Raw genomic sequence first — 57,079 nt, 5'->3', positions numbered from 1 at the left:
AATTTCACCATTATGCGTATTACTCAAGCTCCGAAGAGACATCGTTTTCCAGCAAGCATCATTAGCCATGCAGTATGGTTATATCATCGTTTTAATAGTAGCTACCGAGATGTTCAAGAACAGATGGCATATCGAGGTATTATTTTGAGTCATGAGACAGTAAGATTTTGGTGCAACAAATTTGCAGTTTATTTTCAAGATGTTATCAGAAGGAGAGAGCGGAAGCCAACTGATAAATGGCATTTAGATAAAATGAACATTAAGATTAAAGGTGAAGTATTCATACTATGGAGGGCTGTTGACTCTGAGGGACATGAATTAGAAGTATTGCTACAGAAGCGACGCAACAAGAAATCAGCTATTCGCTTTTTATTAAGATTATTGGGCAATTACCCAGCTCCAAGAGTAATTGTTACTGATAAGCTCAAGAGTTACATTAAACTGATTAAGCTTATGTGTCCTAGGACTAAACATCGAACTAATAAGAGATTAAATAATCGCGTTGAGAATGCACATCAACCAACTAGGCGAAAAGAGAAGATATTGATTAAATTTAAGCATCCTAATGTAGCACAATGTACATTATCACTGATGGGAAAAGTTAGAAATATATTTGCCGTAAATGTTGGAAGATATACTAAAACAGCACCTGACCAAAGAATTGCATTTGCATCCGCTAAATCCATTTGGGATGAAGCTACTCAAAGACTTCTTGCTGCCTGAAATCTAAAAATATTACTCTTTTTGACACTATGTTACTTAACTTGACGATGCCTCTCATATAACTAATATTATATAAGCTTAAAACTTAAGTCAAGCATAATTCATACTTATGAAGTAATAATTATTTTTTATGAAGTATAATTATTATTAACTTGTTATATTTTGATATAGCAAAATTAGTTTTTAACATTTAATGAAAAATTTTTATGATTGTGATTATAGGAAGTAATAAGGGTGGTACAGGTAAAACAACTACTGCTACTAATATTGCATTAGCACTTGCATATAGCAATTATGATGTGTGTTTAGTAGATGCTGATTTCCAAAGATCCGCATCACGTTGGCATCAAGATCGGCAAGAAGCAAAACTTTTGCCATCAATTACTTTGATAGAGAAATACGATAATATTTCCACTACTTTAGAAGAATTAGACAAAAAGTTTAATTATATTATTGTGGATGTTGCTGGACGTAATAGTAGGGAAATGATTACAGGTTTAAGTGTTGCTGACATACTAATATCCCCTCACCAAGCTAGTCAATTAGATCTAGATACGATAGTTGAATTACAAGAACAAATCATAAGAGTTAAAGATATTAATCCTAAGTTGTCATCTTACATATTACACACCATGGCTAGCACGAATCCAACTGTGAGAGCAAATGAAAGAAAAGAATTTTTTGAGTATCTTAGTGATTTTCCGCAGCTAAAACTATTAAATACATGTTGTTATTACCGAAAAATATATAGAGATGTGATGCCTTTAGGAAAGGCAGTCATAGAATATAACAATTTGCAAGCTAAAAATGAAATACTAGAATTAATTAAAGAAGTGTTCTGATTATGGCATTAAAAAAACGTCCATTGCAGATTTCTCAACAAAAGATTGAGAATTTAGCAAATGAATTAGCAGATAAACCTTATGGTAATGCAAAAGAAGATGATACTCTTGTGCGTACTACAATTTCACTCCCTTCTTCTGTTTTATTCAAATTAGAGGATCTCTCAAGACATAATAAACGGACAAAGAGCTCATTAAAATCCGTGAGTGCAATAATACGTGATTGTATTGCAAAATCTTTAAATATTTAATTATAGGACATGATGTATATAACAGCGCTACAGTTAAAAGTTGCTCGGAATATTTTAGATTTAGGGGTGCGCGACATCGCAGTATTATTACATGTTAGTAAAACTACAATTAGCAAAGTAGAACTCAACAAAACTCGCGATTTCCTACTAAAACATAATGCTGCACTTGTTCATTTTTTTTCTTGTAATAATATCTCCTTTCCTAATCAATTTAGCATTCAATATAAATCACAAAATATAATTAATACCAACACAGAGAGTACAATAACTAGATTCCAGTTAAAAGGTGCTCGATGCATTCTCAATATCAGTCAAGCCGATCTTGCTAAAGCATTAAATATAAATAGATCAGTAATAATTGAGGCTGAAAAGCACCAAAATGAGCAATGCTTAACACTTTTTGGGAAACAGAAAGAACTTGAGATAATACAATTTTTTAATGACAATAATATTGTACTATATGATCATTTGTCCTTATTTTTTAGAAAAAGAGTAGACAAATGATTTTTGTTATGCTAGGCTCATACTTCATGAGGTTATTTTGCATAACAAAACAAAGGGTTAAGTCCTAGAATTAAAATGTCCCAAGACTTAACGACTTATAAAAGCTTTCGCAGGGCTTTATAGGTTTATAGTACATGTTTTTACATAAAAAGTCAAGAATTTTAGGCACTTAGCTCCATAAAAGGAGCATAAAATGCAATTATTTTATCCACTTGGTAACCCAAGTGATAATATTGGTATACATGGGTTCCATGATACCACAAAGAATCAATCACAATCATACATCCCAATAACTGGATGTGTCTTATCTCACATATTATCATGCCCTAGATTATCTTCCAACATTTACGGCAAATATATTTCTAACTTTTCCCATCAGTGATAATGTACATTGTGCTGCATTAGGATGCTTAAATTTAATCAATATCTTCTCTTTTCGCCTAGTTGGTTGATGTGCATTCTCAACGCGATTATTTAATCTCTTATTAGTTCGATGTTTAGTCCTAGGACACATAAGCTTAATCAGTTTAATGTAACTCTTGAGCTTATCAGTAACAATTACTCTTGGAGCTGGGTAATTGCCCAATAATCTTAATAAAAAGCGAATAGCTGATTTCTTGTTGCGTCGCTTCTGTAGCAATACTTCTAATTCATGTCCCTCAGAGTCAACAGCCCTCCATAGTATGAATACTTCACCTTTAATCTTAATGTTCATTTTATCTAAATGCCATTTATCAGTTGGCTTCCGCTCTCTCCTTCTGATAACATCTTGAAAATAAACTGCAAATTTGTTGCACCAAAATCTTACTGTCTCATGACTCAAAATAATACCTCGATATGCCATCTGTTCTTGAACATCTCGGTAGCTACTATTAAAACGATGATATAACCATACTGCATGGCTAATGATGCTTGCTGGAAAACGATGTCTCTTCGGAGCTTGAGTAATACGCATAATGGTGAAATTTAGAGATAAATGGTTACTGCTATTCTATAAATTATTCCATGCATTTGCTCAATACTTAATTTACATCTCTCTTAACTTGACGGTGCCATCTCAAATGCTAAGACTATAGAGCAAGACACGCTAATTACAAATATGCATAATATGGTAGTATATGCTAGGAAACATGGTATATTCAATGACCAAGATATACTAAATCAATTTAACTCTAATGAGAGTCAAAACGCACTTAATAATTTAAGTAAGACATGCCAGAAGCATTATATGGATCATCACAATGAAAATATTAAGCAGCTGTTAGATGATGAGCATGTAATGGTAGGAACTAAGAAATATACATGCCCGCTTAAATATATGAAGCATGAGATGCAAAATAATATACCAAGCTTTGTAGATGAAAAACAAGTAGCTACAACCTTTGCAAAGGTAAAAGCAGAAGTTAAAGAGCTACGTCTAGAAAGAGAGTTAGAACATACAATGACTATGAGATTTTAAGGATTTGCAAACATGACTAACAAAGAGCTTAATCAGAGGCAACAACAAGCAGAATTAAGTACAGATGGCGATGTTAGTGCTACTGGCGATAATTCTACTTCTGAACGTCCAAAACATGATGAACTATTCAAAAAGGTCATGAGCGAGCCTGTAGCTGCTCGTGAGTTTCTAGAGCATTATTTGCCAGTATCATTTAAGAACAAGATTAATCTTGATAGTATTAAAATAGAAAAAGAAAGTTTTGTTACAGAGTATTTACGCAAAAGACTTAGTGATGTTATTTATTCCGTTTCTTTAAAAAAGAATAATATTAAAGATAGCACTACTGAAAGTGTCAATAATGACAAAGCTTATGTATATGTTCTGATCGAACACCAGTCTAGTAGCGATTACTGGATTGCTTTTAGACTATGGCAATATATGCTGCTATTATGTGAAAGGCATAAGGACGCTAATCAAAATATAAGGAATGCCACAAAAGACCACGATAATAAGCTTCCTCTAATATGTCCTATAGTAGTATATGCAAATGATAAGCCCTATAATGCTCCAAGGAGCTTTTGGGAGTTGTTTGAAGATAGCAAGACTGCTAAAGAAATGATGGGTGATGAGTATTTACTTGTAGACTTACAAAAACAAAGTGATAATGAGATAGAGCAAAAGAAGCATCTTGGTATGATGGAGTATATGCTTAAACATATCAAAGCTCGTGATATCTTAAATCTATGGCACAGTCTACTTGAGAAGTTTGCAAGTAGTATTGAAATAGATAAAGAAAATGGCTACATTTACATTAAGTGGTTATTGTGGTATAGTGATGCTAAGGTATCTGAAGATAAACAAGTAGAGCTTGCTAAGATCATAGCTAGCTACTTAAAACAAGAAGATCAAGAGGGACTTATGAGAACAATAGCTGATAAATATATTGATGAAGGCATGCAAAAAGGTATGGTCCAAGGCATGCAGATTGGTAGAAACGAAGGCGTGCAGATTGGTAGAAATGAGGGAAAATACGAAAGAACGATAGAAGTAGCTAAAAATATGTATAATGCCGGTGCTGATATTTCTTTTATATCTAAAGTCACCGGACTATCTATTTCTGAGCTCAATAAGCTTCTCAAGTCCTAACCCCTAGGTGCAAAAGGATATCCATTTGTGCCTAAAGTCTTCGGGGCTCTGTCCAAATAAGTGTGTAAATTTCCCAAAGGTTATATAAAAGAAAATATAACAAAAAGAGAAATTACAATGACAGAGAAACAAAATGCTTGATGGCTCATTTTCAAATCCAAAACTGTCTACCCTTACAAAACTCGCAGATTTTTGTAATGCTTCTATTGATGAAATATTAGGTTGCGACCCCAAATATTATTCATCCAGAAAACAGACTTCCAATCCAGTTGATGCTAATTCAATTACCAAACATTAAGAAAACTACCTCTACCAAGCACCTGAATAAGCAAAAAGATGATGGTAAAGTGTAATAGTTGAGTTTTAAAAATCGCTATGGTTGATCTGTTCGCCTAATATTTCTGTATTAGAATCAGATGTATTAGATCCATCTGTTATTAATTTAAAAATTTCTCTACCATCTGGTAATATCATTACTTTACTAAAATCATCCATTTGTTTATTAACATGCTGCATATCGATTCCTGATTTTGGTATTTTCACCTGTTTCATCAATGCCGCAGTTTCATGCACCTTATCTTTAAAAGATATAGGCAACGAAAACATACATTCTTTATTAGCAACTCTTACATCTTTTAATTCTTGAGCTAACGCAAACATGAAACTTGCTATATCATTATCTTGTTTTACGCCAATGCCCTGTCCAAAACATGCATATAATGAGAATGGGGCTTTTTCATAACCTAAGCACAAAGCAACCCAAAAATCTTTAGCTGCTAGCACTCCTGCACTATCAATTTTAGTTTGGGATTCATTATTATCTATTAATTTTTGTCTATCATGATAATAATTTTCTGCAAGTTTATACCAGTACTCTCCTGTAGTATGTGCATAAGTATTATTTTTTCTCTTAAAGATATTCTTAAACATATTATTATCCTTTTATAATTTATAAAATACACAGCACTAAATCTGCTTATCTCTGAGGCAAGCCTACGGGGTATTGACGGCAAATTTTCCTTTGTACCGTTCTGCTTTGATTATAATAATCGTAGCTGACCGCAGGGGATATAACCAGAAAAGATTTAAATATCCCATTGCTGCTTAGTCTTTTTATTTGTTTTACCATTTTCCTTAGCTTGGCTCTGTAGCTTTGATGCAGCTTTATTTGTAATCTTTGTTTTGTCTTTTGTATCGCTTGAGTCCATACCTTGATTATTTATATCAGACAACGATCTGATTTTATCAACTTTCTCTGAAACCTCAATTGAGAGTTTAGCCTTTTCAGGATGCATTGCATGTATATTCTCAAAAACTTTTGCTTGGTTAACCCAAAAACTTTTTATATCTTGAGTCTTTGCAAATTCCAAACCCTGCCCAATTTTTATCGCTTCCTTTTTTCTCTCATCATAATGTTTTGCTGTTTCTTTAATTTTAGTTTTCGCTGCTTCTCGTTGTGCTATGTGAAAATCTTTTTTATTCTTTAAAAATATAATTTTTTCATAGTTTGTTGAATGATTAACTTTTGATATCTCTTGATCTATTTTGTCTATTTCAGTTGAATGGTGCATATGCTCATTGTGTGCGACAACTCTAGCATTATGAACTTTTGCCCATTTTTCTTTTTCTTCCTCTATATCTTTGGGTGTACGCTTTAACTGTTGTCTTAATTCTTTACTAAGCTCTCTGCCGGATTTGGTAGCATCTAATGCTTTATCCAGCTTTGCATTACGATCCTGTTGTTGATTTAAATATTCTTCACTTATCGCATCAAAACTACTATACACAGCTTGCGTTTCCATAAACCTTAACATTTCTTCTTTCCAAGCTTGGACTTGGGCAGCTTCATCAGTGATGCGTTGATTTTCAGACAAGATATTAGTTATTAGGCTATTTTTTTCCTCTTTTTCTTTTTCGATAATAGATGCGATTAAATCTTTTAGCTCTTTTGCAATCTCGGGGTCTACCCCTTCAGTTGATATAGATGCGGCATTAGATTTTAATTGCTGTATTTCTGTTGGATTAAAAGCGTTAATACGACCTATTATTTTATTTATTACATTTTTTACTTGTGCACCACTATATAATTGTGTACTTATCTCGTCGTTATCTTCATTTTTATCATCTTGTCCATCATTACTCATAGAACCTCCTTTATATTTTAATTTTTTATAACCTAAATACTTTACGACTGGCTGATTCCTTCAGTTTCTTACACAAAAATGTTAGTATGTTATATGCTCTCGGTCAAGCATTTCTATCTGAATTAAGTTGCTGTCCAATTTTTGCAATCTATTATACTTTAAATATTAAATACTATCGTGAGTATCTCACTTACATGTGATACAAGATGTATTACTAGCGCTTTCTTGATTTCCTCAGGTATCTCAGATAAATCACGCTCGTTATCCTTAGGTATGATTACTTCCTTAATACCCTCTCTTACTGCAGCAGTGAGCTTTTCTTTAAGCCCTCCTATCTCAAGCACCCTACCTTTTAATGTAATCTCACCAGTCATTGCTATATCTTGTCTAATCTTCTTGTTGCTTAACAGTGAATAAAGAGCTGTGTAAATGGTAATACCTGCAGATGGTCCGTCTTTAGGTGTTGCTCCTGCCGGTAGATATATGTATGTCATGCGTCTTTAAGATATCATCGCTGATCTCGTGGGTTTTAAAATCTATACTTGATTTTAAACAGGTCATAGCAGCATCTATTGATTCTTTTAATACCTCTCCAAGTTTACCTGTTGCTTTAATCTTGCCGTCGCCTTTGTATTTTGAAGCTTCTATTGTAATTAAATCGCCTCCCCTTGCTGTATGAGCAAGACCGTTGATCATTCCAATAGTTACTTCATCATCTTGCAATTTTTGTTTGTGATATTTAGAGTGCTTGAAATACTGATCTATAGTTTCTTTAGTTAAGGTGCTTTGTTCCTTTCTTGCTTCTGCTAAGAGATATTTTTGTAGTAGCTCTCTTATTTTTCTCTCAATGTCTCTTACGCCTGATTCTCTGGTATAATTCTCGATTATGTGCTTGATTAGTTCATCTGAGAGTGTGAATTTGTTGCTCGGAACATTTACCTCTTTCATTAGCTTTGGTATGATGTAATCTTGCGTGATCTTTACTTTTTCATTATCTGTATATCCACTAATATCTATGACCTCCATACGGTGTAATAGTGGATATGATATATGATCTATTGAGTTTGCTGTGGCGATGAAAAATACTTTTGACATGTCATAGCCGGAATCAAAGTAATCATCAGTAAAACTATCATTTTGTGATGGATCTATTAACTGCAGCAACGCTCCTTCAAGAGCTGCTCCTCGCTCTTTGCTAATTTTATCTATTTCGTCTAAGATCATTACGGGGTTGCTGCTACCTACTTCAGAAAGTAGTGACAATGCCTTGCCAGGTCTTGCACCCATATAGAAATCCATGCATCCCCTGATTAGCCCCTCATCTCTTGCCCCAGCAAGTGATAATGTTACACTCTTGCGGTTTAGTGCTTTTGATATTATTTTAGCAATTGATGTTTTTCCGACTCCAGGAGCACCGACTAAGCATAATATTGGAGGTTTTGTATCTTTAGAAGTTGCCATGAATGCTAGAGCTTCTATTCATCTTCTGTTTAACGCTCTCAAGACCATAGTGATTTTCGTTTAGTACCTGCTCTGCTTCTATAATATCAATAGATGCTTCGTCATATTTACCCCATGGAAGCCTGAATAGATAATTTAGATATTTTTCTGTATAACTTCTATCTCCATCATTACTACCATGACTTCCTTTAAGGCGTGCTATTTTCTGCTCTGCTACTTTTCGTGCCACTACTGATAAAGGTGTGTTTTTTAGTAATATTTCAAAATCTTTGTTACTTGCTTGGCTTACCATAGCTTCTAGTGCTGCCTTTTTATTATCTAATGCTTCTTGAAAATGAGGATCTAGTATTATTGCTTTGTTATACTCCTTTACAGCTTCATCATACTTACCTTCTCCTTGGAATGAATCACCTTTACAAGAATATGCAAAGGCATATTTGTAATCTAACGCTATTGCTTTGTTACAACACTTAAGTGCATCATCATACTGTTTCAAAGCAATATAAGTGTTACCCTTATAAGCATAAGCAGCTGCATTATCAGGCTTTAACTCTATAACCTTGTCGTATGCTGCTATAGCCTCCTCGTATTTTCCAAGTTGGTGTAATGTAGTGCTTTTATCTATATAAGCTTCAGCATAATCAGGCTCTATGGTAAATTAAGTTGAAGTTTGCGTATTAAAGAATTGAATTAAAGCATTATATAATTGATCAAATTGAGTAATTTTAGCTTTAATCCATCGCTTCATATTGGCCCAAAATTTCTCTATTGGATTTAGATCAGGGGAGTAAGGTGGTAAGAATATTATCCTACAACCTACTGATTCTATTAGTTCTTTGGTCCTTTGAGACTTATGGAAAGCAGCGTTATCCATCACTACAACTTGTCCAGGTTTTAGCTCTTTTATTAAAAATTCTCCAACCCAACTTTCAAATAATTGTCTATTACATGTTCCATTAAATATCATCGGTGCTATACACTCTTTATTAACATAACCAGCTATGATATTTGTTCTGTTGTAATATTTACCGCTTTTTTTACCAATAAGTTTTTCGCTTTTTTTGCCCCATCCTCTATCTTTGCAGATATTTATCTCAATACCACTTTCATCAATATATACAAGATGTTCTATTGGTGTATCTTTTATGACCTCTTGGTACTTATCTCGCTTTTCTTGACTTGCTTCCAAGTAGGAAAAGTCTTTTTTTTATAGCTAAAACCTAGTTGCTTTAACCAATAATACGCACCCACAGAACTCATATTAAAATACGTACCCATTTCTAATAATGTGAAATTAGGATTAGAACTCACGTACAACTCAACATCTTGACTTGTTACCCGTCCTTTTTTGCCTCCTATTCTTCTTGCTAAATAATGTCCTTCGGACTTATATCTCTTATACCAATTCCTTACTGTGTTTGCTGCTATTTCAAATCTTATCGCAGTGCTATTGCAGCTATTACTGACTAACGAATATTAGAATTCCCTATGACGAATATTAAAATTACCTATTTTTGAGTAAAAAATATTGTCTAGTGTATTATATTATTATCCTCCAATTTTATAGTTAATTTTTTTTCTTTTGCTGTAGCGATTCTATAACTTTCAGTATTCAGTTCAAGAATTGAAGAATGGTGAACCAATCTGTCAATGGCTGCTGATGTAGTCATTTCGTCTTTAAAAATGGAATTCCATTTTGCAAAAACTAAATTGCTAGTAATTAATACACTACGCATCTCATAACGTTCAGCTAATAAGGTAAATAAAACATCAGTTTCCTCACGATTATATGGTACATATGATATATCATCAATTATCAATATTTCAAAATAATCGAATTTTTTAATAATTTGCTTAAGTTTTAAACTAAGCTTTGCTTCTAGTAATTGTTGAACCAAATTAGCTGCTGTTGTATATAATACACGCCTACCGGCAAGACACCACTCACGTGCTAAACCTATACTAAGATGACTTTTGCCAGTACCAGGATTACCAAAAATAAGTATATTTTCATAGCGATCCATAAATTCTCCTTGTGCAAGATATTGGATCTTAGTTGACGATAATCCTGGGATACGCTTAATATCAAAGTTGCTTAATAACTTATCTCGAGAGAGTTTTGCTTGCTTTAGCAATCTGGCGATACGTTGCTGATGTCTATGTTCTAACTCACGTATGGCTAACTCTTGTAGATAATCTATATATGTTTTCTTTTCTTGCTCAAAGCTTTCTGCAACTGATTTATAGCATGATGCAAAAGTAGGTAAACAAAGGTTCTTGAGTAAATTATTTAGCGGTTGCGGAGTTATTATCTTTTTACTCATGCGACCTCCATTGTTTTAAAGCAATGTAATTGATCATATTCGGACAGTACTGGTTGATTAATTTTTACTGAACAAACAGTTTTAGTCTGACTATTTAGTAAATCTGTAATATGATCAATTATTGGTTCAATCTTCTCTTCTACTAGCATTTCTAATGCAGCAACTACATTCAATTCTCCATACATTTTTGCTAATTGTAATATTTTAAGATATATTTTATGCCCCTTATATGGATATATAGATATCAGCTGGTCATATACCTGACGAAATATAGCACGTGGAAATAAAGCTTCATAATATTGATATTGGGCAAATGCTCCAGGTTTACGTACTAAACTATCAATGATATGTCTATAATCAATAACATAGCCATTGCTGATTCTAAACATTTTTTGTAAACATTTGTTACCATAGTAAAGCTCTATTTCTTCAGAATAAATATAAGCTTTTAAAGTATAACCTATTAAGCGACTAGGCACAGAATAAGCTACAGATAAAATACTAACTGTACTGCTTGGGTTAACACGTACTGATAATATTGTAGGTGCATTCCATTTCCTGATTGGTAACTCTTTTAAATAAACTAATTCTTCAGCTAATTTTTCTTTTCTACAGCTATTGCGCTTTTCTTTAATTTGTGTAAGGAATAATTCATAAGCTTTTAAATCAACAAAATTACGTGATCCACGTAATAGCAAATGTTGATTCACTGCTTGCTTAAATGTATCATGACTTTTTTCAACAGAACCATTTTCATGACTGACACCGGGATTATTTCGCGATGGTGCAACATCGTAATAACCAAGCAATTCTTGCCATTTTTCTGTAAATTGTCTACTATTACCACATTGCTTGGTAGCTGCACTTAAATTATCTGTACGATGCTCTGGTAAAACTCCACCTAACTCCCATACAGCTTTTTCAAACCCTGATGCTAATGTATCAAAACTTTCACTATGGCATATGCTGAAAGTTTCCCAACATGAATAAGGCAATATAAAATGAAATAGTAAATGAGAATATGGTTTCCCATCAATACAAATACCTAATTGATTCATATTGGTCCAATCAGACTGGCTTTGTTTGCCAGGAAGAATATTTTGTAAAAAGATGACTGGCTTATCCTTACCATGTTCAGCTCTCCATTGTTTCAACCTTTTCTGCAAACAGCGTAATTGCTTTCCATTATAATTTCCATGATACTTTTCTGTCAAATATGCTAATATGGTAGTTGCTTGCAACTCCGGTGCTGATCCTAGCATTGATTCTATTTCATCCCAGTGCTTAACAAATGGATCCTTACGTGTCCTATATTTACGTACTGTTCGTAATTCGCTTGGATACTTATTAACACCTAAATATTTACGTGCTGTTTTTACACTCATACCTGCTTTTGCAGCAGAAATTATCTGATTATATTTTTTGATCTTTTGCATTAAAATACCTACTTGTTTATTTGTACATGTCATCAGTAATTCTCGAATAATAAATAAATCTTAAAAAGAAATTTTTATTCGATATTACTGTCCATAGTTACTTCTTTTTTATAGGTAATTTTAATGTTCGTTGAGGGTATTTCTAATATTCGTTAGTCAATTACCTCTTTCTACATATCCTATAACTCTTTTTCTAAAATCTTGACTATATGATCTTGGCATTTTCCTTTATATATATCATCCCTATACTCAAACCTCAACTTAATTTACTATATCTCTATAGCTTGATCATATGCTACAATCGCCTCCTCATATTCTTGCTTATATGATAGTGCAATACCTTTTTTATAATAATATACCGAATCTTCAGGTTTGAGTGCTATAGCTTGATCATACTCTATGATTGCTTCGTGGTACTTCTTCTGTCTATATAACGCATCTCCTCTATAACAATAAGCAGCTCCATAATCAGGCTTTAGCTTTAAGGCTTCATCAAACGCTTTTACTGCCTCTTGTGCAAAAACACGATCGTGTATATTAAGATTTCTACCGATCTCATAGTAAAGCTTTGGATCATTTGGCTCTAACTCTATAGCTCTTTCATAACAACTATGTGCTTCAGAAAGCCAACCTGTCTTAGATAGCAATAATCCTTTATTATAATAGACACCGGAGCATAGTTTGTTTATAGCTCTATCATATGCTTCTTCCGCTAACTCTTGATGACCTGTAGGTAATAAACTAGCTCCTTTGCATAAATAGGCCTCTCCAAACATATTCTCCTCATTCATAGCTATTGCCATATCAAATGCATTTAAAGCTTCCTGATATCTTTCACGCTTATATAATTTGTAGCCCTTATTTAAAAAATTTAATTTACTTAGACTTTCTAGATTTGATATCTGTGCTATCATTTACTGACCTATTAATTTTGTTTGACGAACTCTTTTAAAAAATCCTTAGTTTGTTCCTGTAAAGTTCTGTTTTTTAAATATTGTATAGTATTCTCTTTATAGATCATGGCTAATTTACAGTTAGGATTAATGGTACTTGCTTTACTAAAACATATAACCGCTTCTGCGTATCTAAATAATTCACACAAACTACGTCCTTTGTAATAATAAGCTTCAGTATAATCAGGCTTTAACTCTATTGCCCTATTATAGTATCTAATAGCTTCATGATGTTTTTCTAAACAAGCTAAAGCATAGCCTTTATCTTTATAACATTCTGAATCTCTAGGCTTTAGCTTTATTACCTTATCTAAAGCTTTTATTGCTTCTTCTGCCCTCTTTAACTTCAAATAAGTTTTCCCTTTGTAATGATGATAACAAGCTCGATTAATAATATTACTTGCCTCCTCAAAAGAGATTAAAGCCGCTTCATAGTCTCCATTCCTATACAACCTTTGACCTTGCTGATAATAATGTTCTGCATCGCTTTTGGGTCTAATGAATTGTTCAAGTAAGTTTATTATCGCCTCGTAACCTTTTATTAACTCCCCATCCTGTATTTTGGTCTTGGTATCTAATTCCCTTGTTAATAACTCGCTCAGGGCTACTATGCCATTTTTATATATAGCTTAATGCGATAAGGTAGTGACTTTTTCAAGAGCATAGTAAACCGCATCAAAAAAGTGCTCAAAATTATAAACAGTTTTTCTTATTTCGTTCTTGATTTTAAACCAGTAATGCTCAATAGGATTTAAATCAGGAGAGTAAGTTGGTAAAAATAAAATACTGCAACCAACAGATTCAATTAACGTTTTCACTTTTGTACTTTTATGAAAATTAATATTATCCATTACTACTATCTGACCAGGCTTTAACTCTTTGATCAATATCTCTTGTACATAAGTTTCAAAAATGTCCTTATTACATGTCCCATCAAATATTATTGGGGCAATAATATCTTTGGCAGACACCCCAGCAATCATACTAATCCGTGATTTATGTTGATAGACCCTTTCACCATAACATCTTTGACCGATAATGCTCCACCCGTGTTCTCTACAGCTATTATCTTCTATCCCAGATTCATCGATAAATACTAAATCTTGTTTGTCTATAGTTTTTAGTTTCAATATAAACTCATTCCTTAGACCAACATCTCTTTTGGGATGAAGAAAAGTTTTTTTTATAACTATAACCTAATTTATTAAGCAATCTTGATATCGTACTTGCAGATACTTTTTGACTCCAGTTGTTAGCTAGTTCCATGGTGGTTTTATCAAAATTTAATTCTATAAATTTTTTAAATCCTTCTATGTCTCTTATTATTCTACGATGTCCTGTATGATAACCACTTTTTGCTTTGATATCGCCGGTTTGTTTCTTTAATTTTTTCCATTCTATTATAGTCTTCCTACTAATAGAGTATATCTCAGAAGTCTCTTTTATTGTTTTACCATCTGTTAAACTTTTTATTACTCGTATTCTTAAATCGTATGAATATGCCTTTGCCATAAGTTTTTCATTTAGTATAATCTAACTCATACTCTAAGTCACTATCTTATCGCATTAAGCTATACCTTAAGGTTGAAGAGATTTATGTGGTTTTCATCAAGACTATTATTAATAGTGCTGTTCATGACTAGATTACATAGCTCAAGAGCTATAACATCACTCCTAATGTTTTTGTGATGTATATTTACCCCTCCTTCTTCTATTATATTTCCTTGATATTCTACATTTTTCATACAACACCTATTTTCTAAGTATTAATTTAAGATTAATTATTTGTGTCTATATTGACAATATTAGGGTAGGTAATACCTATCTCTTTGCCTTACAACTGTTTTATTTTTGTTACTTTCTTAAGGGTTTTTTTTATTGGTTTTGTCTAGAGACTCACCTTTAGCTTCAACATTCCCTGATGAGCTTTAAATCGCTTCTGCCTTGTATGGTCGTATAGAAGTTCTAACTTGATATTTTTGTGGCTTGCGATTAATCCAATCCCAGCATTAAAACTTGTCTTTTGGTGCTGCGGATTAATAGACAAAGTACTAGCACCTATCTCCCCACTACCTCCGCTACTACCTTGATATGTTAAATGATATGGACTACTTGCTCCCCTGCTGCCTATTCTTCTCTCTACCGAAAAATGTGTGGTTGGTGTTATTGATATTGCCCGTGGAGTGCTGTCCTTTAGGTTAATAGGGGCAAATATTGCTCTGCTACCTATCTCGCCGCTTAAGGCTTGGTAACTCTTCTTAGAACGCTCTACAGACAGGTTACTTGCTATTTGCTCTTGGTAGCATTTTGCTTTCTCATATTCGTATCTCAATCCAATATGAGGTATTAATGTAATATTTTGTGGTAATGCTATTTTGTAGTTTAAGTGTGACTCAAGGCTCAATAGTTTTGAATGTGATTTAGCACATTTGCTAAGTCCAGCCGCACCTATTGCCGACATGCTCATATTGCGGCTTACTGGACTTAAGCCGTATAGGCTAAGTATTTGAGTATCATATTTAGCTCTTGTACTCTTGCCGCTGGTTTGTACATCACTTGACTCATCTTGATCGTGATGCTTAACACGGCTACTAAATTTGCTAAAACTGCTACCTACCAGCGCATTATGCTCAAGGTTAAGCTCTAGCCCAATAGTTCCTCCAGTTATTTTGCTACTATAGCCATGCGAGTCTGCTTTAGATTTTTGTTTATTGCTGCCAAGCGTGCCACTACTCCATATACTATAATCGCTGGCTTTTTCGGCGTCATCATCACCTGCAGCTACTGCAGCAGTTAGTACTTCTCTTGCAAATATGCGGTGTTTGATATGGTTACGAGATATTTTGCTCATATTCCGTGCTTGGTTATGTGATGCTGCTGCAATAGTCGCTTTTTTAAGTAGCTCTTCTTTACTCGTAATAGTACTATCTGCAGGAGTTTGTTGGTCTTGCAATTCAGTGACTGCTATAGTTCCTGAGTTAGTAAGTATCTCTTTAGATAAACTATCTTCTTCGTTCACATGATCTAGCGTCTCTAAATCACTAGCTGTGATACCGTCTTCCTGAAACTCAGATGATTTGACGTCCGTAGGTGTTACTAGCGTTTGCTCAGGATTTGATACCTCAGAAATCTTGTCTAACTCTACTAATTCCTCTGCAGTTGGTGGCAGTGGGAGCGGTACGTCATCCTCGTCACCGCTATCATTAAAATATTCACTGCTACTTGTATATACAGTGTCATACCCATCAGTGTCTGATGTAGCATCATTTTTTGTCTTGTTCCACTCATCGTCATCTTCATCAGAAAACTCTGAGTCATCAAGACCTGCTAGTTCCTGTTCTATATCACGGTAGCTATATCTTGATGCCTCTCTTCTTTGTCTTCTTGTCTTTAATTTCTTCTTTTTAGAATGCATAGGTACATTCTCGTAAGTCCTAATCTCCGCATCAGTATCATATTCATAGCTACTTGTTGATGTACTACTATAGTTCTCATCTTGTGATAACTGATCATTTAGTGCGGCTATATCTAAATGACTTGCTGTATCTTCTGTTATTGCCTTATCTTCAAAAGTTTGAGCTTTAATTGGACTTTCTGCCCTGCTATCTATTATACTTGGACTACTCGCCCTACTCTTACTTCTACTCTCCTGTCCGTGGCTACTAGGACTGCTATAGCCGCTATCATCTATTATTGGCTCTACCACGCCTGTTTCCTTAACTGCAGAATCTAGTGATGTACCTTTTCTATCTAACGACTGCTGATTAGTCTGTGATACACGATCTCCTGCAGTGGCGGCGTACTTCTCTTCCATTATTGCTCTCATCTCTGATACCTTGCTAGGTATTCTTGACATCGTCTGCCTCGCCTCCTCTGTAGCTGTTACTCTCTCATACCTAGCATCAGGAGATTTTTCCCCATGCTCTCCTATTACTTCAGGTTCTTTATACTGACCCCTCCTCTTTAATTCTTCTATTTGCTCCTGTAATTCAGCATCCATCTCTGATTCAGATATGTCCCGTTCTGCTTCATCCCTATCAATACTGCCAATGCTCTTTGTATCATCTCTTTCCTTACTATCCTGATAAGCTCTATCTAATAATTCCCCGTTGATCTTTATCCCTCCTATCTCTATTACTCCTACTGAATGATCCAAGATATTACTGCTTGTATTTTCTAAACCTTTATTTGTTGAAACTGTAGAAAATGCTGATAATGGTGGTGCTGTTGGCTTAATCTGATTATTACTTCTAAATTCTGTGCCTAATACTCTTGCTATTTCTTCATCAGGGTCTTGCCATGGCTCAGAATACTGTGTAGTGCTACTTGATATACTGATAGTATCTATTGGCTTGCTATATATAGACTCTTCTTCACTACTACTATCCATTGCACTTTCTGCTGCAAAACTGTTATCTGCTCTTCTTGCTTCTAGAGCCCTCTCTCTTAATGCTAATGTTCTCTTTAGCGTTTCAGCCAAACCATTATCATCCCTACTTTTCGTTGTCTCCATCGTCTCACCATACTCAGACGCATATAGCTCCTTTAGTTCCTCTAGGGTTATCTCTGGTTGCTTGTAGTTTCGTAGAACTGTTGTTTGTGAGTTTGTACTTGCATCCGCTTCTGAATTTGGTGTGCTACCGCTGAAACCTAAACGCTTTGCTACCTTATGTGCCGCTCTTTTAAGTATTGGTTTCTTCTTAGGTTGTTGCTGTGGTGATTGTGGCACGTATGATGATGTAGATGCTGTAGAACCAAAATTGAGGCTTGGCGATGCATCTACCTTCACGGCAGTTGCAAGAAAACTAAGTGATAGCAACATGATATATGCTACTTTCGCTATCTTGCTAGACTTTGATTTCAAATTGAGGTTAAGGTTGCCGCTATACTTTCTGCTATAGTAGTGAGCATTACTACTGCTAGGTAAAAAGTAATCGGGTTGTAGATGTTTTGATTGGTTCGTGCCTTGAATAGCCAACAGTGTAGATCTATTGCTATCAACAGGATAGTGTGATATATTCATATATGACCTCATATTTATTTATGGGTTGTTATTATCACCGGTAGATGTTCAAACTTTGGTCAGGGAGAATGTCTACCGGTTTTTTCTTTTCTGTAAAATAATATTCTTTTTAACTTACATTCATAATGATAGATCACAATTACTCACATGTCAATAAATTATAACTTACAAATTATAATTTATAAGTTATAATTTGTAATGTTTTTGATTTGGTTCTTATATATCTTGCTTAATTGAATGTTATATTATATTGTATAAGTTATAATTTATATTTTGTAACTTATATTATGTAATGAATATGAAAGCTAATATTATTACTTTGGCTACCAGTAAGGGTGGCGTTGGTAAATCTACACTTGCACGAAACCTTGCTGCTCACTGGTCTAATATCGGCATGAGCGTTGCCATAATTGATGCTGACCCTCAAGGCAGCATTATAAACCGACATGATCCAAATGGTCCGATGGGCAATATTTCTGTAATTGCAGAGCCTGAGGAAAAAGTTTTTAGTACGATAGAGGAAATCCAAAATCAGTTTAATTATATAATAGTGGATACCGGGGGTTTTAGAAACCGTACTACGGTGAGAGCACTTATTGCTACTAATCTTGCCATAATACCTCTTAAACCTTCAGCAGATGACGTTGCTGGTGCATTAGAAACACATAGCTTGATACAAGAGTTGAATAAAACACCTGAGAGAGGATCAACACCTATAAAATATCGTATGATTATTACTATGAGTCAACAAAATACAGTGATTACACGTCATGTGAGAGGAGAATTAGAACAACTTGGTTACCTAGTACTAAAATCAGAAATGTATCATCGTGTAGCATATCCTGAAGCATCCATTAATGGATTATCCCCCTGTATTTTAGATCCCGATGGTCCTGCTGCTAGAGATATCAGTAATATTATAACCGAAATAAATAATGCTCTTTAAAAGAAAAAACAGGAAAGTATATGAATAGTAAAAAACTTGATTCAATTTTAAAAAATATTCCTCCTGCTACTATTGCTGATGAACAGAAATTAGAAACTACACATCATGTTTTTAGCACTACTCCCAAATCAAACAAAATTATACATGAAAAAACTGGACGTATTGTTGCCGAAATTCCACAAGTCTTAAAGGATGAAATAAAAAATTATATTGATAAACATAAAGGTGTTACACAAAGAATTATTATCTTAAAAGCGTTAAAATTGTTTGGTTTTCATATAAATGATGAGTGGCTTGTAGATAAAAGAAGCACAAGATAGGTGTGATATGATCTATAAAAACTTATTGTAACTCAAAAAAACTTATTGCATTTATAAAATAACACTTTTATACTCACAGTAATGCTTCTTATAGCGTTACTCATTTAGTGATTTTGTATTATGGTTAGAAAAAAAGAAGAAACAAAGGCTTTTACTGTGAAATTTCCTAAAAGCTTAGTAGAGGAAATAGATCAAATTTGTGCTTCTTTATATATACCTAGAACTGCATGGCTAATAAAAGCAGCTCGTCTTTTATTAGAAAAAGAAAGAATAAAAAATACAGAGGAAATTTTAGCTAAAATATCAGAAAAAGAAAAAGTATAAAGAACAGGTGCTAAGCATTGTAAACCTAACACCTTAAATACGATATGAAAAAATAAATGCGACCAGCAATATTTTATACTCATATGTATACTAGTATGTTTATATCATTTTTTTAAAAAAAAGTCAAGGGTTTCAGGTACTTAGCTCCATAAAAGGAGCATAAAATGCAATTATTTTATCCACTTGGATTAACAAGTGATAATATTGGTATACATGGATTCCATGATACCACAAAGAATCAATCACAATCATACATCCCAATAACTGGGTGTGTCTTATCTCACATATTATCTAGTCTAGAGTTATCTTCTCTTGAGAAGATGTATTATATCTTAGCTGATTCTATTTCTTATATTAACTCATCTAAAGGACGCAATAGATCTGTATCTCTTCCTGCTAAAAGCTGGGCAGAAAGACTTGCTTGTTCTAAATCTGAAGTGTTTATATTACAGAAATCCCTAGAAGATAAAGGATATTTCCTTATATATAGAGATAAGAACGATAAAGGACAGAATAATCGTAATACTATTACCAATACTATTCCTCATGATGTTTTTAATGATCTTAAATATGAACCTGATAGATTTAATTTAGGTGTTGATGGTAGGATAGATAATAAGGTTATTGATCATTCTCAGTCAAATGATCTAGATTCTATAGATAAAACATTCATACCCACCTTAAAAGGAAAAAGACAACATCTTGCAAAAACTAAGATGTTTATTAGAGTACCTTATCAGTTCTTAAAAGAATTAAATTCTAATTGTAACATTTCTGCAACATCTAAAGTTGTATTATTACATCTTTATACGAAGATTTATAAATCTTCTGTTAGTAGACATGATTATGGCTGTTCTGGTAGTAGATACGATTATAGCAAATCTGTTGATTATTCCACACATAATCCATTCTCTATTGTTATTTCTTACCAAGAATTACAACAAAAACTTAAACTACATAGGAATAGTCTTACTTAGAGCCTGTCTTGAAAAGATATAAGAAATAATTTATATTGTCAAAAAATAATAAAGTAGGAATATGTATCCCAGTGATATAGTGGAAGAAGAAAGGATACATTTAGCTCCATTTGTTGGTCCTTGCAAGATAGGACGGTCACGTAAACATAATATAAGAGATATAATTAATGGCATTCGTTACGTAATGAGGAGTAGTTGTCAGTGGCGATTATTACCTAAAGATTTTCCCCCATGGCAAACAGTATATGACTATTATTTACGTTGGCGTAAGAATGGTAGATGGTAAGAAATACATGATAGATTAGTCCAAAAAGTAAGGGAGAAAGAAAGTAAGAAATCCACTCCTACTGTAGGGATTATAGATAGTCAGTCTGTTAAGACTACCCAAAAAGGGGAGCTAGAGGATATGATGCAGGCAAGAAGATTAAGGGTAGGAAACGCCATATAGTTACAGATACACTTGGTTTAGTATTATCATGTGCAATAGTTGAGATTTTATCTTACATTTAGTAAAATAAATTAATTATTAAATGGAGATAAGAAATGAACTTAAATCAAAAAATAATAAAGCCAAAATTAGGATTACTAGAACTCGCTAAGAGTCTTGGTAGCATATCATCAGCATGTAAAGCGATGGGCTATAGCAGAGATAGTTATTACAGATTTAAAGAACTGTATGAAACTGGTGGTGAAGAAGCGTTGTATGAAATTAGTCGAAGAAAGCCAATAATAGCCAATAGAGTTGATCCAGCGATAGAGAAGGCAGTAATGGATATGGCAATAGAATATCCAGCATATGGTCAGCTAAGAGTATCAAATGAGCTTAAGAAGAGCGGTATACTTGTATCACCTGGAGGAGTGAGATCAATTTGGTTACGTAATGATTTAAACAATATCAATAAAAGGCTTAAAGCATTAGAAGCAAGGATGGCTCAGGATGGTATTGTACTTACTGAATCTCAGTTACAAGTACTAGAGAAACGACGTAGCGAAAAAGAAGCCCATGGCGAGATTGAGACACAGCATCCAGGTTATCTAGGATGCCAAGATACATATTATGTAGGAAATTTTAAGGGTATAGGTAAGGTTTATTCTCAGGTATTTATTGATAGCTATAGCAGAGTAGCTGATGCTAAACTATATACTGATAAAACAGCTTTAACTGCTGCTGATATGCTTAATGACCGCGTGTTACCATGGTATGAAACTCAAGGCATACAATACTTCGTATTCTGACAGATCGCGGGTCAGAATATAAGGGAAATATAGAGCATCATGCTTTTGAATTATTTCTAAGTATCGAAGGTATAGAACATACTATTACTAAAGCATATTCTCCTCAAACAAATGGTATGTGTGAACGTTTTAATAAAACTATGACACAAGAATTCTTTGATACAGCTATGCGGAAAAGGATCTACACTGATCTTGATGATTTACAATTAGATCTTGATATTTGGTTAGAGCATTTCAATAATGAGCGACCACATTCAGGAAAATATTGTTATGGTAAAACGCCTATGCAAACTTTTAAGGATAGTAAGAAATTAGCTATTGAAAAGAACAATGAAATCTTATATCTTGAATACTCATCTGACAGTCATAATTTATCAGATATTCAGATATAATTTTTATAGTGTCTGTAAGATCAAATCTTGACTTCTACAACTATTAACGGATTCCACAGCATTAGTTGTATAAATTATTTTCCTTATTTCTTCTGGATATCCTAAGAAAATCATTAAATTATCCCAGTGAATGTACCAAGATTTAGCAATTTGATGATATTGTTTATTCCATTTAGATTCAAAAGCCTCTAAAGCGGAAAGTGCTTCTTTTTCTGTGCTAGCTGTAATAAATAGGTTTTAAATCACCAGCAAGCTCTTTCCGGTCCTTGTATGATACATATCTTAAACTATTTGTAATTTGATGTACAATACATAATTAATGCTCCGTCTTTGGAAAAACAGCACCTATAGCTTCAGACATACCATTAAGGTTATCGCTACATGCTATCAGTATGTCTTGCATACCTCTATTTTTCATCTCAGTAAAATTACCAAGCCAAAATTTAGCTCCTTCATTCTCGCTGATCCACAATCCTAAAATATCTTTCCGTCCTTCTAAATCAACGCCTAAGGCAACATATACTGATTTATTGATAATACGTTTATCTTGACGCACTTTTACTATTAAACAATCAAAAAATACTATATAGTAAATTAAGTTGAGGTTTGAGTATAGGGATGATATATATAAAGGAAAATGCCAAGATCATATAGTCAAGATTTTAGAAAAAGAGTTATAGGATATGTAGAAAGAGGTAATAGCTGCAATAGCACTGCGATAAGATTTGAAATAGCAGCAAACACAGTAAGGAATTGGTATAAGAGATATAAGTCCGAAGGACATTATTTAGCAAGAAGAATAGGAGGCAAAAAAGGACGGGTAACAAGTCAAGATGTTGAGTTGTACGTGAGTTCTAATCCTAATTTCACATTATTAGAAATGGGTACGTATTTTAATATGAGTTCTGTGGGTGCGTATTATTGGTTAAAGCAACTAGGTTTTAGCTATAAAAAAAAGACTTTTCCTACTTGGAAGCAAGTCAAGAAAAGCGAGATAAGTACCAAGAGGTCATAATAAGATACACCAATAGAACATCTTGTATATATTGATGAAAGTGGTATTGAGATAAATATCTGCAAAGATAGAGGATGGGGCAAAAAAAGCGAAAAACTTATTGGTAAAAAAAGCGGTAAATATTACAACAGAACAAATATCATAGCTGGTTATGTTAATAAAGAGTGTATAGCACCGATGATATTTAATGGAACATGTAATAGACAATTATTTGAAAGTTGGGTTGGAGAATTTTTAATAAAAGAGCTAAAACCTGGACAAGTTGTAGTGATGGATAACGCTGCTTTCCATAAGTCTCAAAGGACCAAAGAACTAATAGAATCAGTAGGTTGTAGGATAATATTCTTACCACCTTACTCCCCTGATCTAAATCCAATAGAGAAATTTTGGACCAATATGAAGCGATGGATTAAAGCTACAATTACTCAATTTGATCAATTATATAATGCTTTAATTCAATTCTTTAATACGCAAACTTCAACTTAATTTACCATAGCATATACTGGATCTAATGGACGGCTCTGCCATAGCTTAACATCCTCTATTATATCATCTGTGATCCCGCTAATTAAACTCTCGCTTACATCAGCTCCATATAACTCCTGAAGCTGTAATTTTATATCTGATAAACTCATACCTTTAGCATACAAAGATAGTACTTTATCATCAAAACCATCAAGTCTTCTTTGACGCTTTGCTACCAATGATGGTTCAAAGCTACTATTTCTATCTCTTGGTACCTCAATCTCAACAGCACCATTCTTTGTAATTAGATTCTTTGTATTATAACCATTACGTGAATTCTGGGCAGCACTTTGATTATACTTGCTATATCCTAAATGATTATTCATCTCAGACTGTAAAGCTCTCTCTACAAGACGCTTGGTCAGTTCTTTTAATAAATCATCCTACGCAAATAAAGTTGATACATCTGTATCATTATTGATCAATAAATCTATCGCTTGATCCATTGCAGCATTTTGTTTCTCTGTCATTGTAATTTCTCTTTTTGTTATATTTTCTTTTATATAACCTTTGGGAAATTTACACACTTATTTGGACAGAGCCAAGACTTTAGGTACAAAAGGATATCTTTTGTACCTAGCGGTTAGGACTTAAGAAGGTTGTTGAGCTCAGAGATAGAGAGCCCTGTAACTTTAGAGATGAAAGGAATATCAGAGCCAGCATTATACATATTTTTAGCTACTTCTATAGTTCTTTCGTGCTTTCCTTCATTTCTACCAATCTGCACGCCTCTAGCTTCTCCAATCTGCATGCCCTGTTGTATGCCTTCTTCTTTCCAATGATGAGCAAGACTAGTCATAAGTTTTTCTCCTTGCTGGTTATTAAGACGAGATTTTAATATTTTTTCTAATTCTATTTTATCAGATTTTTCAATTTTAATCAATGTATAGGTTAATATCAGCTCTAGGTAATCAATACCAATATTCATTTTAGCAAATTCAGTTAATAGATCAGCGATTTCATACTATCTTTTAAGTAAGTCTCTTTCATGAATATGCTTCATGAAGAATTGTAAAACTCCTGCCCAAGTTTTTTTCTTGAGCTCTTCGTCAGGAATGTCATGAACATTAATAAGTTGGTGGTCCTTATTCCAAATATCTTGTACTAATTGTTTATTTTTAAATAAGTCCCAAAAGTTTCTAGGGGCATTATAGTGTTTTACTCCATTGTAGAACACTAGTGGGTATACAAAAGCTAAATGTTTACAATTCGGGTTTAAAGTTAAATGTCTTCCTATAATATCCATCATATATTTAAAGAGTCTAAAAGTCATGAAGTGATCAGGAGTACTTTGATGTTCTAAAAGAATCCATAGATAACCAGTTTCGTCATTAAACTTAGTTGAAAATAGAATATCAGATATGGAGTTTTGAAGATTGGGCTCAACAAAGCTTTCTTTTCCCATTTTAAGAGTATGAGAGGAGAACATAGCCTTAATCTCTTTTGGTAGATGCATTTCAAAGAACTCTTTAGCTACTATTGGATTTTCAAAAGCCTCGCGAATAAATGTATCATGTCTTGGACGCTCGGAAGTACCGTTATCACTAGCGGAACTAGCGTTACTGGCATGATTGCTAGCAACATCAGCATCGCTATTTGTACTTAAGTCTTTTTCCTTGCTACTACTAATATCTTTTTCCTTCATTGCTTTGAATCTATTTCGTTGCTAACAGTTTTTGCGGCATTAGCAACATTTTTAGGTTTATGAATTATGACTGGCACTTCTTTTTGAGTTACAAGAGTTGCTGGCAAGCCATCAAGATTAAATCGCTGTGCTCCTTCTATCAGCTTTTCTTTATACTTAAAACTACCACAATATTTATGGAAAAATCTATTTAATTGATTATTCGGAAATTGTCTATTTAATATTTTCTTTAGTTCAAGATCTATACCGATAGCAAGAGGCTTTGGATCTTCCGAGAAAGCTGCTGGAAAATCAGCCTTTAATTTAGTCAGGATGCTAAAATATTCTTTCTTACGGCTCTTGATCTTTTCTTTTAGTATTTCTTCAGGCGTTGCTACTACCGCTACTACCTTTTGATTTGCTGCTTTTTTGTTACTTGCTTCTTCTGCTTGTTTTTTACTCTTTTTTAGCGTCTCAACTTTGGCTTTAGTAGCAGCTGCAGACACATCTTTAATATCCCTGTTAGGGTTTTCAAAGACCACAACTTTCTTAAGAGGCGAGCCTGCAACTAATGAACTTGCATTAGTATTTAGTGTGATTGGTTTTGTCGCTAAATTAAGCTTTAGCTTAGGTCTTTCGGTGTTTGCTACTGTGTTCATATATTGCTCTTTTTAATCAGTATTTTTTGCGTAATTTAGACATATTAGCAATAGTTAGAAACTCCTTAATAATAGGATGGTATTTATTATCTTTATTAGTAACAAATTTTAGAAACCCAATTAGTAATTTATCATCAATATCAACAGCAGAAAATCTATTAAAGATATTAAATATCTCTTCTTTTCTTTTAGTTAGAAGGGAAGTTAATTGTACATTTAATTCTGCTTCAATCTTCTGAATACGTTGTTGTTTTATTTTTGCTAAATTAGCAATCTTAGTACTAGTTGTGATTGGTTTTGTAGCCATATTAAATATTTCTGTATTATTATATATAGAGTATATCAAAACTAACAAAACAACACTAGAAAAAAGAGTAAAACACCAATAATTATAATTAAAAACGTGTCAAAAAAAAGCTTTACTTTTTACAGATATAGCGAGGGAGTATGAGGAGGTTAGCATAACCCCACTCATATACTAAACTTTAGAGTGTTAAGAATATGAATAATAGACAAAGTTATTGAGAACTATTCCATATTCTATCACAATAAATGCTTCATGATAATAGTATGATATTTATGATATAGTCGTAACTATAAAATATTATAGGAATATAGATATAATTATTTAAAACTTCCTAAGAAATATTTAGAGAGTATAAAAATAATATTTTAAGTATATACTGAATAATAATAAAAGCAACGTTTCGTACGCAACATTATTAATGAGAGCCTGCGGCAGCAATTTAACAATAACGCCAAGGAAGTACATAATATCTTACTTGAGTCATGGCAGTACTTGTTGCTACCACTCACTCTTCCATTTTCTTCCATACTAAAGAATTTGTTGCCTCCAAACCCGCACCAATCTGTACTAAGTGTACAGTAAAGAAGAAGAGAGTAGCAGGATACGACAAATATCCTAAAAGTGCCGGCACTTTTAGGATATATAGTCCAAATCTTTTTCATAGGAAGATGAAAAAGAAACCGCCTGCCGCTGGCTCTCATCAAGGGTTTCAAGAGTAAAAACTAAATAAAGAACAAAAGAAAATAGCTATGACCGAGAAGAGAAGAAAGAGAAAACGAATAGAAATGCAGGTAAATTCTGAAATACATGAGTTAGTTAAAGGTGCTGCACAGCAAGGAAATAAATCAGTAAATAGGTATATTATAGATTTGGTTACTGACAAACTATCTACAGAATTACAAGACAAACATGAAATTAAAGAAGAAAAACATAGCCGAATTCAAGAGAACAAAATAACAGAATACAGAATAAGATTTACAGAATCAGAGGCAAAAAGATTAAAACAGTATGCACAATCGAACGGCTGGAGCGTGCCCAAAGAAATACGATATAGAGTTATAGGAACAATGGAAGATGCAGGCAAAATCAGTCCAGAAGAATTGGAATTACTGAAGAGTATAAGAATATCAATTAATGCGGTTGGAAATAATATTAATCGCATTATTAGAGATGATAGAGTAATGGATCAAGAGGGCGCTAAAGCATGCATGATATTATCAAATAATATAGGCAAAGTACGCAATATAATAATACAAATTAATGAGAAAAGTAAAGCAAGATTTTCTTTAAAAAAAGTGCAATAAGATACTTAATAGGATAATAGTATGGGAGTATATGTAGAAGAAGAATGGCGATATAAAAAGGGAGATTACAGCTCCCAAAAAACAACATTCAAATCTAGAAGATCTGCGTTTGCACATAAGATAAATCAAAAAAGAAAAGGCAATACTAGTAGTGGCAAAAAAGACAGTAGAGAAGTAATAATAAAATTTACAGAAGGGGCTAAATCAAGAGCAGGTATTAGGGAGGCTATAAAGTATATTAGCCGTAAGTATGAATTAGTGCTATATGACTCTGATAGTATTTATCAGAGAAGTAAGGAAGATATAGAAGACACCATATTACGTATGCAAATGAATGTAGATTTACCCGATGAATATGGCATTGAACTTACAAAGAGCTTAGTATTTTTGCCTCTGAAGGTAGCGGGTATCTCGCAAGAGGATGCCATGGAGTCGGTACGTAAAACATTAACATCAATGTACCCCAACAACTATTTTGTATTAGCATATCATCAGAATACAAAGAATGACCATGTACATGTTGTAATGAATATGGATGGTAATGATGGGAAACGTTTACAAATTAAAGGTAAAGATTTTAAAGAAATGCGTATTAAATTTGCAAATAATTTAATAGCTTACGGATATGACGTTAAGGCAACCATTAAGCAGCGTGAAGTAAGTGAGGAATGGAAAGAACTAATATCTAAAACCAATAGAAACGAATACGAGGTGGTAGAATTTGGCAGTAGCAGTTACCAGCTTGATAAAGCAAAGGATAGGAATAACTATCTTGTCTATAAGACGCATAATGGCAAGGAAGTTACCGTATGGGACAAGGAGATAACCTCCGAGATCAAGAAAAATGATGTACGTGTGGGTGATAAGATTAAACTAAAGAAAATAGGCACAAGAGATATTAAAGCACCTGTATATTCTAAAGATGGAACTGAGATTGTTTCATGGAAAAATGCCAAGAGGAATATTTGGGAAATTAAGAACTTAAGCCGTGATATAGAGATCAAACCAAAAACTGATGAAAATAATCTTGCTGAAATTAAGCTAGATGGTCTAGATCGGCAACAAATGCATATGAAATCACGCGAGGAGTTTGATCATGAGAAAAATATGTTGCTAAATCCAGAATATAAACAAAAATATGAGGAAGAACAAAAGTTAAAAATTAAACAAAACCATACATTAGACCTCTTTCGAAACTAAGATTTAAGATCACAATATGAGCTAAAAATCTGAGTAACATAGACAAAAAGATTTGTTTTTGGGCTATAGTTGCTAGTATAATTTTAGTTTTAAATAATTAGTTTCGAAAGAACTCTAATGCCTATTTAGAATTTACACACTTATTTGGACAGAGCCTTACAGGGCTTTGTCCAAATAAGTGTGTAAATTCTAAAACAGGCATTAAATTCGACCCTCAAATTTTATCAAAAAGTGAGCCATGACCTCTCCCCAATTTCGGATAGGCATAGTCCATTTTCGCGTAATATAGTCAATTGTCAAGTATAAAGTTTAAAAACAGAGTCATCGTTAGGAAGAACCCTTTTGTTATTAGTTACTTTGCCTAATTACCTCTGGGTATTGTAAAAAATTATCAAATTCTGCCAATTATTTTGCTATGATTTTGCAATATGTGGGTACTGTTTTCCCCATTTCTTATCAAAATCAGATAGGGCAGTAAGTGCTTCATCCTCAGTGATAGAGCTGTATACTAGCTTCAAATCTGCTGAAAGTTCTTTACGATCTTTATAGCTTACATATGACAAACTATTTCTGATTTGATGTACAATGCACAGCTGATGCTCAGTTTGTGGATATACTGCAGATATCGCCTCACTCATGCCCGTTAGATTATCGCTACAACCAATTAAGATATCTTTTAATCCCCTGTTTTTCATTTTAGTAAAATTATTTAACCAAAATTTAGCACCATCATTCTCGCTAATCCACAAGCCTAAAATATCTTTCCTTCCTGTTCAATCTACACCTAAAGCTACATATACCGCCTTATTGATAATTCTCTTATCTTGACGTACTTTAACTATAAGTGCATCAAAATATACTATAGCATATATGGCTTCCAGAGGCCTATTCTGCCAACTCCTAACCTCATCCATAACATTATCGGTAACCCTACTAATAAGGCTTTCACTGATCTCTGCACCATATAGCTCATGAATCTGAATCTTAATGTCAGAGAGGCTCATCCCTTTAGCATATAAAGAAGCTCTTAAAGCTAAACTAGCAAGATGGAAAGATGAATCTAGACAAATCTTAAAATTACTGCAATCAAAATATCCTCTATGCTTCTCTATTCCTGCTAAGCCTGTTTGCTATAGGTATCAGTAAGGAAGTGATCGTGCTAGAGCAAGATCATTTTTCAAAACAACAAATTAAGAGATTTTTTAGAAGATATTGCTCTGATTACAGATATAAAAAACTTCTGGTTGAAGGTGCTCAGCGTTTTAACTTAGATGGCACACTGGCAACTTTAGTTACTAAAGCAGAAGTCCCACCAAAAACTAACAAATTCTCTAAACCTCACAAAGGTACCATCAAGTTAAGAGAGGTATAAATCATTCCATACATTTACTCAATACTTAATTTATAACTCCCTTAACTTGATGGTACCCTATAAAATACTAAATAATTATTTTCATTAGAGCCTTACTAGGCTGCTAGGGATTCTGTAGAATCTTGACCCAATACTGAAGACTCATAATTTTGATTTGCCTGAATAAATTCTGTAGTTGCGTCATGACCATGAGTAATCATATCTATTTTTTGTGTATCTGTTAAGTCAAATTGTAAGGCACTTATACCTAGATCATCTATAAGTACAGACCTATAACTATTTTTAAGAGCTTCCATTGAGTCAGAGCTTGTAATAGCTTCAGCTACTGCAACACCAAAATTGTAAGCATTATTTACTTTAACAAAAGGCTGTGGTTCCCTTCCCTGCTGATAAGCATCTATTAATTCTTTGTTAATAGGCTTAAATCCTATAGTTTTATCATCGACTATTTTAGCACCTTGATCAAAAATATCAATAGGGTAATTTTTCATGATACCCCCATCAACATATGAATTACCATTAATTTCCACAGGTTTAAAATAGAAAGGGAAAGCTCCTGAAGCATGTACGCAATCTACAATTTTCGTATTAGGAGCAGATTTATAAGATATAATCTCAGGGTATTGAGTATTAAGATTAGTCATTACTACATATAATTCTTTACTTGTCGTACTATCATTCAATTCTTTAAAAGTAACATCTTTACTAAAACCTTTTTTAGTCACTAAGTCTTCTAAAAATGATTTTACTTCATTGCCGGGATGAATACCGTATGTCGATAAAAATTGTATAGCTTGATCAGCATAAGAGGTATATGGTTTTAGAAAATTAAAAATAGACGTAACAAAATTTTTAATCCATTCTGAAATAACATATTGAGGTTCAACGGAATCTGCAAATTTGTTAAAATCAATATCTTTAAGTATAATATCAATTTCTTCCGGATTATAACCTAATGCAACGCACAAAGCCGTAATCGCACCGCCTGAAGTCCCTGCTACTTTTTTAATCTGTGATAAATGCCCAGTTTCCTCCAATGCTTTTAAAGCACCTGCATATGCTATAACCTTTACTCCTCCACCAGAAAAAACTAAGTTTTCAACATTATTTATATTTATTGTCATATTTTTTACCTTAATTTATTAATAAAAAGATTTGTACGTAATTAAATTATTAAGTTATACTAATTATTAGTACAAATCTTATTTTACTTTTTTTAAAAATTTATTAGCTACTGTTGCAAATGCGCTATAACAAATAAAGGCACCGTCAAGTTAACCATAAAACTCGAGATTTTTATAAATTTTATGCCCTGCAAGCCTCATAGCTTCGTTCATAAAATACTTATTTTTTCTAAATTTGAGTTAACTTGACGGTGCCGTAATCAGAAGTAAAAAGAAAATAGTAGCAGGCAAAATATGACAACATTAGTACACACACAACAAACATTTGAACATATCAAACAAGAAATTGAGGATAATATTAAAAATACCGTTGCAGAAAATGATAATACATCGGAATCTATCAAGAGTAACCGTATATTATCATTATCCGGAGGTGGAGTTAAGGGGATAGCTGAACTAGTGGTTTTAGCTGAGATAGAGGAGCGTACAGGAAAGTCTATATCAGAATTATTCCCTATTATTACTGGCACTAGTGTTGGAGGACTTATTGGAGCATTATTAACCATTCCAAAAGAGCCAGGATCGAACATATCTAAGTATAGTGCAAAAGATGCTTTAAAGATATTTACAGATGCAGCTCCAAAGATCTTTGAACATCATTGGTATGATGGAATAAAGCAAATATTTACGCATAAGCATAGTCAAGGACCGTTAAAGGAAATATTAGAGCAGCATTTAGCGGGATTAAGATTAGATGATACAACATCTAGATTAATAATTCCTGTAACTGATTTAGCAAGCAAAGATAAAGAGGTTAAGATATTTGATAGTCAGGATTCTTATAGCTCGCATATTAGAGTGCATGACGTGTTACTAGCAACCACTGCCGCACCTACATATTTTAAGCCTGTAACTAATAAGGAGCATATTAAAGGATATGAGAATCAAGAGGACGTACTTTATGCGTACGCAGATGGAGGACTTGGGGCTAATAGACCTGCATATGAGGCACTCAAGATATTAAAGAATGGTCATAGCAGAGAAGAGAATGCAAAAATACTAGATGATACAATGGTATTATCACTTAACTTTGATAATGACCATGAAGCTAGTAGCTCAATACCTAAGATAGGACTTGATGGGCTTATAGGATGGCTTGTTAAAGGCAAGTTAGTTAGTCGTTTAATGCAAAGCAGCGAAGATAGCTCCACAGCAGAGGTAAAATTAGATTTACCAGGAGAGGATGAGTTTGTGGAAGTAAAGCTACCTATTACTAAAGAGACAAGTAGTTTAGATAATAGTAACCTTCAAAACATTGAAGCTCTAGTAGTGGTAGGTCGTAAATATGTAGAAGAACACACGGAGCAATTACAGAAGCTATGTGATAATTTAGTAAAATATGTAGGAGTTGAGACTCAAGCTATGTCACATGAGAAAGCAGCAGAAGATACAGGGGTAGCAATAGCAGTTAGCTTAGATTTAGATAATAGTAGTGATGATGATACTACCATTGTCAATAAGGGAGCTTTAACAGTTACATCTGATGATATAGCAAATAGTAATGAAAATGCTAAAGAGGGAGAGATTGAGGGTAGCACATTAATACAGGCTCAGGGTGCTAATAAGGACGTTGGTGATGATATTGAAAGTAACTCTATTATTACCAATGACAATAGAGAGCAGATACTTGACGGCATCAAGCAGCATCTCACATCATTTGCAAATGATAATCCTGATTTAAAGGCAAATATTGATCAGTATTTTGTAGCTATGAATGATTATAGTAATAAGGAATTAGAGCAGCTAATACTAGATTTTGCAGAAGGGCAAAAGGTAGTTAAAGAAATGGAGCTACATGAGGCAGAAAGCGTGCTTGCACCTTATATGAGTTGCGGCATAGAAGCTAATCAAGAGTCCATGGAACTTGAGGGCATAGATGATGAAGTACAAAGTCATGAGATCATATCGTAAAGAAAAATCATGCAAGCTATGAAGAATCTAGTTATGAGTTGCATCTGAATTTTTATCTGAGCTATTACCCGTCAGGTCCATATCATCATCAGATGATAAATAATCTGAGCTGTCCCAAGAGTCGCTAGATAGGTGATCCGAAGTAGATGAAATGCCATCTGAATCACCCGAAGCATTACTTGAGGTGTCGGGAGGATTGATTTCTAGTTCAATGGTTTCAAATGCCTCTTTATTAAATACATGAATCTCATCCATTTTGCTATATACACCACTTTTAGGAGCGAGCTTTAATCTTCCATAGCGACTCAGATCTGCTAGTCACATGCTTATTTATCGGTATAATATATTGTTATTATTATGACATGTATCAATGACCTCATCGTTATTCATTATGGAGTTATCCGTAATTTTATTGCAAAAAATGGTATTATAAGCAAGACTATAGAAATAGCAAGACCACTGTAGATATTTTATATAATCTATAGTCTTATAGTAAATATCCAATCAAGAAAAAACATATGACAGCATCAGTATTACTAGTATCAAAGGATCGTGAAAGAATTAGCTCGCTAGAGGCAAGATTGTATAAAGAGTATTATACGGTGCATATAGCAGAGAACTCTAGTCAGACCATAGAGCATATTGCTAAATACAAAATTGATGTAATAATACTTGGAATTGATTTAGAGGAGGTAGACGGCATTAAGATTTGTACTAGATTAAAGCAGAATCCTGCTACTACTTATATACCTGTTGTCATGATAGCAGAAAAAGAAGATGCTGATATAAGAATTCAAGCTTTTAATGCAGGTGCAGATGAATTAATAACATATCCAATTGATATTATAGTGTTATTAGTTAGATTAACAGCATTATCAAGAACCAAGAAGTTAATAGATGAGCTGATGATAAGAAATAGTAGTAATATCATTCTTGGTATAGCTGCTATGAGTATGGAAGAGGAAGCTGAGAGGAGTATAGCAATAATTGATGATCAAGGTAAAACAGAAAGAATAAGTGATATTCTTTATAATATTACTAAGTATGTTCACAAATTTACTGGAGATGAGGATGAGATTAAGGCAACAGACAAAGATATTGACATAGTACTTATCAGCTCTCTTTTAGAACATCAAGATCCATTAAGGGTTGTATCCTATATTAGGAGTCATAAATTATATAAAGATAGCATAATCGTTATGCTTGTTGATAAAGTTGATGAGTTGCAAGTAAAGCAGTGTATGGATATAGGGATAAATGATTTCTTCCTATATAATATTGAGGAGGTGGAATTAGTAATAAGAGTTAAAACATTATTACAAAGAAAACTATATAAAGATAATTTGAAGAGACAGCTACAGGAGCAAGTAGAATTATCTATAAAGGACGGACTTACTGGTATATTTAATAGACATTATTTTGATGTACATGCAATACAAGTAGTAAGAGAAACGCATGGCTGTAAGTATTCATCGAATTTACTAATGTGCGATTTGGATGATTTTAAAAACGTAAACGATCAGTATGGGCATCAAGCTGGGGATGTGGTTTTAAAAACATTTGCAGAAATATTAAAAGATAATTTTTACGTAACGGACTTAGTAGCAAGGTATGGTGGTGAGGAGTTTGTTATATTGCTTGGTTGTGTTACATTAGATCAAGCAGAGCAGTTAGCAGAAAGGTTACGAAAAAAGGTAGAAGAAACAGAGTTCATAATACCATTAACAGATAAGATTCTTAAGAAAACAGTCAGTATTGGTGTTACAGAATATAAGCAAGGAGAGCCCATTGAGCAGTTCATAGCAAGAGCAGATAAGGCTATGTATATGGCTAAACGGAATGGCAAAAATCAAGTGATAAGGATTCAGGATTAGCAAACAGCAACTCAATGCTTAAAAAATTACTAAGCATTTTGCTCAAAATTTTGTCTTGATTTCTCAGTACATTATAGATGGTGTAAAGGTATAATGAATAATAATGCAATAGAAACAAATGTGCACAATACAAATGGTAAAATATTATGCCATTTAAATAACCTTAATACAACAGCAGAAAAACAGGAAATAATCCTGTCAATTAGAAATTTGATCTTAAAGGAATCTAATAATGGAAACATCCAACAAACAAATATACTTCCATTAGTAGAGGATAATTCGTATCAAAATGAGGATAATTATAGTATAAGTTGCGGGGTATGTCAGTGGGCATCGTCAAGTTAAGTAACTGCAATAGTTGAGATTTTATCTTACATTTAGTAAAATAAATTAATTATTAAATGGAGATAAGAAATGAACTTAAATCAAAAAATAATAAAGCCAAAATTAGGATTACTAGAACTCGCTAAGAGTCTTGGTAGCATATCATCAGCATGTAAAGCGATGGGCTATAGCAGAGATAGTTATTACAGATTTAAAGAACTGTATGAAACTGGTGGTGAAGAAGCGTTGTATGAGATTAGCTGGAAGAAGCCAATAATAGCCAATAGAGTTGATCCAGCGATAGAGAAGGCAGTAATGGATATGGCAATAGAATATCCAGCATATGGTCAGCTAAGAGTATCAAATGAGCTTAAGAAGAGCGGTATACTTGTATCACCTGGAGGAGTGAGATCAATTTGGTTACGTAATGATTTAAACAATATCAATAAAAGGCTTAAAGCATTAGAAGCAAGGATGGCTCAGGATGGTATTGTACTTACTGAATCTCAGTTACAAGTACTAGAGAAACGACGTAGCGAAAAAGAAGCCCATGGCGAGATTGAGACACAGCATCCAGGTTATCTAGGATGCCAAGATACATATTATGTAGGAAATTTTAAGGGTATAGGTAAGGTTTATTCTCAGGTATTTATTGATAGCTATAGCAGAGTAGCTGATGCTAAACTATATACTGATAAAACAGCTTTAATTGCTGCTGATATGCTTAATGACCGCGTGTTACCATGGTATGAAACTCAAGGCATACCAATACTTCGTATTCTGACAGATCGCGGGTCAGAATATAAGGGAAATATAGAGCATCATGCTTTTGAATTATTTCTAAGTATCGAAGGTATAGAACATACTATTACTAAAGCATATTCTCCTCAAACAAATGGTATGTGTGAACGTTTTAATAAAACTATGACACAAGAATTCTTTGATACAGCTATGCGGAAAAAGATCTACACTGATCTTGATGATTTACAATTAGATCTTGATATTTGGTTAGAGCATTTCAATAATGAGCGACCACATTCAGGAAAATATTGTTATGGTAAAACGCCTATGCAAACTTTTAAGGATAGTAAGAAATTAGCTATTGAAAAGAACAATGAAATCTTATATCTTGAATACTCATCTGACAGTCATAATTTATCAGATATTCAGATATAATTTTTATAGTGTCTGTAAGATCAAATCTTGACTTCTACATTTTTAAAAGCTTATATTTAGCAATTGATTACATGACCAAAAAATGGTCAATGCCTATGCCAAATTGGAATGCGGCTATGGCTCATTTTTTAATAAAATTTGAAGATAGAATCTAGTCCTTTGAAAAAGTTTACACACTTAATTGGGAAGACTCCTTTTTGCTACGTCGTTTCTCTAGTACTTGTAACTGAGATTCAGTAAGTACAATACCATCCTGAGCCATCCTTGCTTCTAATGCTTTAAGCCTTTTATTGATATTGTTTAAATCATTACGTAACCAAATTGATCTCACTCCTCCAGGTGATACAAGTATACCGCTCTTCTTAAGCTCATTTGATACTCTTAGCTGACCATATGCTGGATATTCTATTGCCATATCCATTACTGCCTTCTCTATCGCTGGATCAACTCTATTGGCTATTATTGGCTTTCTTCGACTAATTTCATACAACGCTTCTTCACCACCAGTTTCATACAGTTCTTTAAATCTGTAATAACTATCTCTGCTATAGCCCATCGCTTTACATGCTGATGATATGCTACCAAGACTCTTAGCGAGTTCTAGTAATCCTAATTTTGGCTTTATTATTTTTTGATTTAAGTTCATTTCTTATCTCCATTTAATAATTAATTTATTTTACTAAATGTAAGATCAAATCTCAACTATTACACATCAACCAACTAGGCGAAAAGAGAAGATATTGATTAAATTTAAGCATCCTAATGCAGCACAATGTACATTATCACTGATGGGAAAAGTTAGAAATATATTTGCCATAAATGTTGGAAGATATACTAAAACAGCACCTGACCAAAGAATTGCATTTGCATCCGCTAAATCCATTTGGGATGAAGCTACTCAAAGACTTCTTGCTGTCTGAAATCTAAAAATATTACTCTTTTTGACACTATGTTACTTAACTTGACGATGCCATCCAAAACTATAATTATCCCCTACTTTTAGCCCTGAATATTGTCGCTGGTAATTATATTGTCCTTGCTCCTTACAAGCACTAATGTTTAATTGAATCACTTGATCCTGATTGCTCTCTTTTTTAATACCTGAAAGAATATTGGTTTTGCAGTAAATATCTTCTTGCTGTCCTTGAGCAGATACCGCTTTCTGCAACGCATCAATCCCTGCAGTCCCATTACCAACAGCGTAATAACTACTAGCTAAGCCGTAGTAATATGCTCCCTCCCTCGGCTTTAACTTTATTGCTGCCTTAAAGCTTTCTATTGCCTCATCATATCTCTTAAGCTTATGAAGCGTATTACCTCTGTAATAATGAAGACTGGCATTTCTTGGCTCTACTATCAAAAGCATCCCAAATACCTTCAAAGCTTCCTCATATTTACCTTGATCTAAATAGTTGATGCCTTTCTTCAAGCATGTTTTTTGTTCCTCCTCACTCATACGCATGCTTCTTTGGATATAATTCTTATTTGTCATATTCGTCCTACCACTGTTTTAGAGTTAACATCTTGTGTTATTTATAATTCTCTGCCGTTAAATGAGCATTGCTGCTAATGCTACTCTAATGTCATATCTACTAAATCTTGCTCTATTCCAAATGCACGTAATATATGTTCTTTCATCTTTGTATAGGTGATATCTGAAGGGGCATCGTCAAGTTAAGTAACATAGTGTCAAAAAGAGTAATATTTTTAGATTTCAGGCAGCAAGAAGTCTTTGAGTAGCTTCATCCCAAATGGATTTAGCGGATGCAAATGCAATTCTTTGGTCAGGTGCTGTTTTAGTATATCTTCCAACATTTACGGCAAATATATTTCTAACTTTTCCCATCAGTGATAATGTACATTGTGCTACATTAGGATGCTTAAATTTAATCAATATCTTCTCTTTTCGCCTAGTTGGTTGATGTGCATTCTCAACGCGATTATTTAATCTCTTATTAGTTCGATGTTTAGTCCTAGGACACATAAGCTTAATCAGTTTAATGTAACTCTTGAGCTTATCAGTAACAATTACTCTTGGAGCTGGGTAATTGCCCAATAATCTTAATAAAAAGCGAATAGCTGATTTCTTGTTGCGTCGCTTCTGTAGCAATACTTCTAATTCATGTCCCTCAGAGTCAACAGCCCTCCATAGTATGAATACTTCACCTTTAATCTTAATGTTCATTTTATCTAAATGCCATTTATCAGTTGGCTTCCGCTCTCTCCTTCTGATAACATCTTGAAAATAAACTGCAAATTTGTTGCACCAAAATCTTACTGTCTCATGACTCAAAATAATACCTCGATATGCCATCTGTTCTTGAACATCTCGGTAGCTACTATTAAAACGATGATATAACCATACTGCATGGCTAATGATGCTTGCTGGAAAACGATGTCTCTTCGGAGCTTGAGTAATACGCATAATGGTGAAATTTAGAGATAAATGGTTACTGCTATTCTATAAATTATTCCATGCATTTGCTCAATACTTAATTTACATCTCTCTTAACTTGACGGTGCCCATCCGCTAAATCCATTTGGGATGAAGCTACTCAAAGACTTCTTGCTGCCTGAAATCTAAAAATATTACTCTTTTTGACACTATGTTACTTAACTTGACGATGCCCTGGAATATTACAGTTCTTTATGAAACATATTCATGAAAGAGACTTACTTAAAAGATGGTATGAAGTAGCTGATCTATTACCTGAATTTGCTAAGTTAAATATTGGTATTGATTACCTAGAGCTGATATTAACCTATACATTGATTAAAATAGAAAAATCTGATAAAATAGAGTTAGAAAAAATATTAAAATCTCGTTTAAATAACCAACAAGGAGAAAAACTTATGATTAGCTTAGCTCATCATTGGGAACAATAAGGTGTAGAAAAGGGCATGCAGATTGGGGAAGCTAAAGGTCTACAGGTTGGTAGAAATGAGGGAAAACACGAAAGAACGATAGAAGTAGCTAAAAATATGCTTGCTAATAATCTGCAATAGTTGAGATTTTATCTTACATTTAGTAAAATAAATTAATTATTAAATGGAGATAAGAAATGAACTTAAATCAAAAAATAATAAAGCCAAAATTAGGATTACTAGAACTCGCTAAGAGTCTTGGTAGCATATCATCAGCATGTAAAGCGATGGGCTATAGCAGAGATAGTTATTACAGATTTAAAGAACTGTATGAAACTGGTGGTGAAGAAGCGTTGTATGAAATTAGTCGAAGAAAGCCAATAATAGCCAATAGAGTTGATCCAGTGATAGAGAAGGCAGTAATGGATATGGCAATAGAATATCCAGCATATGGTCAGCTAAGAGTATCAAATGAGCTTAAGAAGAGCGGTATACTTGTATCACCTGGAGGAGTGAGATCAATTTGGTTACGTAATGATTTAAACAATATCAATAAAAGGCTTAAAGCATTAGAAGCAAGGATGGCTCAGGATGGTATTGTACTTACTGAATCTCAGTTACAAGTACTAGAGAAACGACGTAGCGAAAAAGAAGCCCATGGCGAGATTGAGACACAGCATCCAGGTTATCTAGGATGCCAAGATACATATTATGTAGGAAATTTTAAGGGTATAGGTAAGGTTTATTCTCAGGTATTTATTGATAGCTATAGCAGAGTAGCTGATGCTAAACTATATACTGATAAAACAGCTTTAACTGCTGCTGATATGCTTAATGACCGCGTGTTACCATGGTATGAAACTCAAGGCATACCAATACTTCGTATTCTGACAGATCGCGGGTCAGAATATAAGGGAAATATAGAGCATCATGCTTTTGAATTATTTCTAAGTATCGAAGGTATAGAACATACTATTACTAAAGCATATTCTCCTCAAACAAATGGTATGTGTGAACGTTTTAATAAAACTATGACACAAGAATTCTTTGATACAGCTATGCGGAAAAGGATCTACACTGATCTTGATGATTTACAATTAGATCTTGATATTTGGTTAGAGCATTTCAATAATGAGCGACCACATTCAGGAAAATATTGTTATGGTAAAACGCCTATGCAAACTTTTAAGGATAGTAAGAAATTAGCTATTGAAAAGAACAATGAAATCTTATATCTTGAATACTCATCTGACAGTCATAATTTATCAGATATTCAGATATAATTTTTATAGTGTCTGTAAGATCAAATCTTGACTTCTACAATCACTTTAAACCCCACTTGATCAACAATTTTACGAGAAATTGTCAGTAATGCTCTTACAGTTAAAAAACACCAAATTTGTAATGCTCCAGCATAACCACTATCTGCAAAAAATTTGATAATACTAGGATATTTTGCTTTTGCCTTGATTATTACATTTTTAGTACCATCTCTGTCTTGTATACCTGCTGAATGTACTTCACATGATAATACTAAACCAAGTGTATCTGTAACTATATGGCGTTTCCTACCCTTAATCTTCTTGCCTGCATCATATCCTCTAGCTCCCCTTTTTGGGTAGTCTTAACAGACTGACTATCTATAATCCCTACAGTAGGAGTGGATTTCTTACTTTCTTTCTCCCTTACTTTTTGGACTAATCTATCATGTATTTCTTGCCATCTACCATTCTTACGCCAACGTAAATAATAGTCATATACTGTTTGCCATGGGGGAAAATCTTTAGGTAATAATCGCCACTGACAACTACTCCTCATTACGTAACGAATGCCATTAATTATATCTCTTATATTATGTTTACGTGACCGTCCTATCTTGCAAGGACCAACAAATGGAGCTAAATGTATCCTTTCTTCTTCCACTATATCACTGGGATACATATTCCTACTTTATTATTTTTTGACAATATAAATTATTTCTTATATCTTTTCAAGACAGGCTCTAATATCCCATTAACGTTGCAAGTTGTAGTTTCCCAAAATATTTCTATTAATTCTTTACTATCATCATTACTTGCTATTCCAGCTAAAAACTTTAAAGTCATTAGATATTTTGGTTCGTTTCTATGCTCACCTATAAAACTTGCTATTTTGCTTTTAGTATGATTATCCAATAACTGATTTTTTAGATAACGGGCAGCTAAAAATTCTTGAAAGGTTAAGTGAATAAATTGATAATTTTGTCCCTCTCTTCTTAATAATCCTTGTTCTATAACTTCGTCTATGTCTATGGTAAATTAAGTTGAAGTTTGCGTATTAAAGAATTGAATTAAAGCATTATATAATTGATCAAATTGAGTAATTTTAGCTTTAATCCATCGCTTCATATTGGCCCAAAATTTCTCTATTGGATTTAGATCAGGGGAGTAAGGTGGTAAGAATATTATCCTACAACCTACTGATTCTATTAGTTCTTTGGTCCTTTGAGACTTATGGAAAGCAGCGTTATCCATCACTACAACTTGTCCAGGTTTTAGCTCTTTTATTAAAAATTCTCCAACCCAACTTTCAAATAATTGTCTATTACATGTTCCATTAAATATCATCGGTGCTATACACTCTTTATTAACATAACCAGCTATGATATTTGTTCTGTTGTAATATTTACCGCTTTTTTTACCAATAAGTTTTTCGCTTTTTTTGCCCCATCCTCTATCTTTGCAGATATTTATCTCAATACCACTTTCATCAATATATACAAGATGTTCTATTGGTGTATCTTTTATGACCTCTTGGTACTTATCTCGCTTTTCTTGACTTGCTTCCAAGTAGGAAAAGTCTTTTTTTTATAGCTAAAACCTAGTTGCTTTAACCAATAATACGCACCCACAGAACTCATATTAAAATACGTACCCATTTCTAATAATGTGAAATTAGGATTAGAACTCACGTACAACTCAACATCTTGACTTGTTACCCGTCCTTTTTTGCCTCCTATTCTTCTTGCTAAATAATGTCCTTCGGACTTATATCTCTTATACCAATTCCTTACTGTGTTTGCTGCTATTTCAAATCTTATCGCAGTGCTATTGCAGCTATTACCTCTTTCTACATATCCTATAACTCTTTTTCTAAAATCTTGACTATATGATCTTGGCATTTTCCTTTATATATATCATCCCTATACTCAAACCTCAACTTAATTTACTATAGTGTATCTTTATTGTTTTCTACTCGTTTATTTTCTACTAACTTCCCCGTTGTCTTAAGTGATTCATAAGCTATTTGCTCTAAAAAACTCATTATGTTTTTTAAATGATTATTAGCTTCTGTCTTGTTTTTATATTTATGCTGGGTTTTTGCTAGATACCTATTATTAAGCCAGTCTATTATCTCGCCGTATAAACGACTTATATTAAAATGTTCATTAACGCTCCATCGGAACTTATCCCTTATCTTTGGATCACTCCAAATTAAACACATTAATGCCGTATTAATCGGTACTTCGCATATTTCTTTTATTTGGCTATGAGTATCTAAAAAACTTTTTAATGGCACTCCAAGCGTTTGATTATGTTCAAAGCTTTTGTGTACGTATTTCTCTATCCCTTCACTATCCCATCCCGTATTTTCTACTTTACGCTCAAACTTACTGCTAATATTTTCCGTTATTGCATTTGGTCTAGAACTCATTATTACGTTTTTATACTGAAATACTGCCTCCATAATATCTCGGTAATCACGATTATCTTGGGATAAAAATGCTACTTCATTGTAACCGTCAAGCAATAATAATACTCTATCTTTGTTGCTTATATTGATTATTTCATGCGTTTCTATATTTTCTAAATTCAAGCAATAATGAATGAAACAGGCTAGTTTATTTTGACGCAGCTCCTTAGCTTCGTATTCTCTACTCCAATTTTCATTTAATAATTCCTTTAACTTAATTCTAAAGACATAATCAAATTTATCATTCCATAAATTATCTTTGCCCCATTTATAAGATAGGTAATGTATTAACGTAGTTTTGCCTATCCCTGCCCCGCCTAATAATAGCACTTTACCGACATCCGTTTGTATTCTTTTTATTGATTCAGCTATATTTTTTATTTCCGATTCACTTTTGTTAGGTATATTTCTGTAAAGTAGATTCAGCTTGTTTTCTTCTTCGATTAGCGGTTTAATTATGTCATTAATTATTGCTTCTTTAACTTGATAATTCTTTTCAAGCAGTTCTCTTATTCTATTTTCTACATCTATAGCTTTAAAAATATTTTCTATTTCTACTGGTTTCTTTTCACCGATAACTTTATCACGTAATACTGCTTTGGCTGATTCATCATCTTCGCTAAGTAATATTTGTAATCTTATATAATACTCTTCCAAAGATAAGGCTTTAATCTGCTCATCCTCTATTAGCTTCGGTAAAGTATCTTGAGAGAGGTATAAAGCTTTTAATGCACTACTAAAAGCTTTGGTTTTTTCTTCCATATTTAGTAAATTGTTAAAAAAATCTTTAAAATTATACCAGATGAGAATGCAAGTTTAAATTGTAAAATCTTAAATTTATTCAAGTTTTTTAAATTATTATTATGTCAATTAGTTTGATTTATTGTTAATACAATTCTAGATTATCAGTTTTACAAAAACTATTGCATATTTTGGCTCTATAGTTTATTTTGATTAGCAAACTAATATGCTGAATTATTTATAAATAACGGATTATTACAAATGGCAACTACCATATTAAAAAATGAAGGGCTAGATTTTCATATTAAAATTTCAACTCCTTTAAGTGAAATTGATAATGATGTTCAAAAAGAGTTACTTGATTTAATAAAAAACAAAAAAGTTAAAATTCCAGGTTTTAGAGTTGGTAAAGTACCTATTGCAATTGTTGAGAAAAAATATGGTGCTTCTGTCAGAAATGATATAATAGAAAAAAGAATTAATGATTCAGTAAATCATGTTATTAAGGAACATAATTTAAATATCGTCGGTAGACCAAAAATTGATGATTTACAAAATGAACCTAATAAGCCTTTAGAATTTACAATAAAAATGGAATTTTTACCTAAAATTGATATTCCAGATTTAAAGAAAATATCTATAAACCGTCCGAAATTAGAAGTGAGTCCTGATGACGTTGAAGAGCAGCTTAAAAAGCTTGCAGAAATGATGAAAAATTATACCAAAGAAAGCAAAGCAAAAGCTAAAGATGGTGATCAAATTACCATGGATGCAATTGGGTATGTTAAAGATGAAGCTTTTGAAGGTGGAAAACTTACTGATTTTAAAGTAGTTATAGGTAGTAATGCACTTATCCCTGGTTTTGAGAAGCAATTAATAGGTTCTAAAGCTGGTAGTGAAGTAGAAGTTAATGTAACTTTCCCTGAAAATTACCATGCTAAAGATTTAGCTGGCAAGGATGCTCGTTTTGTAGTTCAGGTTAAAGCTGTTCATACTGCAGAACCTACAGCCATTGATGATGAGTTTGCTAAAAAACTCCAAAGCAATAGCCTTGAAGAGCTACGCACTCACTTTACCAAAAAAATAGAAAATGAGTCGGAAGAAGCTATCTCTACTATCATGAAAATGAATTTATTTGATCAGCTAGAAAAGTTGTTAGATTTTGACGTGCCTGAATCTTTATTAGAGCAAGAAAAAAATATCTTAAAATCTGAAACTGATAAAAGCGAGCAAGATGATTCTGTATTTAAAGATAAATCACCGGAACAAGTGAAAGAATATTACGCTAAATTAGCATTACGTCGTGTTAGAATTGGGCTAATGCTTGCAGAATATGCAAAAGATAAAAATTTACAATTAGAGCCTGATGATCTTCGCAGAATTATTATGCAGCAAGCACGTAGCTTTCCTGGTCAAGAAAATATGTTGTTTGATTTTTATAAAAATAACCCTAGAGCTGTTGAGCAGCTTAAAGGACCTGCGTTGGAAGAAAAAGCTGTACAACATATTTTTGATAATGCAGTAAAGCTCAAAGAAAAAAAATACAACAGAAAAGAATTAGAAAAATTATTAGAAGCAGAAGAGCAACGCATTACTGAAATGCAATAGTTCTACTTACTTCCTGTCATAGCATCAATTTGGCAACCCAAAAGTTTTGGGTTGCCCCACTCTTTCATAATGACGATATCACATAAGCCTTACAAACTTATTTACATAAACAAGTAATCTATGTTTCAATGTCTAGAATAATCTAGCTAATCTAGACATATTGGAATTTAAATATGGATAAATGGCAATTACACGAAGCAAAAAATAAACTAAGTAATATTATCGACACAGCAATGCAAGGTACACCCCAATGCATTACAAAAAGGGGAGAAGAAGCAGTTGTAGTTATTAGTATGAAAGACTGTGCAAAGCTTATAAAACCAAAACTTAGTTTTAGTGAGTATTTATTGAGTATACCTAAAACAGATGATTTAGTTATTGAAAGAGTACAAGGAAAAGCAAGAGATTTTGAATTATGAAATATTTATTAGATACTAATATTATATCTGAAATTCAAAAGAAAAAACCTAATCCTCAAGTAGTATCATGGCTTTCAATTATTCATACTAGCCAACTGCATATAAGTTGTATAACTATAGGTGAAATAAGAAAAGGTATATTAAAATTAGCAAAAAAAGATAAGGCAGTAAGTCTGAAATTAGAAAAATGGTTAGAAGGAATAATAATAGATTATGATAAAAGAATTCTTGATATTGTGTAATAGTTGAGATTTTATCTTACATTTAGTAAAATAAATGATACTCCTCGCAGCAGAGCTACGAGGTATCTATCCAAAAAGTTTTAACTGTTTTTGTTGAAATGCTTTATAAGAAGGTTTGCCTGAACCTTTATACGCACATAAAAACCACGGGGCTTGCCCCGTGGATGTAGTGCTCCCCATATCTTTCTGCTATGGTGATGTATGCAGATTAGAAAACAAGGTCACTGTGCTTACCAATGTGAGTATCATTTGGTGTTAGTGAGTAAATATAGGCGGAAAATATTCAATGCTGGGAGTTTTGGGTATTTTGAAGCAATACTTAAGCAGGTGTGGGGAAATATACCTGAGATAAAACTATTGACGATAAATCATGATATAGATCATATTCACATGCATCTATCTATACCACCAAAGGTGAGAGTTAGTGATGTGGTGAGGACAATAAAATCTATAACTGGTAGATTATTAAAAAAGAAATTTGAATATATAAGGAAGGCTTATTGGGGTATTGATGGAGTCTGGTCAGATGGATATTTCGTGTCAACTGTTGGAATTAATGAGCATATAATAAAACGATATATAGAGCATCAGGGGCAGGAGGATATGGGGCAAGCACAGCTTGTACTCGACCTATAGGTCGACACAGATACCACGGGGCTTGCCCCGTGGAGTGTTCACTTTTACATAATTACGTAATTTCCGCTCATCACCATGTTTACATACTGTGCTCATAAAATATCCTTTACTCCAAAACTCACTTCCCCATAATTTTTCTTTAAGATTTGGATATTTCTTAAACATTTCCTTAGATGTAATACTTTTTATGATTTGAGTTATTTTTGTTGGGCTATACATTGGTATTGACTGTAGTAAAAAATGTACATGATCTTTATCTACTCCTATTTCCAAAAATCTAATTTCATAACGAGCTTCTATGTCCTCACAAATTTTACATAAATAATCGTCTAGTTCCTCATTGAATATTACTCTTCTATACTTTGCCGGTGTTACTAAATGATATATTAGTACTGTGACATTATGACTTTTATGTATATAACTGCTTTCTTCCATGCATCTAGTATATCACGAAGCAGAGCTTCGGGGAATTAAACCCTAAGAGATTAATTATTAAATGGAGATAAGAAATGAACTTAAATCAAAAAATAATAAAGCCAAAATTAGGATTACTAGAACTCGCTAAGAGTCTTGGTAGCATATCATCAGCATGTAAAGCGATGGGCTATAGCAGAGATAGTTATTACAGATTTAAAGAACTGTATGAAACTGGTGGTGAAGAAGCGTTGTATGAAATTAGTCGAAGAAAGCCAATAATAGCCAATAGAGTTGATCCAGCGATAGAGAAGGCAGTAATGGATATGGCAATAGAATATCCAGCATATGGTCAGCTAAGAGTATCAAATGAGCTTAAGAAGAGCGGTATACTTGTATCACCTGGAGGAGTGAGATCAATTTGGTTACGTAATGATTTAAACAATATCAATAAAAGGCTTAAAGCATTAGAAGCAAGGATGGCTCAGGATGGTATTGTACTTACTGAATCTCAGTTACAAGTACTAGAGAAACGACGTAGCGAAAAAGAAGCCCATGGCGAGATTGAGACACAGCATCCAGGTTATCTAGGATGCCAAGATACATATTATGTAGGAAATTTTAAGGGTATAGGTAAGGTTTATTCTCAGGTATTTATTGATAGCTATAGCAGAGTAGCTGATGCTAAACTATATACTGATAAAACAGCTTTAACTGCTGCTGATATGCTTAATGACCGCGTGTTACCATGGTATGAAACTCAAGGCATACAATACTTCGTATTCTGACAGATCGCGGGTCAGAATATAAGGGAAATATAGAGCATCATGCTTTTGAATTATTTCTAAGTATCGAAGGTATAGAACATACTATTACTAAAGCATATTCTCCTCAAACAAATGGTATGTGTGAACGTTTTAATAAAACTATGACACAAGAATTCTTTGATACAGCTATGCGGAAAAGGATCTACACTGATCTTGATGATCTACAATTAGATCTTGATATTTGGTTAGAGCATTTCAATAATGAGCGACCACATTCAGGAAAATATTGTTATGGTAAAACGCCTATGCAAACTTTTAAGGATAGTAAGAAATTAGCTATTGAAAAGAACAATGAAATCTTATATCTTGAATACTCATCTGACAGTCATAATTTATCAGATATTCAGATATAATTTTTATAGTGTCTGTAAGATCAAATCTTGACTTCTACAGATATTGACGAAGAAATATGCGAAGAATGGGGTGAACTAATGAGTATAGACGGTACTAATCCAATTAATACTTTAATAGCAGCACAAGCAAAGCAACATAATATGATATTAGTTACTAGAAATACCAAGCATTATAATATGGTTAACATTAAAATATTTGATCCTTTTAGTTGATCAAAATTTTCTTTCCCGATAACAATGCCTTATGAAAAAACTATCATTTCAGCAAATTATACTAACCTTGCAAAATTATTGGCAGGATTATGGCTGTGCGATTTTGCAGCCTTATGATGCACATGTGGGAGCTGGTACATTTCACCCTGCAACAGTGCTTCGTTGTCTTGGTCCTAAGCCTTGGTCTGTTGCTTACGTACAACCATCAAGAAGACCTGGAGATAGCAGATATGGCATGCATCCTAACAGAATGCAACATTATTACCAATTTCAGGTTATCCTAAAACCCTCACCCGATAATATTCAGGAGCTGTATCTTAAAAGCTTAGAATGTTTAGGTATAGATTTAAAAACTCATGACATTCGGTTTGTTGAAGATGATTGGGAATCTCCAACACTTGGAGCTGCAGGGCTTGGTTGGGAAGTATGGTGTAATGGTATGGAAGTGTCGCAGTTTACTTATATGCAGCAAATTGGCGGTATTGAATGTAGACCTGTTGCCGGTGAAATTACCTATGGCTTAGAACGTCTTGCTTTATATATTCAAGGAATTGATGAGGTGAAAAAACTTGATTGGAATGGTCAAACAGGTGAAAAAGCCTTAAAGTATGGTGAAGTTGATTTTGAGGCTGAAAGACAATTCTCAAAATTTAATCTAGAGCTTGCCGATAGCGAAATGCTATTGCGTCATTTTAAAGATAGTGAAGAACAATGTGAGCGGTTAGTAGAGGCAAACTTGCCGTTACCTGCTTATGACTATTGTCTTATGGCAAGTCATTACTTTAATTTATTGAATTCACGTGGAATAATTAGCGTAACTGAGCGTGCTTCATATGTGTTAAGAGTATGTCGTTTGGCTAAAATTTGTTGTATGAAATGGTTGGAGATGAGTGGTGAGTGAATTATTATTAGAACTATTTAGTGAAGAAATTCCGGCTTTCATACAGAAAAATGCAGAAGAAGGGTATTTAAACATTTTCACCAAAATTTTTGAAGAGAATGAAATATTTGCAAAGTTACAAGTATTTTCAGGACCTCGCAGGATAACGCTATATGCTACACATTTGCCGAAAGTAACGTTACCAAAAGAAATCGAGATTAAAGGACCAAGTACGGAAGCACCGGAGGCTGCAATTAATGGTTTTTGCAAAGCTCATAATGTTAGCAAACTAGAGCTTTCAACTAAGTTAATTAATAATCAATTATATTATTTTTATATTAAAAAAGTAGCAGAAAGACAGATAAAAGAAATTTTACCTAAAATTATTATAGAGGCTATTAATAAATATAGTTGGGCGAAATCGATGTTCTGGGGTGATTACAAAATAAAATGGGTTAGACCGCTACGAAATATTTTATGCGTATTTGATGGCGAAATATTACCACTGCAATTCGGGCATTTAACTGCTAATAATATAACTTTTGGGCATCGCCTTACTGATAATAAAAAACTCGAAATAATAGATTTTGAGGATTACAAAACTAAACTCATAGAAAATTATGTAATTTTAGAAAGATTGAAGCGAGAAGAAATAATTAAAACCAGTTTATTAGAGCAAGCAAATGCTCATAATTTAACCATAAAAGAAGACTTAGGATTAGTCGAGGAAGTAGCAGGGCTTAGTGAATTTCCGGTAATATTATGTGGTACAATACCGCAAAAGTTTTTAGAGTTGCCTAAAGAAGTGCTAGCTTCTTCAATGTGTACTCATCAGAAATATTTTTGTTCATTTGACAAATCAGGAAATTTTGCACCATATTTCCTTTTTGTTAGTAACGGCAATTTTTCCAATAGCAAGCTAGTTGTGCAAGGTAATGAAAAAGTATTATCTGCAAGACTTTCTGATGCTTTATATTTTTATAAGCAAGATATATCTAAAACGCTAGAATCAAATTTAGAAAAGCTTGGAGTTGTAACATTTCATACAAAGCTTGGTAGTTTAAAGGAAAAAGTAGAGCGTATTACTAATATTTGTAAATATATCGACCCTGATAATAAAGATTTAATTACCTCAGCTAAACTTTGTAAAAGCGATCTTGTTTCTGAGATGGTCGGAGAGTTTCCTGAGTTGCAAGGTATTATGGGTTATTATTACGCAAAACATGAGGGCTTGAGTGAAGAAATAATGGCAGCAATCAAAGATCATTATAAGCCTCAAGGTTTGAGTGATAGTGTACCGATCGGTAATGCTGCTTTACTTGCGTTTGCGGATAAATTAGACAGCTTAGTAGGTCTCATGATAGCCGGTGAAGCTCCAACAGGTTCTGGTGATCCATATGCATTAAGACGTCAGGCATTAGGTATAATAAGAATAATAGTTGAGAATAAGTTAGAGCTGAATTTAAGTAGTTTAATTAATTTTTCTTTGAAATTGTATTCATCTGATAAAGATAAAGATTTAATAATATCATTTTTTGAAGAAAGAGCGAAATTTTATTTTAAAAATGAATATGATATTTCGCTAATTAATGCTGTTCTTGATTTAAATTTAGCAAATATAAAATTTAAGCTTGATGCATTGAAAGAGTTTTTAGCAAAAGAAGATGGAAAGCAATTATTAAATGCTTACAAACGAGCAAGTAACATACTTGGAAGCCAAAATATTGATGGGATTGTTGAACCTAATTTATTTAGTACTCAACCTGAAAAGGAATTATTTGAAGTAACACAAAAGATTTCATTGCAAATTGTTGATAAGGATTATGATGAAACATTAAATTTATTGCAGAATCTATTAACCCCAATTACTAGTTTCTTTGATAATGTACTTGTTAATGATAGTGATCCAAAAATTGCCAAAAACCGCTTGCTAATGTTACAAGATGTTTGTGAGTTATTTCATAAAATAGCTAAATTTAACCGCTTATGATAAAACAAGCAGTTCAATTTATAACCTTCGGTAAAATAGTGATTTTTCCAACTGAAACCGTATATGGAATAGGAGCGGATGCTACCAATCAAGAAGCGTGTTTAAAAATCTTTCAATTTAAAAATCGTCCTACTATCAACCCGCTTATTGTGCATGTCTCATCTATAGAGCAGGCGAAAGAAATAGGTAAGTTTAATTACATAGCTGAAAAAATAGCAGAAAAATTTTGGTCCGGTCCGTTATCTATAGTTGTTCCGTTAAAAGAAAATGCAAATATTGCCCCAGCAGTTACGGCAGGACTTAAAACTATAGCAATTCGTATACCATCCCACCCATTAGCATTGGAACTTATTAAACAATCCGGAAAGCCAATAGCTGCTCCAAGTGCCAACCCTTCAAATTATATAAGCCCGACTAGGCTAGAGCATGTTACAAAGCATTTTAATGATAATGAAGAAATTTTTATTTTAACAGTTGAAGATTATCAATCTAAATATGGTTTGGAATCAACTATCGTTGATACTACCACTGATATACCTACCATTCTTAGAGAGGGGTTTATAACTGCTGAAGTTTTAGAAGCAGAACTTGGTACTAAAATCCATAAAGCATCGAAAAATATTAATATTAAAGCTCCAGGGATGCTTGAGAAACATTATTCCCCAACAGTACCAATTAGATTAAATGCTACAAATTTAAATGCTAAAGAAATAGGATTAAATTTTGGTGATAGCAATCTTAAAGGGGAACATTCATTAAACTTAAGCAGTAAAGGCGACCTTACAGAAGCAGCGGTCAATCTTTATGCCTATTTGAGATTATTAGATGATTATGCTGCTGCTCATAATATAGAACATATAGCGGTTGCTCCTATACCTTTGATAAATATAGGTGCTGCTATCAACGATAGACTAAAACGTGCTGCAAAATAGTAGATTAAATTTTTTATTTACTTGAACTACTCTTTAATAATGCCATCTTTCTCTAATCTTTCTAATTAACGCATAATTAATTTATTAATACTATATTGACTTAAAAAGTAAAAATATATATAATATGCTTCAAATAGTTAATTTAAATTTCTTTTTTAAGAAAAATTAACATTCAATATTTAACTTTTAAAAATTAAAAGGGGCATTTTATGAGCAAAAATCCAACAGAAATCAAATTAATAGATGCAATTATGAATTATAATGATTCTGAAGAGGCTCAGATTAATTTTTTTGATATTTTAAATGAAGTAGATGAAATTAGCTCAGACGTAATAGACTCAGCATTAAAAAAAGGAAATGAACAATTACTTAATTTAATATTAGAAACAGTTACAGAAAAAGAAGCTGTTAAGTTTGACAAAAAAGTTCAACAAGAAATGGAGCTGGAAGTGGCAAAAGCTGAAGAAATAGCTAAAGTTAAGCCGGTACTTTCTAAAGTATTTAATTATATTGAATCAGATAAGGCTCATAACGAGATTGCTGATGCTGTAATTACTGAAAAATCACAATATGCTATATTTGAAGCTAGAGATGTAGCAAAACAAAATGGTAACGAACATATAGAGAAGTTTCTATCTGATGCTTTATATGGTCATGTAATTAATTATCAAGATATAATTGATACTAAAGCTGCTATAACTGAAGAGCAAAAAGCAAATCCAATAACCAATGCTGTTTTACTATAATGATGGTAGCATAGAAACTGCTGCTAAAATTCAAGAAATGATTCAAAATCCAGCACCTGAATTTGTAGTAACAAGACCTATAATAGCATTAGAAGAAAAAACAGCTTTCATGTATGATGATGAAACATTAGTTAATGCTTTAATAAACGGATACAACTTTAATCAAATAAATGATGAAAAAGTTGAGATTGCTGCAGATGAAATAGAAATAACTGAAGAAGAAATAGTAGAAGAAGTAATTCCTAATCTTTTAACTGAAGCTCAAGATTTAGGATTATTAGACGAGGAAGAAGTTTCTGACATAGAAGAAAACTTAGAAGAAGAATTTTTTAATGTAGAAGAAGCACCAACTGATCTAGAAATTACTCCGGTTGTTGATTACGTTACAACAAATGATTCTAACTATAATAGCAATTCAGTAGATTATGTAAAAGATTTTATAAATCCATTACTAGGTGCAGTAACATCTATTTTTACAACATATTGGTACTAATAAAAATATACTTGTTTAACGCAAATAGTGAATTACAAAAGTAATTTGCTATTGACGATTTTTTAATTTTTATGTATGTTTAAATACGTTGCGGTCAAAAGCTGTGAGATGTTTAGCTCTTTTCCAAGTTAAACTTCGTCACTAACTTTCCATTTACAAAATTGATTTAAATTGTAGAAGTCAAGATTTGATCTTACAGACACTATAAATTTTGCACCTGATTGTCAGTTAAGTTTTGACTGTCAGATATATAATCAAGATACAAGATTTCATTATTCTTTTCAACAGCTAATTTCTTACTATCCTTAAAAGTTTGCATAGGCGTTTTACCATAACAATATTTTCCTGAATGTGGTCGCTCATTATTGAAATGCTCTAACCAAATATCAAGATCTAATTGTAAATCATCAAGATCAGTGTAGATCCTTTTCCGCATAGCTGTATCAAAGAATTCTTGTGTCATAGTTTTATTAAAACGTTCACACATACCATTTGTTTGAGGAGAATATGCTTTAGTAATAGTATGTTCTATACCTTCGATACTTAGAAATAATTCAAAAGCATGATGCTCTATATTTCCCTTATATTCTGACCCGCGATCTGTCAGAATACGAAGTATTGGTATGCCTTGAGTTTCATACCATGGTAACACGCGGTCATTAAGCATATCAGCAGCAGTTAAAGCTGTTTTATCAGTATATAGTTTAGCATCAGCTACTCTGCTATAGCTATCAATAAATACCTGAGAATAAACCTTACCTATACCCTTAAAATTTCCTACATAATATGTATCTTGGCATCCTAGATAACCTGGATGCTGTGTCTCAATCTCGCCATGGGCTTCTTTTTCGCTACGTCGTTTCTCTAGTACTTGTAACTGAGATTCAGTAAGTACAATACCATCCTGAGCCATCCTTGCTTCTAATGCTTTAAGCCTTTTATTGATATTGTTTAAATCATTACGTAACCAAATTGATCTCACTCCTCCAGGTGATACAAGTATACCGCTCTTCTTAAGCTCATTTGATACTCTTAGCTGACCATATGCTGGATATTCTATTGCCATATCCATTACTGCCTTCTCTATCGCTGGATCAACTCTATTGGCTATTATTGGCTTTCTTCGACTAATTTCATACAACGCTTCTTCACCACCAGTTTCATACAGTTCTTTAAATCTGTAATAACTATCTCTGCTATAGCCCATCGCTTTACATGCTGATGATATGCTACCAAGACTCTTAGCGAGTTCTAGTAATCCTAATTTTGGCTTTATTATTTTTTGATTTAAGTTCATTTCTTATCTCCATTTAATAATTAATTTATTTTACTAAATGTAAGATAAAATCTCAACTATTACACCTAAATTAGCTAATATTATTTCTTATCAGCATCTTTATTATCTTTTGCAGTATTATTATCTTTACTATCTTCGGTAGCCATGCTGGAGGAAGATAATCTTTGTTTATATTCTTGTTCTTTTGCTAAAAAATTTTGTGCTTCTTTAGAAAGCTTGTCATATAGTTCACGTTTCTTTTTATTAATGTTAACTACTTCTATTCTATATTTTTGTATTTCTTCACGTATTTCTGGCTTAATAGTACCAGCATAGGAATAAAATTCATCTAGAATTTTTTGTGTTGTACTATCTGTTGTGGTATCTTTTTTTGAAGTATTAGGTATAGTATCATCTGCAAAGCTGTTTGAAGTTAACAATAATATTGCAGAAATAGTAATAATTATAGTTCTTATCATATAAGCCTTATTAAAATTTTATCACATAAGTAGATCATGTTTAAATCTGATAGTCAATCAAAAGATATTTTTAAAATTTCATTTAATATTCAATATAAGGATATAAATATACTTGAAGAATTTTTTACAGAAAAAGTAAGTGCTACTTCTGTTTATGAAATAAAATCAAAAACTTTAGAATCACAATCTGAAGATATTTGGTGTTTTGAAATTTATTGTGATGATGAAATAAATCTGATTTCTTTAAAAAAAGAAGTGCAGGAATTAGCAAAATTAAACAATATAGAAATCATTAGTGACATAATTAGTGAAAAAATTGAAAATAAAGATTGGGTAGCACTTTATCAAAACCAATTAGCACCAATTCAAACAGGTAGTTTCTTTATTTGTACAACATTACATCAAGATAAATGCCCTAAAGATAAAATACTTATATTAATTGAAGCTTCTAGAGCTTTTGGCACTGGTACTCACGAGACTACATCAGGATGTATAGAGGCTTTAGAATATCTTAAAGCTATTAAGGCAGATAAAATTTTAGATATAGGTACTGGTAGTGGAATTCTTTCATTTATAGCTGAAAAATTATGGAATGAGGCAGATATTTTAGCTTGTGATATTGATAATGCGTCAGTAGAGATTGCAAAAGAAAATGCTGGCTTTAATTATTCTTATGTACAATTCTATCAAAACACTTCTGAAAATATTTTATCAAATAGTTATTATAATAGTAAGTTTGATTTGGTCATAAGCTATAATAGTTGAGATTTTATCTTACATTTAGTAAAATAAATTAATTATTAAATGGAGATAAGAAATGAACTTAAATCAAAAAATAATAAAGCCAAAATTAGGATTACTAGAACTCGCTAAGAGTCTTGGTAGCATATCATCAGCATGTAAAGCGATGGGCTATAGCAGAGATAGTTATTACAGATTTAAAGAACTGTATGAAACTGGTGGTGAAGAAGCGTTGTATGAAATTAGTCGAAGAAAGCCAATAATAGCCAATAGAGTTGATCCAGCGATAGAGAAGGCAGTAATGGATATGGCAATAGAATATCCAGCATATGGTCAGCTAAGAGTATCAAATGAGCTTAAGAAGAGCGGTATACTTGTATCACCTGGAGGAGTGAGATCAATTTGGTTACGTAATGATTTAAACAATATCAATAAAAGGCTTAAAGCATTAGAAGCAAGGATGGCTCAGGATGGTATTGTACTTACTGAATCTCAGTTACAAGTACTAGAGAAACGACGTAGCGAAAAAGAAGCCCATGGCGAGATTGAGACACAGCATCCAGGTTATCTAGGA

General features: G+C 33.0%; 62 protein-coding genes and 13 pseudogenes (1 of these 75 running past the window's edge). 38 read left to right on the top strand and 37 right to left on the bottom strand.

Annotated features, from left to right (window positions below; genetic code table 11):
- Nucleotides 1-12 precede the first annotated feature (12 nt).
- The 4 genes from ACICQC_RS09775 (at nt 13) to ACICQC_RS09760 (ending at nt 2,320) form a co-directional block, all read left to right on the top strand.
- Nucleotides 13-723 (top strand): IS6 family transposase, encoded by a 711-nt coding sequence (locus ACICQC_RS09775; protein WP_395476627.1) that lies wholly within the window; start codon nt 13-15, stop codon nt 721-723.
- Between the two features lie 206 nt (nt 724-929).
- Nucleotides 930-1,565, top strand: coding sequence for a division plane positioning ATPase MipZ (locus ACICQC_RS09770; RefSeq protein ID WP_395476626.1), 636 nt, complete (start codon nt 930-932; stop codon nt 1,563-1,565).
- 2 nt (nt 1,566-1,567) lie between these two features.
- Nucleotides 1,568-1,816: a hypothetical protein gene (locus tag ACICQC_RS09765; protein ID WP_395476625.1), complete on the top strand. Its 249-nt coding sequence runs from the start codon at nt 1,568-1,570 to the stop codon at nt 1,814-1,816.
- Nucleotides 1,817-1,825: 9 nt separating this feature from the next.
- Complete coding sequence (locus ACICQC_RS09760) at nt 1,826-2,320, top strand: hypothetical protein (protein WP_395476624.1); 495 nt, start codon at nt 1,826-1,828, stop codon at nt 2,318-2,320.
- Nucleotides 2,321-2,651: 331 nt separating this feature from the next.
- Here the strand turns inward: ACICQC_RS09760 and ACICQC_RS09755 are convergent, their stop codons facing one another.
- Nucleotides 2,652-3,275, bottom strand: coding sequence for an IS6 family transposase (locus ACICQC_RS09755; RefSeq protein ID WP_395476623.1), 624 nt, complete (start codon nt 3,273-3,275; stop codon nt 2,652-2,654).
- A 144-nt stretch (nt 3,276-3,419) separates the two neighbouring features.
- On the opposite strand from ACICQC_RS09755, the gene ACICQC_RS09750 reads away from it, so the two are divergent.
- From ACICQC_RS09750 to ACICQC_RS09740, 3 genes are all read left to right on the top strand, one after another.
- Nucleotides 3,420-3,779: a hypothetical protein gene (locus ACICQC_RS09750; RefSeq protein WP_395476622.1), complete on the top strand. Its 360-nt coding sequence runs from the start codon at nt 3,420-3,422 to the stop codon at nt 3,777-3,779.
- A 12-nt stretch (nt 3,780-3,791) separates the two neighbouring features.
- Nucleotides 3,792-4,907: an Rpn family recombination-promoting nuclease/putative transposase gene (locus ACICQC_RS09745; RefSeq protein ID WP_395476621.1), complete on the top strand. Its 1,116-nt coding sequence runs from the start codon at nt 3,792-3,794 to the stop codon at nt 4,905-4,907.
- Between the two features lie 133 nt (nt 4,908-5,040).
- Nucleotides 5,041-5,205, top strand: coding sequence for a hypothetical protein (locus ACICQC_RS09740; protein ID WP_395476620.1), 165 nt, complete (start codon nt 5,041-5,043; stop codon nt 5,203-5,205).
- A gap of 65 nt (nt 5,206-5,270) precedes the next feature.
- Here the strand turns inward: ACICQC_RS09740 and ACICQC_RS09735 are convergent, their stop codons facing one another.
- From ACICQC_RS09735 to ACICQC_RS09670, 14 genes and pseudogenes are all read right to left on the bottom strand, one after another.
- On the bottom strand, nt 5,271-5,837 hold the full coding sequence (locus tag ACICQC_RS09735; protein WP_395476619.1) for a hypothetical protein: 567 nt from the start codon (nt 5,835-5,837) through the stop codon (nt 5,271-5,273).
- 155 nt (nt 5,838-5,992) lie between these two features.
- Nucleotides 5,993-7,051 (bottom strand): hypothetical protein, encoded by a 1,059-nt coding sequence (locus tag ACICQC_RS09730; RefSeq protein ID WP_395476618.1) that lies wholly within the window; start codon nt 7,049-7,051, stop codon nt 5,993-5,995.
- A 158-nt stretch (nt 7,052-7,209) separates the two neighbouring features.
- Nucleotides 7,210-8,512, bottom strand: a pseudogene (locus ACICQC_RS09725) (S16 family serine protease).
- Nucleotides 8,499-9,008, bottom strand: a complete 510-nt coding sequence (locus tag ACICQC_RS09720; protein ID WP_395476869.1) for a tetratricopeptide repeat protein — start codon at nt 9,006-9,008, stop codon at nt 8,499-8,501. The pseudogene ACICQC_RS09725 and the gene ACICQC_RS09720 overlap by 14 nt, the downstream one beginning before the upstream one ends.
- A 6-nt stretch (nt 9,009-9,014) precedes the next feature.
- Nucleotides 9,015-9,137 (bottom strand): annotated as a pseudogene (locus ACICQC_RS09715) (tetratricopeptide repeat protein); the annotation flags it as partial.
- Between the two features lie 33 nt (nt 9,138-9,170).
- Entirely contained in the window at nt 9,171-9,701 is a 531-nt protein-coding gene (locus ACICQC_RS09710) for an IS630 family transposase (RefSeq protein ID WP_395476845.1), read from the bottom strand.
- Complete coding sequence (locus ACICQC_RS09705) at nt 9,656-9,940, bottom strand: IS630 transposase-related protein (protein WP_395477715.1); 285 nt, start codon at nt 9,938-9,940, stop codon at nt 9,656-9,658. Before ACICQC_RS09705 ends, ACICQC_RS09710 begins: the two co-directional genes overlap by 46 nt.
- Nucleotides 9,941-10,044: 104 nt before the next feature.
- Nucleotides 10,045-10,836, bottom strand: a complete 792-nt coding sequence (gene istB / locus ACICQC_RS09700) for an IS21-like element helper ATPase IstB (protein ID WP_395476338.1) — start codon at nt 10,834-10,836, stop codon at nt 10,045-10,047.
- Nucleotides 10,833-12,305 carry an IS21 family transposase gene (istA, locus tag ACICQC_RS09695; protein WP_395476339.1) on the bottom strand — a complete coding sequence of 491 codons (1,473 nt, stop codon included), beginning with the start codon at nt 12,303-12,305 and terminating at the stop codon, nt 10,833-10,835. Before istA ends, istB begins: the two co-directional genes overlap by 4 nt.
- A gap of 236 nt (nt 12,306-12,541) precedes the next feature.
- Entirely contained in the window at nt 12,542-13,186 is a 645-nt protein-coding gene (locus ACICQC_RS09690) for a tetratricopeptide repeat protein (RefSeq protein WP_395476868.1), read from the bottom strand.
- 11 nt (nt 13,187-13,197) lie between these two features.
- Entirely contained in the window at nt 13,198-13,575 is a 378-nt protein-coding gene (locus ACICQC_RS09685) for a tetratricopeptide repeat protein (RefSeq protein ID WP_395476867.1), read from the bottom strand.
- Nucleotides 13,576-13,590: 15 nt separating this feature from the next.
- A pseudogene (locus ACICQC_RS09680) lies at nt 13,591-13,725 on the bottom strand (hypothetical protein); the annotation flags it as partial.
- Between the two features lie 129 nt (nt 13,726-13,854).
- A protein-coding gene (locus tag ACICQC_RS09675) for an IS630 family transposase (protein WP_395476497.1) occupies nt 13,855-14,737 on the bottom strand; the annotation gives its coding sequence in 2 pieces (ribosomal slippage) (nt 13,855-14,409 and nt 14,411-14,737; 882 coding nt in all).
- Nucleotides 14,738-15,113: 376 nt separating this feature from the next.
- A complete protein-coding gene (locus tag ACICQC_RS09670) occupies nt 15,114-18,047 on the bottom strand; it encodes an autotransporter outer membrane beta-barrel domain-containing protein (RefSeq protein WP_395476866.1) in 2,934 nt (977 codons plus the stop codon).
- Between the two features lie 499 nt (nt 18,048-18,546).
- On the opposite strand from ACICQC_RS09670, the gene ACICQC_RS09665 reads away from it, so the two are divergent.
- From ACICQC_RS09665 to ACICQC_RS09635, 7 genes and pseudogenes are all read left to right on the top strand, one after another.
- Nucleotides 18,547-19,194 (top strand): AAA family ATPase, encoded by a 648-nt coding sequence (locus ACICQC_RS09665; protein WP_395476865.1) that lies wholly within the window; start codon nt 18,547-18,549, stop codon nt 19,192-19,194.
- 20 nt (nt 19,195-19,214) lie between these two features.
- Nucleotides 19,215-19,514, top strand: coding sequence for a hypothetical protein (locus ACICQC_RS09660; RefSeq protein WP_395476864.1), 300 nt, complete (start codon nt 19,215-19,217; stop codon nt 19,512-19,514).
- A 120-nt stretch (nt 19,515-19,634) separates the two neighbouring features.
- A complete protein-coding gene (locus tag ACICQC_RS09655) occupies nt 19,635-19,838 on the top strand; it encodes a hypothetical protein (protein ID WP_395476863.1) in 204 nt (67 codons plus the stop codon).
- A 164-nt stretch (nt 19,839-20,002) separates the two neighbouring features.
- Nucleotides 20,003-20,812, top strand: a pseudogene (locus ACICQC_RS09650) (chromosomal replication initiator DnaA); the annotation flags it as partial.
- 64 nt (nt 20,813-20,876) lie between these two features.
- Nucleotides 20,877-21,101 carry a transposase gene (locus ACICQC_RS09645; protein WP_395476862.1) on the top strand — a complete coding sequence of 75 codons (225 nt, stop codon included), beginning with the start codon at nt 20,877-20,879 and terminating at the stop codon, nt 21,099-21,101.
- A gap of 137 nt (nt 21,102-21,238) precedes the next feature.
- On the top strand, nt 21,239-21,325 hold the full coding sequence (locus ACICQC_RS09640; protein ID WP_395477714.1) for a hypothetical protein: 87 nt from the start codon (nt 21,239-21,241) through the stop codon (nt 21,323-21,325).
- Nucleotides 21,326-21,358: 33 nt separating this feature from the next.
- Nucleotides 21,359-22,443: pseudogene (locus tag ACICQC_RS09635) on the top strand (IS481 family transposase).
- A 39-nt stretch (nt 22,444-22,482) separates the two neighbouring features.
- On the opposite strand, the pseudogene ACICQC_RS09630 reads toward ACICQC_RS09635, so the two are convergent.
- Nucleotides 22,483-23,047 (bottom strand): annotated as a pseudogene (locus tag ACICQC_RS09630) (IS256 family transposase); the annotation flags it as partial.
- 33 nt (nt 23,048-23,080) lie between these two features.
- Between ACICQC_RS09630 and ACICQC_RS09625 the strand changes: the two are divergent.
- Complete coding sequence (locus ACICQC_RS09625) at nt 23,081-23,458, top strand: IS630 transposase-related protein (protein ID WP_395476240.1); 378 nt, start codon at nt 23,081-23,083, stop codon at nt 23,456-23,458.
- 12 nt (nt 23,459-23,470) lie between these two features.
- Nucleotides 23,471-23,944, top strand: coding sequence for an IS630 family transposase (locus ACICQC_RS09620; protein ID WP_395477713.1), 474 nt, complete (start codon nt 23,471-23,473; stop codon nt 23,942-23,944).
- Here the strand turns inward: ACICQC_RS09620 and ACICQC_RS09615 are convergent.
- The 5 genes and pseudogenes from ACICQC_RS09615 to ACICQC_RS09595 form a co-directional block, all read right to left on the bottom strand.
- Nucleotides 23,941-24,309, bottom strand: coding sequence for a transposase (locus ACICQC_RS09615; protein ID WP_395476861.1), 369 nt, complete (start codon nt 24,307-24,309; stop codon nt 23,941-23,943). The genes ACICQC_RS09620 and ACICQC_RS09615 overlap by 4 nt on opposite strands.
- Before the next feature lie 57 nt (nt 24,310-24,366).
- A complete protein-coding gene (locus tag ACICQC_RS09610) occupies nt 24,367-24,510 on the bottom strand; it encodes a hypothetical protein (protein ID WP_395476501.1) in 144 nt (47 codons plus the stop codon).
- A gap of 56 nt (nt 24,511-24,566) precedes the next feature.
- A pseudogene (locus ACICQC_RS09605) lies at nt 24,567-25,628 on the bottom strand (Rpn family recombination-promoting nuclease/putative transposase).
- A complete protein-coding gene (locus ACICQC_RS09600; protein WP_395476860.1) occupies nt 25,625-26,266 on the bottom strand; it encodes a ProQ/FINO family protein in 642 nt (213 codons plus the stop codon). Before ACICQC_RS09600 ends, ACICQC_RS09605 begins: the two are co-directional and overlap by 4 nt.
- A gap of 16 nt (nt 26,267-26,282) precedes the next feature.
- A complete protein-coding gene (locus tag ACICQC_RS09595) occupies nt 26,283-26,573 on the bottom strand; it encodes a hypothetical protein (protein ID WP_395476859.1) in 291 nt (96 codons plus the stop codon).
- A gap of 749 nt (nt 26,574-27,322) precedes the next feature.
- Here ACICQC_RS09595 and ACICQC_RS09590 point away from each other — a divergent pair.
- Nucleotides 27,323-27,877 carry a hypothetical protein gene (locus ACICQC_RS09590; protein WP_395476858.1) on the top strand — a complete coding sequence of 185 codons (555 nt, stop codon included), beginning with the start codon at nt 27,323-27,325 and terminating at the stop codon, nt 27,875-27,877.
- 21 nt (nt 27,878-27,898) lie between these two features.
- A complete protein-coding gene (gene mobP1, locus ACICQC_RS09585; RefSeq protein ID WP_395476857.1) occupies nt 27,899-29,077 on the top strand; it encodes a MobP1 family relaxase in 1,179 nt (392 codons plus the stop codon).
- Nucleotides 29,078-29,490: 413 nt separating this feature from the next.
- On the opposite strand, the gene ACICQC_RS09580 is transcribed toward mobP1, so the two are convergent.
- Together ACICQC_RS09580 and ACICQC_RS09575 are read right to left on the bottom strand one after the other, a co-directional pair.
- Complete coding sequence (locus tag ACICQC_RS09580) at nt 29,491-29,826, bottom strand: transposase (protein ID WP_395476856.1); 336 nt, start codon at nt 29,824-29,826, stop codon at nt 29,491-29,493.
- Between the two features lie 24 nt (nt 29,827-29,850).
- Nucleotides 29,851-30,081: a transposase gene (locus ACICQC_RS09575; RefSeq protein ID WP_395476855.1), complete on the bottom strand. Its 231-nt coding sequence runs from the start codon at nt 30,079-30,081 to the stop codon at nt 29,851-29,853.
- A 152-nt stretch (nt 30,082-30,233) separates the two neighbouring features.
- Between ACICQC_RS09575 and ACICQC_RS09570 the strand changes: the two genes are divergently transcribed.
- Nucleotides 30,234-30,449 carry a ProQ/FINO family protein gene (locus tag ACICQC_RS09570; RefSeq protein WP_395476854.1) on the top strand — a complete coding sequence of 72 codons (216 nt, stop codon included), beginning with the start codon at nt 30,234-30,236 and terminating at the stop codon, nt 30,447-30,449.
- A gap of 95 nt (nt 30,450-30,544) precedes the next feature.
- Here the strand turns inward: ACICQC_RS09570 and ACICQC_RS09565 are convergent, their stop codons facing one another.
- On the bottom strand, nt 30,545-31,573 hold the full coding sequence (locus tag ACICQC_RS09565; RefSeq protein ID WP_395476853.1) for a patatin-like phospholipase family protein: 1,029 nt from the start codon (nt 31,571-31,573) through the stop codon (nt 30,545-30,547).
- A 294-nt stretch (nt 31,574-31,867) separates the two neighbouring features.
- On the opposite strand from ACICQC_RS09565, the gene ACICQC_RS09560 reads away from it, so the two are divergent.
- Nucleotides 31,868-33,544, top strand: coding sequence for a patatin-like phospholipase family protein (locus ACICQC_RS09560; protein WP_395476852.1), 1,677 nt, complete (start codon nt 31,868-31,870; stop codon nt 33,542-33,544).
- A 27-nt stretch (nt 33,545-33,571) separates the two neighbouring features.
- Here ACICQC_RS09560 and ACICQC_RS09555 read toward each other — a convergent pair whose 3' ends face one another.
- Nucleotides 33,572-33,799 (bottom strand): hypothetical protein, encoded by a 228-nt coding sequence (locus tag ACICQC_RS09555; protein ID WP_395476851.1) that lies wholly within the window; start codon nt 33,797-33,799, stop codon nt 33,572-33,574.
- A 263-nt stretch (nt 33,800-34,062) separates the two neighbouring features.
- On the opposite strand from ACICQC_RS09555, the gene ACICQC_RS09550 reads away from it, so the two are divergent.
- A complete protein-coding gene (locus ACICQC_RS09550; RefSeq protein ID WP_395476850.1) occupies nt 34,063-35,418 on the top strand; it encodes a diguanylate cyclase in 1,356 nt (451 codons plus the stop codon).
- A gap of 414 nt (nt 35,419-35,832) precedes the next feature.
- Nucleotides 35,833-36,918 carry an IS481 family transposase gene (locus ACICQC_RS09545; protein ID WP_395476849.1) on the top strand — a complete coding sequence of 362 codons (1,086 nt, stop codon included), beginning with the start codon at nt 35,833-35,835 and terminating at the stop codon, nt 36,916-36,918.
- A 187-nt stretch (nt 36,919-37,105) separates the two neighbouring features.
- Here ACICQC_RS09545 and ACICQC_RS09540 read toward each other — a convergent pair.
- Nucleotides 37,106-37,564 (bottom strand): annotated as a pseudogene (locus ACICQC_RS09540) (helix-turn-helix domain-containing protein); the annotation flags it as partial.
- A gap of 94 nt (nt 37,565-37,658) precedes the next feature.
- Here ACICQC_RS09540 and ACICQC_RS09535 point away from each other — a divergent pair.
- Nucleotides 37,659-37,838, top strand: a complete 180-nt coding sequence (locus tag ACICQC_RS09535; RefSeq protein ID WP_395476638.1) for a transposase — start codon at nt 37,659-37,661, stop codon at nt 37,836-37,838.
- A gap of 32 nt (nt 37,839-37,870) precedes the next feature.
- Here ACICQC_RS09535 and ACICQC_RS09530 read toward each other — a convergent pair whose 3' ends face one another.
- Nucleotides 37,871-38,380: a tetratricopeptide repeat protein gene (locus tag ACICQC_RS09530; RefSeq protein ID WP_395476637.1), complete on the bottom strand. Its 510-nt coding sequence runs from the start codon at nt 38,378-38,380 to the stop codon at nt 37,871-37,873.
- Between the two features lie 252 nt (nt 38,381-38,632).
- A complete protein-coding gene (locus tag ACICQC_RS09525; protein ID WP_395476627.1) occupies nt 38,633-39,343 on the bottom strand; it encodes an IS6 family transposase in 711 nt (236 codons plus the stop codon).
- A 206-nt stretch (nt 39,344-39,549) separates the two neighbouring features.
- Here ACICQC_RS09525 and ACICQC_RS09520 point away from each other — a divergent pair.
- Together ACICQC_RS09520 and ACICQC_RS09515 are read left to right on the top strand one after the other, a co-directional pair.
- Nucleotides 39,550-39,924, top strand: a pseudogene (locus tag ACICQC_RS09520) (transposase); the annotation flags it as partial.
- A 56-nt stretch (nt 39,925-39,980) separates the two neighbouring features.
- A complete protein-coding gene (locus tag ACICQC_RS09515; RefSeq protein WP_395476848.1) occupies nt 39,981-41,066 on the top strand; it encodes an IS481 family transposase in 1,086 nt (361 codons plus the stop codon).
- A gap of 20 nt (nt 41,067-41,086) precedes the next feature.
- Here the strand turns inward: ACICQC_RS09515 and ACICQC_RS09510 are convergent, their stop codons facing one another.
- The 6 genes from ACICQC_RS09510 to ACICQC_RS09485 form a co-directional block, all read right to left on the bottom strand.
- The gene (locus tag ACICQC_RS09510; protein WP_395477712.1) at nt 41,087-41,341 is read right to left on the bottom strand and encodes a hypothetical protein; all 255 of its coding nucleotides are present in this window, start codon (nt 41,339-41,341) and stop codon (nt 41,087-41,089) included.
- On the bottom strand, nt 41,338-41,724 hold the full coding sequence (locus tag ACICQC_RS09505; protein WP_395476706.1) for a transposase: 387 nt from the start codon (nt 41,722-41,724) through the stop codon (nt 41,338-41,340). The genes ACICQC_RS09510 and ACICQC_RS09505 overlap by 4 nt, the downstream gene beginning before the upstream one ends.
- Nucleotides 41,725-41,756: 32 nt before the next feature.
- On the bottom strand, nt 41,757-41,957 hold the full coding sequence (locus ACICQC_RS09500; protein ID WP_395476846.1) for a hypothetical protein: 201 nt from the start codon (nt 41,955-41,957) through the stop codon (nt 41,757-41,759).
- 123 nt (nt 41,958-42,080) lie between these two features.
- Entirely contained in the window at nt 42,081-42,611 is a 531-nt protein-coding gene (locus ACICQC_RS09495) for an IS630 family transposase (protein ID WP_395476845.1), read from the bottom strand.
- A complete protein-coding gene (locus ACICQC_RS09490; RefSeq protein ID WP_395476240.1) occupies nt 42,566-42,943 on the bottom strand; it encodes an IS630 transposase-related protein in 378 nt (125 codons plus the stop codon). The genes ACICQC_RS09495 and ACICQC_RS09490 overlap by 46 nt, the downstream gene beginning before the upstream one ends.
- A gap of 47 nt (nt 42,944-42,990) precedes the next feature.
- Entirely contained in the window at nt 42,991-44,277 is a 1,287-nt protein-coding gene (locus ACICQC_RS09485) for an NACHT domain-containing protein (RefSeq protein ID WP_395476844.1), read from the bottom strand.
- A 240-nt stretch (nt 44,278-44,517) separates the two neighbouring features.
- Between ACICQC_RS09485 and tig the strand changes: the two genes are divergently transcribed.
- The 4 genes and pseudogenes from tig to tnpA (ACICQC_RS09465) all read left to right on the top strand — a co-directional run bounded on the left by tig (nt 44,518) and on the right by tnpA (ACICQC_RS09465) (nt 47,161).
- Complete coding sequence (tig, locus tag ACICQC_RS09480; RefSeq protein WP_395476843.1) at nt 44,518-45,864, top strand: trigger factor; 1,347 nt, start codon at nt 44,518-44,520, stop codon at nt 45,862-45,864.
- 173 nt (nt 45,865-46,037) lie between these two features.
- Nucleotides 46,038-46,283, top strand: a complete 246-nt coding sequence (locus ACICQC_RS09475) for a type II toxin-antitoxin system Phd/YefM family antitoxin (protein WP_395476842.1) — start codon at nt 46,038-46,040, stop codon at nt 46,281-46,283.
- Nucleotides 46,280-46,519 (top strand): annotated as a pseudogene (locus ACICQC_RS09470) (PIN domain-containing protein); the annotation flags it as partial. The gene ACICQC_RS09475 and the pseudogene ACICQC_RS09470, both read left to right, overlap by 4 nt.
- Nucleotides 46,520-46,726: 207 nt before the next feature.
- Nucleotides 46,727-47,161, top strand: a complete 435-nt coding sequence (gene tnpA, locus ACICQC_RS09465; RefSeq protein ID WP_395476676.1) for an IS200/IS605 family transposase — start codon at nt 46,727-46,729, stop codon at nt 47,159-47,161.
- Here tnpA (ACICQC_RS09465) and tnpA (ACICQC_RS09460) read toward each other — a convergent pair.
- Entirely contained in the window at nt 47,156-47,596 is a 441-nt protein-coding gene (tnpA, locus tag ACICQC_RS09460; protein ID WP_395476841.1) for an IS200/IS605 family transposase, read from the bottom strand. The two genes, tnpA (ACICQC_RS09465) and tnpA (ACICQC_RS09460), sit on opposite strands and share 6 nt — an antisense overlap.
- 74 nt (nt 47,597-47,670) lie before the next feature.
- Here tnpA (ACICQC_RS09460) and ACICQC_RS09455 point away from each other — a divergent pair.
- From ACICQC_RS09455 to ACICQC_RS09425, 7 genes and pseudogenes are all read left to right on the top strand, one after another.
- A pseudogene (locus ACICQC_RS09455) lies at nt 47,671-48,755 on the top strand (IS481 family transposase).
- A gap of 39 nt (nt 48,756-48,794) precedes the next feature.
- Nucleotides 48,795-48,968 (top strand): annotated as a pseudogene (locus ACICQC_RS09450) (PIN domain-containing protein); the annotation flags it as partial.
- 31 nt (nt 48,969-48,999) lie between these two features.
- Nucleotides 49,000-49,869, top strand: coding sequence for a glycine--tRNA ligase subunit alpha (locus ACICQC_RS09445; RefSeq protein ID WP_395476840.1), 870 nt, complete (start codon nt 49,000-49,002; stop codon nt 49,867-49,869).
- Complete coding sequence (gene glyS / locus ACICQC_RS09440; RefSeq protein WP_395476839.1) at nt 49,862-51,838, top strand: glycine--tRNA ligase subunit beta; 1,977 nt, start codon at nt 49,862-49,864, stop codon at nt 51,836-51,838. The genes ACICQC_RS09445 and glyS overlap by 8 nt, the downstream gene beginning before the upstream one ends.
- Entirely contained in the window at nt 51,835-52,770 is a 936-nt protein-coding gene (locus tag ACICQC_RS09435; protein WP_395476838.1) for an L-threonylcarbamoyladenylate synthase, read from the top strand. Before glyS ends, ACICQC_RS09435 begins: the two co-directional genes overlap by 4 nt.
- A 209-nt stretch (nt 52,771-52,979) precedes the next feature.
- Nucleotides 52,980-53,516, top strand: a complete 537-nt coding sequence (locus ACICQC_RS09430; RefSeq protein ID WP_395476837.1) for a hypothetical protein — start codon at nt 52,980-52,982, stop codon at nt 53,514-53,516.
- A complete protein-coding gene (locus tag ACICQC_RS09425) occupies nt 53,500-54,009 on the top strand; it encodes a hypothetical protein (protein WP_395476836.1) in 510 nt (169 codons plus the stop codon). The genes ACICQC_RS09430 and ACICQC_RS09425 overlap by 17 nt, the downstream gene beginning before the upstream one ends.
- A 202-nt stretch (nt 54,010-54,211) precedes the next feature.
- On the opposite strand, the gene ACICQC_RS09420 is transcribed toward ACICQC_RS09425, so the two are convergent.
- Entirely contained in the window at nt 54,212-55,306 is a 1,095-nt protein-coding gene (locus tag ACICQC_RS09420; protein ID WP_395476835.1) for an IS481 family transposase, read from the bottom strand.
- An 80-nt stretch (nt 55,307-55,386) separates the two neighbouring features.
- Nucleotides 55,387-55,764, bottom strand: a complete 378-nt coding sequence (locus ACICQC_RS09415; RefSeq protein ID WP_395476834.1) for a hypothetical protein — start codon at nt 55,762-55,764, stop codon at nt 55,387-55,389.
- A gap of 36 nt (nt 55,765-55,800) precedes the next feature.
- Between ACICQC_RS09415 and ACICQC_RS09410 the strand changes: the two genes are divergently transcribed.
- Together ACICQC_RS09410 and ACICQC_RS09405 are read left to right on the top strand one after the other, a co-directional pair.
- Nucleotides 55,801-56,529, top strand: a complete 729-nt coding sequence (locus ACICQC_RS09410; RefSeq protein WP_395476833.1) for a 50S ribosomal protein L11 methyltransferase — start codon at nt 55,801-55,803, stop codon at nt 56,527-56,529.
- Between the two features lie 52 nt (nt 56,530-56,581).
- Nucleotides 56,582-57,079: pseudogene (locus ACICQC_RS09405) on the top strand (IS481 family transposase) (it continues 587 nt past the right edge of the window).

Source organism: Rickettsia endosymbiont of Pantilius tunicatus (genome assembly GCF_964291875.1).
GTDB lineage: Bacteria > Pseudomonadota > Alphaproteobacteria > Rickettsiales > Rickettsiaceae > Rickettsia.
This window is presented reverse-complemented; position numbering and strand designations above follow the sequence as displayed.

Excerpts from the sequence above, each read along its gene's own strand:
- tnpA (WP_395476676.1), top strand. The coding sequence starts at position 46,727 with ATGCAGATTAGAAAACAAGGTCACTGTGCTTACCAATGTGAGTATCAT.
- ACICQC_RS09615 (WP_395476861.1), bottom strand. The coding sequence starts at position 24,309 with ATGAATAATCATTTAGGATATAGCAAGTATAATCAAAGTGCTGCCCAG.
- ACICQC_RS09445 (WP_395476840.1), top strand. The coding sequence starts at position 49,000 with ATGAAAAAACTATCATTTCAGCAAATTATACTAACCTTGCAAAATTAT.
- ACICQC_RS09505 (WP_395476706.1), bottom strand. The coding sequence starts at position 41,724 with ATGTATCCCAGTGATATAGTGGAAGAAGAAAGGATACATTTAGCTCCA.
- ACICQC_RS09755 (WP_395476623.1), bottom strand. The coding sequence starts at position 3,275 with ATGCGTATTACTCAAGCTCCGAAGAGACATCGTTTTCCAGCAAGCATC.
- ACICQC_RS09750 (WP_395476622.1), top strand. The coding sequence starts at position 3,420 with ATGCATAATATGGTAGTATATGCTAGGAAACATGGTATATTCAATGAC.
- ACICQC_RS09490 (WP_395476240.1), bottom strand. The coding sequence starts at position 42,943 with ATGCCAAGATCATATAGTCAAGATTTTAGAAAAAGAGTTATAGGATAT.
- ACICQC_RS09770 (WP_395476626.1), top strand. The coding sequence starts at position 930 with ATGATTGTGATTATAGGAAGTAATAAGGGTGGTACAGGTAAAACAACT.
- tig (WP_395476843.1), top strand. The coding sequence starts at position 44,518 with ATGGCAACTACCATATTAAAAAATGAAGGGCTAGATTTTCATATTAAA.
- ACICQC_RS09415 (WP_395476834.1), bottom strand. The coding sequence starts at position 55,764 with ATGATAAGAACTATAATTATTACTATTTCTGCAATATTATTGTTAACT.
- ACICQC_RS09420 (WP_395476835.1), bottom strand. The coding sequence starts at position 55,306 with ATGAACTTAAATCAAAAAATAATAAAGCCAAAATTAGGATTACTAGAA.
- ACICQC_RS09690 (WP_395476868.1), bottom strand. The coding sequence starts at position 13,186 with ATGATAGCACAGATATCAAATCTAGAAAGTCTAAGTAAATTAAATTTT.
- ACICQC_RS09595 (WP_395476859.1), bottom strand. The coding sequence starts at position 26,573 with ATGGCTACAAAACCAATCACAACTAGTACTAAGATTGCTAATTTAGCA.
- istB (WP_395476338.1), bottom strand. The coding sequence starts at position 10,836 with ATGAGTAAAAAGATAATAACTCCGCAACCGCTAAATAATTTACTCAAG.
- ACICQC_RS09435 (WP_395476838.1), top strand. The coding sequence starts at position 51,835 with ATGATAAAACAAGCAGTTCAATTTATAACCTTCGGTAAAATAGTGATT.
- ACICQC_RS09550 (WP_395476850.1), top strand. The coding sequence starts at position 34,063 with ATGACAGCATCAGTATTACTAGTATCAAAGGATCGTGAAAGAATTAGC.
- ACICQC_RS09515 (WP_395476848.1), top strand. The coding sequence starts at position 39,981 with ATGAACTTAAATCAAAAAATAATAAAGCCAAAATTAGGATTACTAGAA.
- ACICQC_RS09735 (WP_395476619.1), bottom strand. The coding sequence starts at position 5,837 with ATGTTTAAGAATATCTTTAAGAGAAAAAATAATACTTATGCACATACT.
- ACICQC_RS09525 (WP_395476627.1), bottom strand. The coding sequence starts at position 39,343 with ATGCGTATTACTCAAGCTCCGAAGAGACATCGTTTTCCAGCAAGCATC.
- ACICQC_RS09625 (WP_395476240.1), top strand. The coding sequence starts at position 23,081 with ATGCCAAGATCATATAGTCAAGATTTTAGAAAAAGAGTTATAGGATAT.
- ACICQC_RS09430 (WP_395476837.1), top strand. The coding sequence starts at position 52,980 with ATGAGCAAAAATCCAACAGAAATCAAATTAATAGATGCAATTATGAAT.
- mobP1 (WP_395476857.1), top strand. The coding sequence starts at position 27,899 with ATGGGAGTATATGTAGAAGAAGAATGGCGATATAAAAAGGGAGATTAC.
- ACICQC_RS09775 (WP_395476627.1), top strand. The coding sequence starts at position 13 with ATGCGTATTACTCAAGCTCCGAAGAGACATCGTTTTCCAGCAAGCATC.
- ACICQC_RS09410 (WP_395476833.1), top strand. The coding sequence starts at position 55,801 with ATGTTTAAATCTGATAGTCAATCAAAAGATATTTTTAAAATTTCATTT.
- ACICQC_RS09665 (WP_395476865.1), top strand. The coding sequence starts at position 18,547 with ATGAAAGCTAATATTATTACTTTGGCTACCAGTAAGGGTGGCGTTGGT.
- ACICQC_RS09475 (WP_395476842.1), top strand. The coding sequence starts at position 46,038 with ATGGATAAATGGCAATTACACGAAGCAAAAAATAAACTAAGTAATATT.
- ACICQC_RS09560 (WP_395476852.1), top strand. The coding sequence starts at position 31,868 with ATGACAACATTAGTACACACACAACAAACATTTGAACATATCAAACAA.
- tnpA (WP_395476841.1), bottom strand. The coding sequence starts at position 47,596 with ATGGAAGAAAGCAGTTATATACATAAAAGTCATAATGTCACAGTACTA.
- istA (WP_395476339.1), bottom strand. The coding sequence starts at position 12,305 with ATGACATGTACAAATAAACAAGTAGGTATTTTAATGCAAAAGATCAAA.
- ACICQC_RS09660 (WP_395476864.1), top strand. The coding sequence starts at position 19,215 with ATGAATAGTAAAAAACTTGATTCAATTTTAAAAAATATTCCTCCTGCT.
- ACICQC_RS09565 (WP_395476853.1), bottom strand. The coding sequence starts at position 31,573 with ATGACAATAAATATAAATAATGTTGAAAACTTAGTTTTTTCTGGTGGA.
- ACICQC_RS09740 (WP_395476620.1), top strand. The coding sequence starts at position 5,041 with ATGCTTGATGGCTCATTTTCAAATCCAAAACTGTCTACCCTTACAAAA.
- ACICQC_RS09655 (WP_395476863.1), top strand. The coding sequence starts at position 19,635 with ATGGTTAGAAAAAAAGAAGAAACAAAGGCTTTTACTGTGAAATTTCCT.
- ACICQC_RS09645 (WP_395476862.1), top strand. The coding sequence starts at position 20,877 with ATGTATCCCAGTGATATAGTGGAAGAAGAAAGGATACATTTAGCTCCA.
- ACICQC_RS09765 (WP_395476625.1), top strand. The coding sequence starts at position 1,568 with ATGGCATTAAAAAAACGTCCATTGCAGATTTCTCAACAAAAGATTGAG.
- ACICQC_RS09555 (WP_395476851.1), bottom strand. The coding sequence starts at position 33,799 with ATGGATGAGATTCATGTATTTAATAAAGAGGCATTTGAAACCATTGAA.
- ACICQC_RS09760 (WP_395476624.1), top strand. The coding sequence starts at position 1,826 with ATGATGTATATAACAGCGCTACAGTTAAAAGTTGCTCGGAATATTTTA.
- ACICQC_RS09590 (WP_395476858.1), top strand. The coding sequence starts at position 27,323 with ATGACCGAGAAGAGAAGAAAGAGAAAACGAATAGAAATGCAGGTAAAT.
- ACICQC_RS09485 (WP_395476844.1), bottom strand. The coding sequence starts at position 44,277 with ATGGAAGAAAAAACCAAAGCTTTTAGTAGTGCATTAAAAGCTTTATAC.
- ACICQC_RS09670 (WP_395476866.1), bottom strand. The coding sequence starts at position 18,047 with ATGTTGCTATCACTTAGTTTTCTTGCAACTGCCGTGAAGGTAGATGCA.
- ACICQC_RS09425 (WP_395476836.1), top strand. The coding sequence starts at position 53,500 with ATGCTGTTTTACTATAATGATGGTAGCATAGAAACTGCTGCTAAAATT.
- ACICQC_RS09730 (WP_395476618.1), bottom strand. The coding sequence starts at position 7,051 with ATGAGTAATGATGGACAAGATGATAAAAATGAAGATAACGACGAGATA.
- ACICQC_RS09575 (WP_395476855.1), bottom strand. The coding sequence starts at position 30,081 with ATGAGCCTCTCTGACATTAAGATTCAGATTCATGAGCTATATGGTGCA.
- ACICQC_RS09545 (WP_395476849.1), top strand. The coding sequence starts at position 35,833 with ATGAACTTAAATCAAAAAATAATAAAGCCAAAATTAGGATTACTAGAA.
- ACICQC_RS09745 (WP_395476621.1), top strand. The coding sequence starts at position 3,792 with ATGACTAACAAAGAGCTTAATCAGAGGCAACAACAAGCAGAATTAAGT.
- ACICQC_RS09530 (WP_395476637.1), bottom strand. The coding sequence starts at position 38,380 with ATGCGTATGAGTGAGGAGGAACAAAAAACATGCTTGAAGAAAGGCATC.
- ACICQC_RS09600 (WP_395476860.1), bottom strand. The coding sequence starts at position 26,266 with ATGAACACAGTAGCAAACACCGAAAGACCTAAGCTAAAGCTTAATTTA.